This window comes from uncultured Rossellomorea sp., from assembly GCF_947488365.1.
Lineage (GTDB): Bacteria > Bacillota > Bacilli > Bacillales > Bacillaceae_B > Rossellomorea.
The window spans coordinates 576197-633206 of the sequence record NZ_CANKZT010000001.1 but is presented as its reverse complement, the minus strand read 5'-3'; the positions used below and the strand labels follow the sequence as shown (position 1 = coordinate 633206).

At 42.2% G+C, this 57010-nt stretch carries 67 protein-coding genes (2 of these 67 cut by a window edge); 51 read left to right on the top strand and 16 right to left on the bottom strand.

The features are described 5' to 3' along the window. Positions 1-918 carry the 3' portion of an aromatic acid exporter family protein gene (locus Q1B03_RS03465; protein ID WP_299738247.1) on the top strand. The gene continues 69 nt to the left of window position 1, outside the view, so 918 of the gene's 987 nt are visible here — the last part of the coding sequence; the start codon falls outside the window, past its left edge; its stop codon occupies positions 916-918. Positions 919-938: 20 nt separating this feature from the next. Next, positions 939-1442 (top strand): L,D-transpeptidase, encoded by a 504-nt coding sequence (locus Q1B03_RS03460; protein ID WP_299738245.1) that lies wholly within the window; start codon positions 939-941, stop codon positions 1440-1442. Between the two features lie 49 nt (positions 1443-1491). Here the strand turns inward: Q1B03_RS03460 and prli42 are convergent, their stop codons facing one another. Beyond that, complete coding sequence (prli42, locus tag Q1B03_RS03455; protein WP_148969555.1) at positions 1492-1587, bottom strand: stressosome-associated protein Prli42; 96 nt, start codon at positions 1585-1587, stop codon at positions 1492-1494. A 190-nt stretch (positions 1588-1777) separates the two neighbouring features. Here prli42 and mce point away from each other — a divergent pair, with 190 nt between their 5' ends. From mce to Q1B03_RS03410, 9 genes are all read left to right on the top strand, one after another. After that, the gene (gene mce / locus Q1B03_RS03450; protein WP_299738240.1) at positions 1778-2191 is read left to right on the top strand and encodes a methylmalonyl-CoA epimerase; all 414 of its coding nucleotides are present in this window, start codon (positions 1778-1780) and stop codon (positions 2189-2191) included. Between the two features lie 4 nt (positions 2192-2195). After that, on the top strand, positions 2196-3743 hold the full coding sequence (locus Q1B03_RS03445; RefSeq protein WP_299738239.1) for an acyl-CoA carboxylase subunit beta: 1548 nt from the start codon (positions 2196-2198) through the stop codon (positions 3741-3743). Between the two features lie 75 nt (positions 3744-3818). Beyond that, positions 3819-4943: a tripeptidase T gene (locus Q1B03_RS03440; protein WP_299738237.1), complete on the top strand. Its 1125-nt coding sequence runs from the start codon at positions 3819-3821 to the stop codon at positions 4941-4943. Between the two features lie 389 nt (positions 4944-5332). After that, entirely contained in the window at positions 5333-5803 is a 471-nt protein-coding gene (locus Q1B03_RS03435; protein WP_299738235.1) for a chemotaxis protein CheW, read from the top strand. Between the two features lie 21 nt (positions 5804-5824). Next, the gene (locus Q1B03_RS03430; RefSeq protein WP_299738233.1) at positions 5825-7078 is read left to right on the top strand and encodes a DNA polymerase IV; all 1254 of its coding nucleotides are present in this window, start codon (positions 5825-5827) and stop codon (positions 7076-7078) included. A gap of 199 nt (positions 7079-7277) precedes the next feature. Further along, positions 7278-8684 (top strand): NADP-dependent phosphogluconate dehydrogenase, encoded by a 1407-nt coding sequence (gndA, locus tag Q1B03_RS03425; RefSeq protein WP_299738212.1) that lies wholly within the window; start codon positions 7278-7280, stop codon positions 8682-8684. A gap of 162 nt (positions 8685-8846) precedes the next feature. After that, positions 8847-9410 (top strand): GNAT family N-acetyltransferase, encoded by a 564-nt coding sequence (locus Q1B03_RS03420; protein WP_299738210.1) that lies wholly within the window; start codon positions 8847-8849, stop codon positions 9408-9410. Between the two features lie 52 nt (positions 9411-9462). Further along, complete coding sequence (locus Q1B03_RS03415; RefSeq protein ID WP_299739594.1) at positions 9463-10491, top strand: serine hydrolase; 1029 nt, start codon at positions 9463-9465, stop codon at positions 10489-10491. Positions 10492-10588: 97 nt separating this feature from the next. Further along, positions 10589-11149, top strand: a complete 561-nt coding sequence (locus Q1B03_RS03410; protein ID WP_299738208.1) for an ATP-binding protein — start codon at positions 10589-10591, stop codon at positions 11147-11149. Positions 11150-11274: 125 nt separating this feature from the next. Here Q1B03_RS03410 and Q1B03_RS03405 read toward each other — a convergent pair whose 3' ends face one another. Further along, a complete protein-coding gene (locus Q1B03_RS03405; RefSeq protein ID WP_299738206.1) occupies positions 11275-11895 on the bottom strand; it encodes a cyclase family protein in 621 nt (206 codons plus the stop codon). 16 nt (positions 11896-11911) lie between these two features. Continuing rightward, positions 11912-13420: a glucose-6-phosphate dehydrogenase gene (gene zwf / locus Q1B03_RS03400; RefSeq protein ID WP_299738204.1), complete on the bottom strand. Its 1509-nt coding sequence runs from the start codon at positions 13418-13420 to the stop codon at positions 11912-11914. Between the two features lie 308 nt (positions 13421-13728). On the opposite strand from zwf, the gene rnz reads away from it, so the two are divergent. Genes rnz through Q1B03_RS03385 form a run of 3 tightly spaced genes read left to right on the top strand, consistent with a single transcriptional unit; the run spans position 13729 to position 15990 of the window. After that, the gene (rnz, locus tag Q1B03_RS03395) at positions 13729-14655 is read left to right on the top strand and encodes a ribonuclease Z (protein WP_299738203.1); all 927 of its coding nucleotides are present in this window, start codon (positions 13729-13731) and stop codon (positions 14653-14655) included. 13 nt (positions 14656-14668) lie between these two features. Beyond that, a complete protein-coding gene (locus Q1B03_RS03390) occupies positions 14669-15208 on the top strand; it encodes a histidine phosphatase family protein (protein ID WP_299738201.1) in 540 nt (179 codons plus the stop codon). Between the two features lie 26 nt (positions 15209-15234). Further along, on the top strand, positions 15235-15990 hold the full coding sequence (locus Q1B03_RS03385; protein WP_299738199.1) for a GNAT family N-acetyltransferase: 756 nt from the start codon (positions 15235-15237) through the stop codon (positions 15988-15990). A 60-nt stretch (positions 15991-16050) separates the two neighbouring features. Here Q1B03_RS03385 and namA read toward each other — a convergent pair whose 3' ends face one another. From namA to proC, 3 genes are all read right to left on the bottom strand, one after another. After that, positions 16051-17067: an NADPH dehydrogenase NamA gene (gene namA, locus Q1B03_RS03380; protein ID WP_299738197.1), complete on the bottom strand. Its 1017-nt coding sequence runs from the start codon at positions 17065-17067 to the stop codon at positions 16051-16053. Positions 17068-17165: 98 nt separating this feature from the next. After that, positions 17166-18320: a glycosyltransferase gene (locus tag Q1B03_RS03375; RefSeq protein WP_299738195.1), complete on the bottom strand. Its 1155-nt coding sequence runs from the start codon at positions 18318-18320 to the stop codon at positions 17166-17168. Between the two features lie 71 nt (positions 18321-18391). Then, positions 18392-19201 (bottom strand): pyrroline-5-carboxylate reductase, encoded by an 810-nt coding sequence (gene proC, locus Q1B03_RS03370; RefSeq protein ID WP_299738193.1) that lies wholly within the window; start codon positions 19199-19201, stop codon positions 18392-18394. Positions 19202-19733: 532 nt separating this feature from the next. Between proC and Q1B03_RS03365 the strand changes: the two genes are divergently transcribed. From Q1B03_RS03365 to Q1B03_RS03345, 5 genes are all read left to right on the top strand, one after another. Then, positions 19734-20693 (top strand): MBL fold metallo-hydrolase, encoded by a 960-nt coding sequence (locus Q1B03_RS03365; protein ID WP_299738191.1) that lies wholly within the window; start codon positions 19734-19736, stop codon positions 20691-20693. A gap of 16 nt (positions 20694-20709) precedes the next feature. Then, positions 20710-21504, top strand: coding sequence for an SDR family oxidoreductase (locus Q1B03_RS03360; protein ID WP_299738190.1), 795 nt, complete (start codon positions 20710-20712; stop codon positions 21502-21504). Between the two features lie 49 nt (positions 21505-21553). Beyond that, the gene (locus Q1B03_RS03355) at positions 21554-22078 is read left to right on the top strand and encodes a DUF3221 domain-containing protein (protein WP_299738188.1); all 525 of its coding nucleotides are present in this window, start codon (positions 21554-21556) and stop codon (positions 22076-22078) included. 335 nt (positions 22079-22413) lie between these two features. Continuing rightward, complete coding sequence (locus Q1B03_RS03350; protein WP_299739592.1) at positions 22414-23265, top strand: GRP family sugar transporter; 852 nt, start codon at positions 22414-22416, stop codon at positions 23263-23265. Positions 23266-23277: 12 nt separating this feature from the next. Continuing rightward, the gene (locus Q1B03_RS03345) at positions 23278-24063 is read left to right on the top strand and encodes a glucose-1-dehydrogenase (protein WP_299738186.1); all 786 of its coding nucleotides are present in this window, start codon (positions 23278-23280) and stop codon (positions 24061-24063) included. A 64-nt stretch (positions 24064-24127) separates the two neighbouring features. On the opposite strand, the gene Q1B03_RS03340 is transcribed toward Q1B03_RS03345, so the two are convergent. Next, entirely contained in the window at positions 24128-24430 is a 303-nt protein-coding gene (locus Q1B03_RS03340) for an EthD family reductase (RefSeq protein WP_299738184.1), read from the bottom strand. A gap of 521 nt (positions 24431-24951) precedes the next feature. Between Q1B03_RS03340 and Q1B03_RS03335 the strand changes: the two genes are divergently transcribed. Both Q1B03_RS03335 and Q1B03_RS03330 read left to right on the top strand, forming a co-directional pair. After that, complete coding sequence (locus Q1B03_RS03335; protein ID WP_299738182.1) at positions 24952-26214, top strand: DNA polymerase thumb domain-containing protein; 1263 nt, start codon at positions 24952-24954, stop codon at positions 26212-26214. A 21-nt stretch (positions 26215-26235) separates the two neighbouring features. Then, entirely contained in the window at positions 26236-26568 is a 333-nt protein-coding gene (locus Q1B03_RS03330) for a YolD-like family protein (protein ID WP_299738181.1), read from the top strand. Positions 26569-26622: 54 nt separating this feature from the next. Here Q1B03_RS03330 and Q1B03_RS03325 read toward each other — a convergent pair whose 3' ends face one another. Then, entirely contained in the window at positions 26623-26838 is a 216-nt protein-coding gene (locus tag Q1B03_RS03325) for a CDGSH iron-sulfur domain-containing protein (protein ID WP_113967576.1), read from the bottom strand. Between the two features lie 130 nt (positions 26839-26968). Between Q1B03_RS03325 and Q1B03_RS03320 the strand changes: the two genes are divergently transcribed. Further along, a complete protein-coding gene (locus Q1B03_RS03320; protein WP_299738174.1) occupies positions 26969-27301 on the top strand; it encodes an iron-sulfur cluster biosynthesis family protein in 333 nt (110 codons plus the stop codon). Positions 27302-27320: 19 nt separating this feature from the next. Here Q1B03_RS03320 and Q1B03_RS03315 read toward each other — a convergent pair whose 3' ends face one another. From Q1B03_RS03315 to Q1B03_RS03300, 4 genes are all read right to left on the bottom strand, one after another. Continuing rightward, on the bottom strand, positions 27321-28244 hold the full coding sequence (locus tag Q1B03_RS03315; protein ID WP_299738171.1) for an aminoglycoside phosphotransferase family protein: 924 nt from the start codon (positions 28242-28244) through the stop codon (positions 27321-27323). Then, positions 28241-29167, bottom strand: coding sequence for an alpha/beta hydrolase (locus Q1B03_RS03310; protein ID WP_299738169.1), 927 nt, complete (start codon positions 29165-29167; stop codon positions 28241-28243). The genes Q1B03_RS03315 and Q1B03_RS03310 overlap by 4 nt, the downstream gene beginning before the upstream one ends. Positions 29168-29295: 128 nt before the next feature. Continuing rightward, on the bottom strand, positions 29296-29427 hold the full coding sequence (locus Q1B03_RS03305; RefSeq protein WP_258549516.1) for a hypothetical protein: 132 nt from the start codon (positions 29425-29427) through the stop codon (positions 29296-29298). 58 nt (positions 29428-29485) lie between these two features. After that, positions 29486-30388 carry a hydroxymethylglutaryl-CoA lyase gene (locus Q1B03_RS03300; RefSeq protein WP_299738164.1) on the bottom strand — a complete coding sequence of 301 codons (903 nt, stop codon included), beginning with the start codon at positions 30386-30388 and terminating at the stop codon, positions 29486-29488. 173 nt (positions 30389-30561) lie between these two features. Here Q1B03_RS03300 and Q1B03_RS03295 point away from each other — a divergent pair, with 173 nt between their 5' ends. The 5 genes from Q1B03_RS03295 to Q1B03_RS03275 all read left to right on the top strand — a co-directional run bounded on the left by Q1B03_RS03295 (position 30562) and on the right by Q1B03_RS03275 (position 34036). Then, positions 30562-31749: an acetyl-CoA C-acetyltransferase gene (locus tag Q1B03_RS03295; protein ID WP_299738162.1), complete on the top strand. Its 1188-nt coding sequence runs from the start codon at positions 30562-30564 to the stop codon at positions 31747-31749. 38 nt (positions 31750-31787) lie between these two features. After that, entirely contained in the window at positions 31788-32480 is a 693-nt protein-coding gene (locus tag Q1B03_RS03290; RefSeq protein WP_299738160.1) for a CoA transferase subunit A, read from the top strand. An 18-nt stretch (positions 32481-32498) separates the two neighbouring features. Further along, positions 32499-33161 carry a CoA transferase subunit B gene (locus tag Q1B03_RS03285; RefSeq protein ID WP_299738158.1) on the top strand — a complete coding sequence of 221 codons (663 nt, stop codon included), beginning with the start codon at positions 32499-32501 and terminating at the stop codon, positions 33159-33161. A 117-nt stretch (positions 33162-33278) separates the two neighbouring features. Beyond that, positions 33279-33509 (top strand): YqkE family protein, encoded by a 231-nt coding sequence (locus Q1B03_RS03280; RefSeq protein WP_149157685.1) that lies wholly within the window; start codon positions 33279-33281, stop codon positions 33507-33509. After that, positions 33488-34036, top strand: a complete 549-nt coding sequence (locus tag Q1B03_RS03275; protein WP_299738152.1) for a GrpB family protein — start codon at positions 33488-33490, stop codon at positions 34034-34036. The genes Q1B03_RS03280 and Q1B03_RS03275 overlap by 22 nt, the downstream gene beginning before the upstream one ends. Before the next feature lie 30 nt (positions 34037-34066). On the opposite strand, the gene Q1B03_RS03270 is transcribed toward Q1B03_RS03275, so the two are convergent. Both Q1B03_RS03270 and mciZ read right to left on the bottom strand, forming a co-directional pair. After that, positions 34067-34990, bottom strand: coding sequence for an aldo/keto reductase (locus Q1B03_RS03270; protein ID WP_299738150.1), 924 nt, complete (start codon positions 34988-34990; stop codon positions 34067-34069). 79 nt (positions 34991-35069) lie between these two features. Then, positions 35070-35195 carry a Z-ring formation inhibitor MciZ gene (gene mciZ, locus Q1B03_RS03265; protein ID WP_113967592.1) on the bottom strand — a complete coding sequence of 42 codons (126 nt, stop codon included), beginning with the start codon at positions 35193-35195 and terminating at the stop codon, positions 35070-35072. Between the two features lie 82 nt (positions 35196-35277). Here mciZ and Q1B03_RS03260 point away from each other — a divergent pair, with 82 nt between their 5' ends. After that, positions 35278-35823 carry an NUDIX hydrolase gene (locus Q1B03_RS03260; protein ID WP_299738146.1) on the top strand — a complete coding sequence of 182 codons (546 nt, stop codon included), beginning with the start codon at positions 35278-35280 and terminating at the stop codon, positions 35821-35823. A gap of 328 nt (positions 35824-36151) precedes the next feature. Here Q1B03_RS03260 and Q1B03_RS03255 read toward each other — a convergent pair whose 3' ends face one another. Further along, entirely contained in the window at positions 36152-36727 is a 576-nt protein-coding gene (locus Q1B03_RS03255; RefSeq protein ID WP_299738144.1) for a GNAT family N-acetyltransferase, read from the bottom strand. Between the two features lie 142 nt (positions 36728-36869). Here Q1B03_RS03255 and spoIIM point away from each other — a divergent pair, with 142 nt between their 5' ends. From spoIIM to Q1B03_RS03170, 17 genes are all read left to right on the top strand, one after another. Continuing rightward, entirely contained in the window at positions 36870-37523 is a 654-nt protein-coding gene (gene spoIIM / locus Q1B03_RS03250) for a stage II sporulation protein M (RefSeq protein WP_113967595.1), read from the top strand. A 111-nt stretch (positions 37524-37634) separates the two neighbouring features. After that, positions 37635-38093 (top strand): Fur family transcriptional regulator, encoded by a 459-nt coding sequence (locus Q1B03_RS03245; RefSeq protein ID WP_044340109.1) that lies wholly within the window; start codon positions 37635-37637, stop codon positions 38091-38093. 195 nt (positions 38094-38288) lie between these two features. Continuing rightward, on the top strand, positions 38289-38516 hold the full coding sequence (locus Q1B03_RS03240) for a YqzK family protein (protein ID WP_113967599.1): 228 nt from the start codon (positions 38289-38291) through the stop codon (positions 38514-38516). Between the two features lie 6 nt (positions 38517-38522). Beyond that, entirely contained in the window at positions 38523-39416 is an 894-nt protein-coding gene (xerD, locus tag Q1B03_RS03235) for a site-specific tyrosine recombinase XerD (protein ID WP_299738133.1), read from the top strand. Positions 39417-39623: 207 nt separating this feature from the next. Further along, positions 39624-40808 carry a phosphopentomutase gene (gene deoB / locus Q1B03_RS03230; RefSeq protein ID WP_299738131.1) on the top strand — a complete coding sequence of 395 codons (1185 nt, stop codon included), beginning with the start codon at positions 39624-39626 and terminating at the stop codon, positions 40806-40808. A 104-nt stretch (positions 40809-40912) separates the two neighbouring features. Next, positions 40913-41728, top strand: a complete 816-nt coding sequence (locus tag Q1B03_RS03225) for a purine-nucleoside phosphorylase (protein WP_299738129.1) — start codon at positions 40913-40915, stop codon at positions 41726-41728. Between the two features lie 76 nt (positions 41729-41804). After that, entirely contained in the window at positions 41805-43109 is a 1305-nt protein-coding gene (locus tag Q1B03_RS03220) for a pyrimidine-nucleoside phosphorylase (protein WP_299738127.1), read from the top strand. 493 nt (positions 43110-43602) lie between these two features. After that, positions 43603-44769 carry a D-alanyl-D-alanine carboxypeptidase family protein gene (locus tag Q1B03_RS03215; protein WP_299738125.1) on the top strand — a complete coding sequence of 389 codons (1167 nt, stop codon included), beginning with the start codon at positions 43603-43605 and terminating at the stop codon, positions 44767-44769. Positions 44770-44897: 128 nt separating this feature from the next. Further along, entirely contained in the window at positions 44898-45248 is a 351-nt protein-coding gene (gene spoIIAA / locus Q1B03_RS03210; RefSeq protein ID WP_044340116.1) for an anti-sigma F factor antagonist, read from the top strand. A gap of 1 nt (position 45249) precedes the next feature. Continuing rightward, a complete protein-coding gene (gene spoIIAB / locus Q1B03_RS03205; protein ID WP_044340117.1) occupies positions 45250-45693 on the top strand; it encodes an anti-sigma F factor in 444 nt (147 codons plus the stop codon). A gap of 12 nt (positions 45694-45705) precedes the next feature. After that, positions 45706-46470 (top strand): RNA polymerase sporulation sigma factor SigF, encoded by a 765-nt coding sequence (gene sigF / locus Q1B03_RS03200; protein ID WP_299738117.1) that lies wholly within the window; start codon positions 45706-45708, stop codon positions 46468-46470. Between the two features lie 275 nt (positions 46471-46745). After that, the gene (locus tag Q1B03_RS03195) at positions 46746-47366 is read left to right on the top strand and encodes a stage V sporulation protein AA (RefSeq protein ID WP_299738115.1); all 621 of its coding nucleotides are present in this window, start codon (positions 46746-46748) and stop codon (positions 47364-47366) included. Next, positions 47356-47778, top strand: coding sequence for a stage V sporulation protein AB (locus tag Q1B03_RS03190; protein ID WP_299738113.1), 423 nt, complete (start codon positions 47356-47358; stop codon positions 47776-47778). The genes Q1B03_RS03195 and Q1B03_RS03190 overlap by 11 nt, the downstream gene beginning before the upstream one ends. A 22-nt stretch (positions 47779-47800) precedes the next feature. Then, a complete protein-coding gene (locus Q1B03_RS03185; protein ID WP_299738110.1) occupies positions 47801-48370 on the top strand; it encodes a stage V sporulation protein AE in 570 nt (189 codons plus the stop codon). Then, a complete protein-coding gene (locus Q1B03_RS03180) occupies positions 48363-49841 on the top strand; it encodes a spore germination protein (protein ID WP_299738108.1) in 1479 nt (492 codons plus the stop codon). The genes Q1B03_RS03185 and Q1B03_RS03180 overlap by 8 nt, the downstream gene beginning before the upstream one ends. A gap of 77 nt (positions 49842-49918) precedes the next feature. Next, on the top strand, positions 49919-51220 hold the full coding sequence (gene lysA / locus Q1B03_RS03175; RefSeq protein ID WP_299739590.1) for a diaminopimelate decarboxylase: 1302 nt from the start codon (positions 49919-49921) through the stop codon (positions 51218-51220). A 362-nt stretch (positions 51221-51582) separates the two neighbouring features. Continuing rightward, the gene (locus Q1B03_RS03170; protein ID WP_299738105.1) at positions 51583-51954 is read left to right on the top strand and encodes a GNAT family N-acetyltransferase; all 372 of its coding nucleotides are present in this window, start codon (positions 51583-51585) and stop codon (positions 51952-51954) included. A gap of 29 nt (positions 51955-51983) precedes the next feature. Here the strand turns inward: Q1B03_RS03170 and Q1B03_RS03165 are convergent, their stop codons facing one another. Beyond that, positions 51984-52505 (bottom strand): DUF309 domain-containing protein, encoded by a 522-nt coding sequence (locus Q1B03_RS03165; protein WP_299738102.1) that lies wholly within the window; start codon positions 52503-52505, stop codon positions 51984-51986. Between the two features lie 181 nt (positions 52506-52686). Here Q1B03_RS03165 and Q1B03_RS03160 point away from each other — a divergent pair, with 181 nt between their 5' ends. The 6 genes from Q1B03_RS03160 to Q1B03_RS03135 form a co-directional block, all read left to right on the top strand. Further along, complete coding sequence (locus Q1B03_RS03160; RefSeq protein WP_299738099.1) at positions 52687-53445, top strand: segregation/condensation protein A; 759 nt, start codon at positions 52687-52689, stop codon at positions 53443-53445. Beyond that, positions 53438-54031 carry an SMC-Scp complex subunit ScpB gene (scpB, locus tag Q1B03_RS03155; RefSeq protein ID WP_299738097.1) on the top strand — a complete coding sequence of 198 codons (594 nt, stop codon included), beginning with the start codon at positions 53438-53440 and terminating at the stop codon, positions 54029-54031. The genes Q1B03_RS03160 and scpB overlap by 8 nt, the downstream gene beginning before the upstream one ends. 164 nt (positions 54032-54195) lie before the next feature. Then, complete coding sequence (locus Q1B03_RS03150; RefSeq protein WP_299738095.1) at positions 54196-54687, top strand: DUF3907 family protein; 492 nt, start codon at positions 54196-54198, stop codon at positions 54685-54687. Between the two features lie 155 nt (positions 54688-54842). After that, the gene (locus tag Q1B03_RS03145; RefSeq protein WP_299738093.1) at positions 54843-56003 is read left to right on the top strand and encodes a D-alanyl-D-alanine carboxypeptidase family protein; all 1161 of its coding nucleotides are present in this window, start codon (positions 54843-54845) and stop codon (positions 56001-56003) included. Then, complete coding sequence (locus tag Q1B03_RS03140; RefSeq protein WP_299738090.1) at positions 55996-56589, top strand: nucleoside recognition domain-containing protein; 594 nt, start codon at positions 55996-55998, stop codon at positions 56587-56589. The genes Q1B03_RS03145 and Q1B03_RS03140 overlap by 8 nt, the downstream gene beginning before the upstream one ends. Then, positions 56590-57010, top strand: partial view of a spore maturation protein gene (locus Q1B03_RS03135; RefSeq protein ID WP_299738088.1) — the 5' portion only. The gene runs 107 nt beyond the window's last position; only the first 421 of its 528 coding nucleotides appear in the window; it begins with the start codon at positions 56590-56592; its stop codon lies beyond the right edge, outside the window.

Genomic DNA, 57010 nt, shown 5'->3' with positions numbered 1-57010 from the left:
TGGTTCCAGCTGGATAACTTTGTATCTGCTGGCATTTTGACGATTCTTTGCATTCAGAACACGAAGAAGAAATCGGTGAATGCGTCATGGAGCCGTTTCCTGGCCTGTGTGATCGCCATGGTGATTTCGGCTGCGTTCTTTGAATTCATTGCCTATCACCCTGCCGTAATCGGCTTGTTATTACTTGTGTTCATTCCAATCACGGTAGCCCTGAATATCAAAGAAGGGATTGTCACCAGTTCCGTTATCATTTTACATATTTATTCAGCAGGTAAGGTGACCCCCGGGCTTTTCGAGAATGAATTAGGCATCATTGTGATCGGGATCGGGATTGCTCTTATCATGAACCTTTATATGCCGAGTGTAGATAAAAAGATGATCGAATATCAAGAAAAGATTGAAGCCAATTTCTATAAAATCTTTTGTGAAATGATCAACTACCTGCGAACAAATGACAGCCAATGGGATGGTAAAGAAATCACTGAAACAGAACAATTACTTAAAGAAGCGAAGACAATAGCATTCAAAGATGTTGAAAATCACTTTTTACGTCATGAGAACTTATATTATTTGTATTTTAAAATGAGGGAAAAACAGTTCGAAATCCTACAACGTATCTTACCGATTGCGACATCGATCTCATTAACGGTGGAGCAGGGACATCGGATTGCAGAATTCCTGGATGAGCTTAGCGATCACATACACCCGGGAAACACGGCCCTGTTTTATCTGAAAAAATTGTACGATATGAAAGTGGAGTTCGAGCAAATGGATTTACCGAAGACGAGGGAAGAGTTCGAAACCCGTGCAGCCCTTTATCAGTTCGTCCAGGAGATGGAACAGTATCTTCTACTGAAAAGCTCGTTTAAAGGAATAAAGAAGGATGAAAGTGATCAAAGAGAAGTACACTACACCTAAAACACGAAAAAGGTGATAGGATGCGTATACTTCTTGCCATTATCTTGTTCGCTTCTCCGATATGGCCACTGGGCAGGAATCCACTGCCCGGAGATCCGTTTATTATCGTGAACAAGGAAAGCAATCAATTAGCCTATATCGACGATGGAAAGATCCAGCGCACATTTCCGGTAGCAACAGGGAAAACGACGACCCTCACCCCGGAAGGACTATTTAATGTAACAGTCAAAGCCAAGAACCCTTATTACCGTAAGAAGAATATTCCTGGGGGAGATCCAAGGAATCCATTGGGATCGAGATGGATCGGCTTTGACGCCAAGGGAACAGACGGAAGGATCTATGGAATCCATGGTACGAATCAACCTTCAAGCATTGGGAAATATATATCAAATGGGTGTATTCGGATGCATAATAAACATGTTGAGTATCTGTTTGATCAGGTGCCGGTCGGAACAAAAGTGCTGGTCGTCAAAACGAACAAAAGCTTCCATCAGCTGGGAAAAGAACATGGTGCGATAAAATAAAAAGGATCTGCTAATCGACCCGGTCGATTAGCAGATCCTTTGTTTTCTATTATAATAAGAAAGTCAGTCCCGCCATGATTGTCGATGCAATCATCGCAAACAACATGACAAATACAATTATTTTTTGTAATTTTTTATTACCCATTGTATCTCTCCATTCTTCATCTCACCTTATAGAGGCGATTTTCAACTCTATTTTATCGTGAATAGGGAGAGAAAACAACCATTGGTATAAAAGAAAACGCTTTAATTATTCGCCGTATTAGGAGGGAATTCGACACCGTTTATCGAATACTATACGGGTGGAACATGTAAACAACAGGGGGATGATAGGGATGAAAAAGGTAGACCATATCGGAATAGCAGTATCATCAATAGACAGTGTTCTTCCATTTTACGAAGATACTCTTGGGCTTTCACTCGTCAAGATCGAAGAAGTGGGAAATCAAGGTGTGAAAGTAGCATTTATTGATGGTGGGAATATTAAGCTTGAGTTACTTGAACCACTACATAAGGATAGTCCGATTGCCACATTCATTGAGAAAAAGGGAGAAGGCATTCATCATATTGCCTTTGGTGTTGAAGGAATTGAAGAACGGATCAAGGAACTGCAAGCCAAAGGAGTCAGGATGATCAACGAAACACCAAAACCTGGTGCTTTAGGGGCTGCTGTTGCCTTCATGCATCCAAAGTCGGCTCACGGTGTACTATATGAACTATGTGATAAATCAAACATCAAAGGGGAGTAACATAATGGATATCTATGAAAAGATTAATGAATTGTATGATCGCAGAAGAGAAGTAGAATTAGGCGGCGGAGATAAAAAAATAGATAAGCAGCACGAAAAAGGAAAATTGACTGCCAGAGAACGAATCGATATTTTAGTGGATCCGGGCAGCTTTGTCGAGCTTAATCCATTCATTGAGCATCGCTGTTCAGACTTCGGACTGGACGGGGTTCAAGGACCAGGAGATGGAGTCGTTACAGGTTATGGGAAAGTAAACGGAAATCCCATCTACTTATTTTCTCAGGATTTCACGGTTTTTGGCGGCGCATTGGGGGAAATGCATGCGAAGAAGATTTCACATGTCATGGATCTGGCAGTCAAAAATGGTGCGCCTTTCATTGGATTAAATGATTCAGGTGGTGCAAGAATTCAAGAAGGCGTCGTTTCTTTAGATGGATACGGACATATCTTCTATAGAAACTCCATTTATTCCGGAGTGATTCCACAAATATCCGTGATTATGGGTCCTTGCGCGGGAGGAGCGGTTTATTCACCTGCCATCACGGATTTTGTATTTATGGTGGACGATACAAGCCAAATGTTCATCACGGGACCTAAAGTAATCGAAACCGTCACCGGTGAAAAAATCAGTTCTGAAGATTTAGGAGGGGCAAAGGTCCATAACTCCATTAGCGGGAATGCCCATTTCAGAGGGAAAACCGAAGAAGATGTTCTCCTGGAGGTTCGGAAATTATTAGCTTATTTACCTCAAAATAATGAAGAGAAGCCCCCTCGTTTAGACGTGAATGAGGAAGATGATTACCGTGCTAATTTAACAGATATTATTCCTTTTGATGCGATTCGTCCCTACGATGTCCGCACCGTCATTAATGAAGTTGTGGATAAAGACAGCTTTATGGAGGTTCAAAAGGAATTTGCGAAAAATATCGTCGTAGGACTGGCCCGAATCAAAGGAGAGGTCGTAGGACTTGTCTGTAATCAGCCAAAATTCATGGCAGGAGGACTGGACATTGATTCCTCTGACAAAGCTGCACGTTTTATCCGTTTCTGTGATTCCTTCAATATCCCGTTAATCACGTTTGAAGATGTAACCGGCTTCTTCCCTGGCATCAAGCAGGAGCATGGAGGGATCATTCGTCATGGTGCGAAAATCCTATATGCCTATTCAGAAGCTACGGTCCCGAAAATGACGGTGATATTAAGAAAAGCATATGGTGGGGCGTATGTTGCCCTCAACAGTAAATCCATCGGAGCTGACCTGGTGTTTGCTTGGCCGAATGCAGAGATTGCCGTCATGGGTCCACAGGGAGCTGCGAATATAATTTTTGCAAGGGAAATCGCAGCCAGTGAGAATCCTGAACAGCTTCGGGAGCAGAAAATAGAAGAATACCGTGAGAAATTCGCTAATCCATATGTAGCGGCGTCCCGTGGAATGGTCGATGACGTCATTGATCCTCGGGAAACACGTATCAAATTGATTCAAGGATTGGAAATGATGAGAAATAAACGGGAAGATCGACCAAAGAAAAAGCATGGAAATATTCCATTGTAAAAGAGGTACTATTTGTTGAACAAGGCTATTCACGCTATACTATAGAAGTGAATACATATTGTGGAGGTCTACTAAATGATTAATCATGAACGTTTACTAAATGAATTTATGGAATTGGTTCAAATCGATTCAGAAACGAAAGAAGAAGCTGAAATTGCAAAAGTATTAAAACAAAAATTCTCTGATCTTGGAGTAGACGTATTCGAAGATGATACGATGGGTGAAACCGGTCATGGTGCAGGTAACCTTATCTGTACTCTTAAAGGAAATAAAGAAGGCGTAGATACCATCTACTTCACTTCTCATATGGATACAGTTGTTCCTGCAAAGGGGGTTAAGCCAACTCTTAAAGAAGATGGCTATATTTACTCTGACGGCACAACCATTCTTGGAGCCGATGATAAAGCGGGACTTGCAACGATGCTTGAATCTGTTCGAGTATTAAAAGAAAACAATATATCTCACGGTGATATTCAGTTCATCATCACAGTAGGGGAAGAATCAGGATTAGTCGGAGCGAAAGCCCTGGATTCATCTCTGGTAAAAGCGAAATACGGTTTCGCTCTTGATAGCGATGGCAAAGTAGGAAATATCATTGTGGCTGCCCCTACACAAGCAAAAGTAAAAGCAACGATTTACGGAAAAACTGCACATGCCGGTGTAGCTCCTGAAAAAGGCGTTTCTGCCATCACGATTGCGGCTAAAGCGATTTCCAAAATGCCACTTGGCCGCATCGACGAAGAAACGACTGCGAACATCGGACGATTCGAAGGTGGAAAAGCAACGAATATCGTATGCGAACAAGCGGATATTCTTGCAGAAGCACGTTCACTCGTTCCTGAAAAAATGGAAGCACAAGTAGAAAAGATGAAAGCTGCATTTGAATCCGTGGCAGAAGAAATGGGCGGAAAAGCGGAAGTTGAAGTACAGGTGATGTATCCAGGCTTCAAGTTCAAAGACGGTGACGAAGTAGTAGAAGTGGCGAAACGTGCCGCAAAGAAAATCGGTCGTCCAAGCGAACTTCTGACAAGCGGAGGCGGAAGTGATGCAAACGTAATCGCAGGATTCGGAGTACCAACAGTCAACCTGGCAGTAGGCTACGAAGAAATCCACACGAAGAGTGAAAGAATGCCTGTTGAAGAACTGAACAAGCTCTCTGAAATGGTTGTAGCGATCATTCAGGAAGTAGCGGGGGAATAGAAAAACGGAGGCGGCTTGATCAGGCCCGACAAGCATAAGATGAATCTGGCGAAAAGGCGTTCTTTGCCTTTTTGCCAGATTTAGCTTATGACCTCGAGGGCCTAGCCGCCGGAGCTGGACAAATAGAAAAACGGAGGCGGCTTGCTCAGAGGCGACAAGCATAAGCCGAACCTGCCGGAAAGGCGTCCTTTGCCTTTTTGGCAGGTTTGACTTATGACCTCGAGCCTCTAGCCGCTGTAGCTGGACAGCTCGTCGATACAATCAAATGTCCGCGTTCAAAGGTTCTCCCTTTGAACGCGGACATTTTCTTCTTTCACCTAACCTTTCTAAAATATGGTACATTAGAAGCATACATAACATATCAGAATTTTAAGAGGGGACGTTATACAATGCCGAAAGTAGTTGTATTTCATGCTGGAAAAGAGGAATATGCTCTACCGATTGAGAACGTAGTATCGATTGAAAGAGTGGAAGAAGTGAGGCCCATCCCTCATCTTCCTTCATTTGTCCTGGGATTTGTAAAAGTCAGGGGTGAGCTGATCCCTGTCCTTGATTTAGCAAATATCCTTTATAACACGAGTGCAGGTGCAGAAACAGGAATGTTTCTACTCGTCGTTCACACAGAAACAATTCAGATCGGTTTGGTCGTAAAGGAAGCGAAAGAAATTCTCGAAGTACCGGATGACTCCTTTACAAACGTAGGTTTACTTGCATATTCAAAAACAAATTATTTCTCAGGAATCATCAATCTTGAAGACTCGCTCATCACCCAGATTGATCCCAATGTTTTAGTAGAGAGCTTAGAAGGTATTAGAGAGATAAAGGATTACGTGAACGAGCAAAAAACACATCAAAATTAGACAAAGAAAGCCGCGATTTAAATGATCTCACATTATCCAAAAAACGGACGAGTGATCCTTCATGTTGATATGAATAGCTTTTATGCCTCTGTTGAAATGGCATTTGACCCAACATTGAGGGGCAAACCATTGGCTATAGCCGGGAATCCCCAAGAGAGACGAGGCATTATCGTGACATGCAGCTACGAAGCGAGAAGCTTGGGAGTGAAGACGACAATGCCTCTTTGGGAAGCCAAAAAACTGTGCCCAGAGCTCATTATCATGACGCCTAACTTTGACCGTTACCGCGCAGCCTCCAAAGGAATATTTGATATCCTCAGACAATATTCAGAATTAGTGGAGCCTGTCTCAATTGATGAGGGATATCTGGATATCACGGACTCCTTTGAAAAAGGCACCCCGTTACAAATTGCGTCAGACATTCAATCCCAAATTAAAAGTCAACTCGATCTTCCCTGCAGTATCGGGGTGGCCCCTAACAAATTCCTGGCCAAGACTGCATCCGACATGAAGAAACCTATGGGAATCACCGTATTAAGAAAGCGTGATATCCCTGAAAAGCTTTGGCCACTTCCTGTCATTGAGATGCACGGCATTGGACAGAAGACCGCAGAAAAGCTCAATTCGTTTGGTATTCATACCTGCGATGATCTCGCTCATGCCAATGATATACAGCTGAAATCACTGCTTGGAATCAATGGTCTCCGTCTCAAAGAACGTGCCAACGGGATCGATAGGCGAAGCGTGGACCCTGATTCGATCTATGATTATAAAAGCGTTGGAAACTCCACTACTTTACCAAAGGATACAACGAACCAACACGAGCTATTAATGGTTGTAGAGAAACTATGTGCAAAAGTGTCGTCACGCCTGCAGCAGAAAGACGTTCTGGGGATGACGATCCAGCTCATGATCAGGGATAAATTCAGAAAAACCATTACGAGAAGCAAGAAGCTGGAAAATCCGATATATAAAAAAGAAGATTTATTTCATTATGCTAAAGACTTATTGTTGAAGCACTGGGATGGAGATCCCGTAAGACTTTTGGGTGTCACCGCACAGGATATAGTGGAAAAGAGTGAAGCAACCGAACAATTGGACCTATTCTCTTACAAAAAGGTAGCAGAAAAGGAACCACTTTACACTGTTTTATCACAGCTTCAGGAAAAGTTCGGGAAAGATTCCATCTCCCAAGGAATAAAAGGGAAGAACAAGAAGAAAACCTTTGACTCAAAACAGGACACAAGCTTCAACAAAGATTTTCTGAGTGAATGACCCAGGAAGGAAGAGGACACCTTAAAGTAGATAGCGAACACTTGAAACGGATTATTTGCATCACCACACTATTCTTGTTAGATTGAAATAGAGTGCGAGAAATAGTTTTTGAAAAACGGATCAACTGGAGTTTCCTACATAATGTTGATAGTTTAAAAAGAAAAAACCAGTATTCTATAAATGAAAGGATGTTAATGGCATGTCTCAAGAAATTGGTGTTATCGGTTTAGCCGTAATGGGTAAAAACTTAGCTTGGAATATTGAGAGCAGAGGGTACTCTGTTTCTGTATATAATCGTTCCCGTAAAAAAACGGATGAAATGATAAGCGAATCTAAAGGAAAGAATGTCGTTCCTACATATACGATTGAAGAATTCGTTAATTCTCTAGAAAAACCTAGAAAAATCCTCTTGATGGTGAAAGCAGGAAATCCAACTGATGCAACCATTGAACAATTAAAGCCGTTCCTGGAAAAAGGGGACATTCTGATTGACGGAGGAAATACGTTCTTCGAAGATACGCGCCGCCGCAATCACGAATTAAGCGAATTAGGCATTCACTTTATCGGAACGGGTGTCTCCGGTGGAGAAGAAGGTGCACTTACTGGTCCTTCTATCATGCCTGGTGGACAGAAGGAAGCGTACGAACTTGTCGCTCCCATCTTGAAAGACATTGCAGCGAAAGTCGATGGAGACCCTTGTACGACGTATATAGGTCCTGATGGCGCGGGTCACTATGTGAAAATGGTGCACAACGGCATCGAATACGGAGATATGCAGTTGATCGCTGAGTCCTACTTCCTGATGAAAAATGTCCTTGGCTTAAGTGCCGAGGAACTGCATGAAGTGTTTGCCGACTGGAATAAAGGTGAACTTGATAGTTATCTCATCGAAATCACAGCAGATATCTTCACGAAGAAAGATGAGGAAACAGGAAAGCCGATGGTCGATGTCATCCTGGACAAAGCAGGACAAAAGGGTACAGGCAAATGGACAAGCCAGAGTGCGTTAGACCTTGGTGTGTCCTTACCGATTATCACCGAGTCTGTCTTTGCCCGTTTCATTTCAGCCATTAAAGATGAACGTGTGAAAGCAAGCAAAATGCTAAAAGGACCTGACACGAAACCATTCCAAGGCGATAAAAAAGCATTGGTTGAATCCATCCGTAAAGCTCTTTACATGAGCAAAATCTGTTCCTATGCTCAAGGATTTGCGCAAATGCGCTCTGCATCTGATGAGTACAAATGGGATCTTCAATACGGGGATATCGCAATGATTTTCCGCGGAGGTTGCATCATCCGTGCTCAATTCCTGCAAAAGATCAAAGAAGCTTATGACCGTGAATCAAATCTTTCAAACCTTCTATTAGATCCTTATTTTAAAGAGATCGTAGAAAGTTACCAATATGCACTTCGCGAAGTCATCAGCGCAGCCGTCCAAAATGGTGTACCGGTACCTGGCTTCTCTGCGGCACTGTCTTACTACGATAGCTACCGTACAGAAACACTGCCTGCAAACCTGATCCAGGCTCAGCGAGATTACTTCGGTGCCCATACGTACGAGCGCGTGGACAAAGAAGGTACTTTCCATACTGAGTGGATGAAATAATCGAATAAGTATAGCCCCTTTCCTATTAGGAGAGGGGTTTTTATTTTGAAAGGATATATATTAAAACAAATAATAATCATTTATCGGAATTTCATCGTATGAGATAGATATGGTATGTTACCATAATATTACATAAGTAAAGCAGTTAAGGAGTGGTTTTCAGTGCCTACCATTGAAATAAGAAGACCAGGAATAGAAGATCAGGAAGAACTGAATCAATTTTTTTCTACAGTCATAAAGCATACCTTTTACAGTGAAGGGATATCGGAAATGGTTGATGACATTGAAAATGAAATTGCAAGCAAAAAACGTTATTTAAAGAGTGACTTGGAAAGCAATGGGAAGGATCGGTACTTTCTAATCGCTTCGGAAAAGGGTGGAACCGACATTATGGGAACCATTGAATACGGTCCTGCCAGTGAACTGATTCGCACCTGTACAGATGGAGCACTGAATGAGATATATGAAGTCGGAACGGTGTTTGTGCATCCCGATTATCAAGGACGCGGGGTAGGGACATTACTATTAAACGTCATGTTCCTTACTTTTCTAAACAGGGGAATCCAGGAATTCTGTTTGGATAGCGGATACGCCCTTGCACAGAAAATATGGAAGGGGAAATTTGGTGAACCTGACTATTGGCTGAAGGATTATTGGGGTATCGGGTCTGATCATATGATATGGAAGAAATCGATGAATGATGTTTCCATCAACTTTAAATGGTGAGCTTACTAGAGCCAGAACAGACTTTAATAGAACGATGGGGGTTACGGTTACGATGAAACCACAAATGATCAACATGCAAAAGCGTATGAAAGAGTATGGTGTAACGGGATTAAGCATGGCAGTCATTGAGGGTGGCTCCATCAGTAGCACGGAATGCTGCGGTATACTGGAAGCAGGAACGGATATACGGGTGGAAAGTGATTCCATTTTCAGTGCTTGTTCAATCAGTAAATTTCTAACCTCGATGTTGGTGATGACATTGACGGAACAAGGCATTCTGGATTTAGATGAGGATGTGAATAATGTGCTAACATCCTGGAAGGTCCCTTTACATGAATATAATGGAAACGTTACCTTAAGACATTTACTTAGTCACCAATCGGGGATAGTCGATCCTGAAGGAAGCTTCAACGAACTTAATTCGAAGTTTGGTACGCCGACGATGGTTAACCTGTTAGAAGGGAAATCCCCTTATTGTAAGGTCCCTATTGAAGTGAAATATGCCCCTGAAAGGGACTTTCACTATTCTGATGCAGGCTTCTGTATCATACAACTGTTGATAGAAGATGTCACTGGGAACCCTTTTTACGAAGTTATGAGCGAACATCTTTTTCATCCATTACATATGAAAAATAGCACATTTGATCCTTCATCTCAAAATGCCTCTTGTGGTCATATGAGTGATGGAGAAGTAGTGGAAGGCAAATATCCAATCTATCCGTATCCTGCTGCTTCCGGACTGTGGACAACCCCAACAGATCTAGCACTTGTAGTGGTAGAACTCATGCATGCGTTAAAAGGGGAAAGCAAACTCAGGCTTTCGTCAAGTAAAGCAGCTGAAATGATCCATTCACAAGGCGGTAAGGAATGGACCGGACTAGGGGTCTTCCTGGATCAAAACGACAAGGGAATCGAAATATCATCACTTGGCTGGGGCGTTGGTTTTCAATGCATGGTGGTGGCCTATCCTCAATTGGAAAGTGCTTTGGTCATCATGACCAATACAGACTTAGGTGTTCATCAATTAAAAGGGATCATTGGGGACGTGTACAAGGCTTATTATTTTTATATGAGTGACTAGAGCACAAGGATTTACAAAGGAAACATTAAGAAACTATATATCTAAGATAAAAGAGAATCTATAGATTGAGTTTAAACTATGAATTGGAGGTCCATTCATGACAAGATTAGTCATCATGACCGTCGGTAAAACCCATAGCGGAAAAACAACCTTTGCCAAGAGTCTGGAAGAACAATTGTTGAATTCCGTTGTAATCGACCAGGATAATCATGCTGAATTCATCAACACCTTTTATAGGAGTCTGCTTCCAATGGAAGGACCAAATGCGCTCAAATATGCCATCAGTCAAACGATTGTGGATTATGCCATGAATGAGACATCACACCATCTCATTCTTTGTAATTCGAATCTGAGCCGCAGTGGACGGTTGAAGCTGTTGGAGCATTTCAATCAGAAGGGATTGATTACGATCCTCGTCCATTTGGATATCGCCGAACGGGTTCTTCAAGCCAGAGTAGCAAACAGTGAGCGGAGTACAACCATCTTCAGGAACGCTACTACTTTTGAAGAAGTGCTGAACCGTCAGCAGACTGACTGTTACTTCAAGGATGTAGCGGCACCTGTTGAAGGGGAAGCCGATCATTTATTTGTCATCACACATTCGGATGAAGTCCAGAATGTCATTGGGAAGATTATTAATGTTTCTTATAGTATATGAGTTTTGAATTAACAATTTAATAAGAATGCTATGTGTAAAGTGTGATTTCGCAGAGAAAATAGGCATACTTCTTAACAAATCAAAAAAAACGACTCCCTAGTATACTAGGGAGTCATTTTCGGATTTCAGCCAATCAATTCATCAAATAACAACACACGTGCAGGTGACGCATCGGTGTTTTCGATTTTAAGTGGAGCGGCAACCATGAAGTATTGGCCTGCTTCAATGTCTTTCAGTTGAAGTCCCTCCATGATGATAACGCCGCTTCCCATTAAGCTGCGGTGAGTGGGGTGGCCTTCCTGTGCTCTTTCAATACCCAGAGCGTCGATTCCAACACCTGAGATTTTCTTGTCTGCAAGGTGCGCTGCTGCATCTTCTGCCACATAAATGAATTCAAAGTTGAATTCGGTATCCCATGAATTCTTCGTTTTGAAGAGAATGAAGTCATTTTCTTCAATATCTAATTCTTCGATATCTTTAAGACTGATTTTCTCATCGACCTTTGTTAAATCAAAAACTTTTACAGGACGAACGAGCTGTTCGATATCGATGGTTTCGATTGTTTCACCGTCGTTGATCATGTGAAGTGGAGCATCAACATGTGTTCCTGTATGAACATCCATTGAGATGCGGGACTCTGTTACATGACCATTCGTATTTGTGTCGATGGTAGGTTGTTTTTCCGGTTTGTTCTTATAAACCGGCATTCCGTTAAAGATTGGAGCTGTTACATCATAAATTTTCATTGTTTCCACACCTTCCTTAGCATTGGTCTACGTCTAGATTCGCAATTGGCCACCAGTAGAAGCCATCTTTAGCCAGCAGGTTGTCGGCTGCTTTCGGACCCATTGATCCTGCTTCGTAGTTCGGGAATTCTCCATCACGCGTTTGTTCCCATACTTCAGAGATCTTATCGACGAATGCCCAGGACAGCTTTACTTCATCCCAATGAGTGAAGTTGGTTGCATCCCCGCGCAGGCAATCGAATAGAAGCTTTTCGTATGCTTCCGGCGTGTTCATCCCGTCTACACTGGTGTTGGCAAAGTTTAGTTTTACTGGAGTCGTTTCAATGTTTTGTCCGGATTTTTTCACGTTTAGGTGCAGAGTAATTCCTTCTTCAGGCTGAATGTGAATCACCAATAAATTCGGTGCCAGTGGCTTGTCCGGATTGTAATACAGGTTCATTGGAATATCTTTGAATTGAATGACGATTTTCGTTGACTTTGTTTCCATTCTCTTTCCTGTGCGGATATAGAACGGAACCCCAGCCCAACGGAAGTTATCGATCATCAGTTTTCCTGCAACATAAGTCTCGGTATTGGATTGATCATCAACGTTGTCTGCTTCGCGATAACCTGGCAGATCCTGATTACCGGTTGTTCCAGAACCATATTGACCTCGAACGAAATAATCTTTCACTTCTTCATGTTCAAACGGACGCAGGGATCGTAATACACGGACTTTCTCGCTGCGGATTTCGTCTGTCGTCAATTTGATCGGAGGCTCCATGGCAAGTAAAGCAACCATTTGAAGCAGATGGTTTTGAACCATATCGCGGAGAGCCCCACTTTTTTCGTAATAGCGTCCACGATCTTCAACACCCAGCTCTTCGGAGGAAGTGACCTGGATGTTAGAGATGTAACGATTATTCCATAGGGGTTCAAACATCGCATTGGCGAAACGGATGACTTCGATGTTCTGAACCATTTCTTTCCCAAGATAGTGGTCGATACGGTAAATTTGGTCCTCAGAGAATGATTCCCTGATTTGGCTGTTCAGTTTTTCGGCTGAAGGGAGGTCGTGACCGAATGGTTTTTCAATGACAAGTCGCTGGAAACCTTTTGTATCGGTTACACCTTGATTCTTCAGCTGTTCTGTAATCGTACCGAAGAATTCAGGAGCCATCGCTAAGTAGAAAATGCGATTCCCTTCTAGTTCATACGTTTCATCCAGCTCATCAGAAAGATTCTTCAACGCTTTGTAAGAATCGCTGTTTGAAACATCATTCGGCTGATAGTAGAAATGAGAGACGAACTCATCTATGTTTTCGTTGCTGCCTAACGCTTTATGTACCGATGTTTTTACATGTTCCTGAAACTCTTCATTCGACCATTCACGTCGAGCTACCCCTACAACGGCAAAACGCTTTGAGATTTTCCCTTTACGGAACAAGTGATAAAGAGATGGATAAAGCTTTCTTTTTGCTAAATCACCAGTCGCCCCAAAAATCGTAATGAGAGATGATGGTGTAGTTGAATTATTCAATGTCATGACCTCACTTTATCTTGTTGCTAGCATTTTTAATGTATGTCTTCTTATTTAATATCCTATACAATTACTTAATTTTAAAGACTTATGGTTCAATTAGCAAATTATATGCTGATGACTTTTCTGATGGGAGAAATGAAAGCGTTTTATGAACAAACATCTTCGTCATTATGTTGGCTTTAATTCTCATTCTTATAACCCAATTGTTTAACTGAGCATAATAATCCCCCATTCTCTTGGGAAGGAAAAGGTAAATAAGCGTAGGATGTGCTAAAATAAAGGCAGCATAGCTCATTTTAGGAGTGAATAAGTTGGAACTATTATTTTTAGGAACTGGGGCAGGAGTACCCGCTAAACTCCGAAATGTAACCAGTATTGCTTTGAAATTATTAGAAGAACGCGGTGCGGTCTGGCTTTTTGATTGTGGGGAAGCAACGCAGCATCAAATTTTACATACTAGCTTGAAACCAAGAAGAATAGAGAAGATTTTCATCACCCACTTACACGGGGATCATATTTATGGGTTGCCAGGATTATTAGGCAGCCGCTCCTTTCAAGGTGGAGAGTCCCGGCTTACGGTGTATGGACCCAAGGGAATCAAGGAGTATATCCACGTGTCTCTATCAGTCAGCCGGACGCATCTACTATATCCCCTTGAAGTGATCGAGATCGAAGAAGGGACCGTCTTTGAAGATGAAGGATTTTTCGTAGAGGCGAAGGAGCTGGATCATGCCTTGCCTACCTTCGGATACCGTGTGGTTGAAAAAGATAAACCGGGTGTTCTTCAAGTTGATCAATTAAAGGAAAGAGGTATTCAACCTGGACCCGTCTACAGGCAATTGAAATTGGGTGAATCCGTCAAGCTGGAAGACGGCACTGAACTTAATGGAGAGGACTTTCTTGGACCTTCGATTCCAGGACGGGTTGTCACGATTCTTGGAGACACCAGGGTTTGTTCGAGTGCTGTCGATTTAGGAAGGTCAGCAGATGTACTCATTCATGAAGCGACCTTCAATCGTGATCAGGAGGAAATGGCCCGTGAGTATTTCCATTCGACGACAAAGCAAGCAGCAGAGACAGCTTCAGATGCAGGGGCTAAATTGCTGTTTTTAACCCATATTTCCTCTCGATATGCAAAAGAGTCATGGGAAGAGTTGGAGAGGGAAGCAAGGGACGTGTTTCCCGATACGTATATAGCCAGGGATTTTATGGAATATGTCATACCTTTAAAGAAGTAGGGGGGGGGAAGGGATGAAGACGATTTATATCGTACGTCACGCGAAAGCGGAAGGGCAGCCGTTTCATGCGCCTTTAACGGAAACAGGGGAAAATCAAGCGAACCAACTGGCTGCTTTTTTAAAAAAACGAACCATTCAAGCGATTTATTCCAGTCCTTTTGTGAGAGCCATTGAAACAATCGCTCCCTTTGCAAGTCAGTCGGGACTAACCATAAAGGAAGATGAACGTTTAGGAGAAAGAATATTAAGTGATCACGATCTTCCTGATTGGATGGAAAAATTAAAAGACAGTTTTGAGGATTTTTCCCTTGCGTTACCAGGCGGAGAGTCGAATGATCAGGCAACGGAGAGAGCAAGGTCATTTATAGAAGACGTTTTAGAAAAAGAAGAAGATCATGTTGTTTGCGTGAGTCATGGAAACTTAACCACGCTGCTTTTGAGGTTGTTTGATGAGAAATACGGATATGATGAGCTGTTCGCCCTTTCCAATCCTGATGTGTATGTAGTAAAAGTCGAAGAAGACGGGGCAATTGTTCAACGGATCTGGGAGTAAGTTCATAGAGGAAAAGGGGAGTACGAATGAAGGAAATCACATTTGAGCATATCTATAATCCAGGACATGAAATAGGAGAGAATGATCTCTATAAACATATTCATTTTCCAGAAATGTTAACAAGGTATGATAGTAATTTTCTTGAATTCAAAAAACATCCAACGTTGGCTGAATTTAAAGAGGCTGCTCACTTTTTAAGAGAATTTCATCAATCAAAGGGGCAAAAGCATGTGAAATTTTATTTTCCCCAGGATACAAAACTAACAGAGGAATTAATGGATTATTTTACACGTGAAGGATATGAATCAGGATTTAATGAACTATACAGTATAGAAACTGGTCAATTTCCTTCTATAGACGATAATTCTGATATTGAAGTGAAAGCGGTGACCGACAGTGAATTGGATGCGTACCTGGCATTTCAATATAGTCAGGATTTAGAGTATGGTGAAGCCTTTGCAAATCAAAAGGTCGACATGCATAAGAGGAATTTCCAAAATCCCCGTTTGATGCAGCTCCTCGCTTTCTATAAGGGGACCCCGGCAGGATCCGTGGATGTGATCATTGAAGATCATACAGCAGAAATCGATGGACTGATGGTTCATGAATCGTTTCAAAAAAAGGGGATAGGTGCAAGGCTTCAACAATTTGTGATGAAGCAATTCCCTGATAAGACCGTGATATTGGTAGCGGATGGGGAAGATACACCGAGATTGATGTATCAAAAACAAAACTACCGTTATTTAGGGTTCAGGTATGAGGTCCAAAAAGTGTATGAATAGAAAAGAGAGTTGCATGCCCGGCGGCATGCAACTCTCTTATTAAGTCTGACAAAACATTTCTTACCAGCCGCGATCATACTGCTTAGGCGCCTCAATCTCAACACCCAACTCTTTGGCTGCCGTTCTTGCCCAGTATGGGTCACGAAGCAATTCACGAGCAAGTAAGACGAGGTCAGCACGCTCGTTTTGCAGAATTTCTTCGGCTTGTATACCTGTTGTAATCAGTCCGACTGCACCTGTATCGATCTTCGCTTCTTTTTTTATGGTCTCGGCAAGTTTCACCTGATAGCCCGGGAACACTGGAATTCGCGCAGGTACAAGAGCACCGGAGCTTACGTCGATTAAATCGACTCCTTGTTCTTTCATCCATTGGGCGAACACAACATAGTCTTCTACGTCCAATCCTTCTTCATGATAATCTTTGGCAGAAACACGAACAAGGAGAGGTCCGTCCCACACTTGTTGAATTCCATCAATGACTTCATGAAGGAAGCGGTAGCGGTTTTCTGCTGATCCGCCGTATTCGTCGGTACGTTTATTGGATAGCGGAGACAGGAATTCGTTGATGAGGTATCCATGTGCCCCATGAATTTCAATCACATCAAATCCCGCTTTCTTCGCTCTTTCTGCACCTTTGATGAATGCCGTTATGGTCTTTTTAATATCATTCGCCGTCATTTCAACGGGCGTTTTCATCTCTTCATTAAATGGAATCGCAGATGGGGCAAGGATGTCTCCTTCAAGGACGGCTTTTCTTCCTGCGTGAGCAAGCTGGATGCCGGTCTTTGCGCCCTGTTCCTTAATCAGGCCCACTAACTCTTTTAATCCTTCGATATGTTCGTCATCCCAAATCCCTAAATCTTGGGGGGAGATTCTTCCTTGGGGCGTGACAGCTGTAGCTTCCTGAATGATGAGCCCGACGCCACCCACTGCACGGCTTGTATAGTGAGTACGATGCCAGTTTTCGACTTTTCCATCTTCGTTATGGGAAGAATACATGCACATAGGTGCCATTACAATTCGATTCTTCAGTTCTACATCTTTAAGCGAATATGGTTGAAATAGCTTTGCGTTCATTTTAATCACCTTCCATGACGTGGTATTTATTTCGGGTTGCTAAATAGTGCTACACATGAATTATAACAACACCTTTTTTGTTCGGAAAGAAATGTGCTTTACTTCCTTTTTCGCTTCAGTTCCTTAAACGAATAAACTGTTCCACGCCATTCGATTCCGCCTCGTTTATAGGTTAATAACGTAGCTCGTCCGATAGAATAGATAAATAACATGGCGGTGAAAGGTAACGCAAGAAAAAGGAGGGGAGACTCCTTCGTCATTTGCTTTATTACCTTTAAATACGTGATGCCAATGAGAAGCAGTATCAACATACTCACGATTCGAATGGCCGGCTCCATTGAAAAAATCGTGAAGAAAGGGAGCACAGTAGAGGAGAAGACCCCAAACATGGCAAACAAAACGAGAAGCATGGAATAATGCAGACCCGCAAATGTGTTTTTTTCCAATCCGTTGAAGGCTTCCTTCAAGGAACGATACCATTCCACTTCTAGAGAATTAAGGGCGATGAGGAAGAACTGCTTTTTATGGTGTTTCTTTAGCTGGACCCCTAGTTGCAGATCATCATCGGGCATATGCTTAATCTCCTCGTGAGTACCGATCTCCTCATAAGCCGATCGTGTGATGAGATTGAAGGCGCCGATGCCCATCCCTACCTTAGAAGAGGGATCGTTTGCTTTCCAAGGTCTCTTATAAAAAGAAAAACCGAATAAGAAAAAAGCAACGAAGCTTTTTAACCAGAAGGATTGTGATTTAATATGTGGAGCCAGTGTCAGGTGATCCAGCTTCTGTGTTCGAAGCAGGGACACTGCTTTTGTCAGGATACTCGGATCGTTAAATATGACGTCGGCATCTGTGAAAAGGATGAGTTCTCCTTCTGATACCTGATACCCTTTATATAATGCCTGATTTTTCCCTAGCCATCCCTTTTCAAGTGAGTCGATATGAACTACGCTGATTCGCCTATCCATTTCGGCTAATTCTTCGAGTCTTTCCGTAGTCCCGTCCGTTGAACGATCATTGACGAGTATCCATTGGATCTGTTGATAATCCTGCTGCAGCTGAGATAGAATGCTGTCTGTAATCGTTTCTTCTTCATTTCTAGCTGGAACAATCACGGATAGGAGTGGTCCATTACTTGTTCTATGGGAAAGCTCATCAATGGAAGAGATGGTAGATACACCCCTCCACACAGCCATCCCGATAAAAATCCAGACAATAAGAACAGCGCATAGTAGAAGTAGTAGGAGGATCATTTGTCGACCTTCTTTTTTGCTTTGATTTTATCAATGAATAATGAAAATTGCGAATCATGGTGGGTTATAGCTTAGGACTGCTTCTTTAATTCTTTACCAAGTACCTCAGAACGGTTTTTCGCTGAAGAGACACATTGGAAAAACGCTTCTCTTACCTGATGGTCTTCCAATTTAGTGATCCCTGCCTCAGTCGTTCCACCTGGACTGGTCACGTTTTTCCTTAATTCCCGGGCTTCCAATCCGGATTCTTCCAGCATCGCACTTGCCCCTGCAATCGTTTGGTTAACGAGGCTTTTTGCGAGTTCCTCCTGCAAACCTAACTCTACTGCCGCATTCTTAAGTAATTCCGCGACATAGTAGATATAAGCAGGACCGCTGCCTGATAGGGCCGTTATAAGGTCTAATTGTTCTTCCGCTACTTCCACTGCTGTTCCGACGGATTGAAATAGTGTTGTCGTCCATTCTTTCTGGGAGTCAGAAAGGTTCCGGTTGAACGATACTGCCGTAGCTGATTTTCCCATGGCAGCACTCGTATTGGGCATGGCTCTTGCAATGGCTCCGTTAAAGGTGAGTTTGTCGCTAATATGTTCCATGGTGATCCCTGCTAAAACTGAAATGACCATCGTATTCCTTGAAAGGTGGGTCTTAATAGAATCTGCAGCCTCATGAAAGTCTTTTGGTTTCATGGCCAGAATGACGACGTCGTATGGTGAATCATGTTCTACATGACGCACACCGAATTCGTGCACGATTTCGTTTAATCGCTCTTGGTTGGCCCGATTGGTAACATGCACTTTTTCATTCTTCAGGACCCCTGATTTCAGTGCTCCACTCATTAAAGCGTAAGCCATCGATCCTGCTCCAATAAACAATGTCTTCATTCGTTCATTCCTCCTCCATTTTTGAAAAAAAAACAGACCCTCTCATCCATAAAGGACGAAAGGGTCTGCTTCCGTGGTACCACCTTGTTTTGTTCATTCCAATGGACGAAATGAACACACTTCACTTCCATGTAACGCTGGAAAAACGTTCTGCTTTAAGACGCTCAAAAGGCAGGTTCACAAATAGAGGGGATGACGGTGCCTTTCAGCCGGTGGGCACCGATCTCTGACATCATCTATTCATTACTAGTCTTTATCATCGCTTTTTCTTTTAGTGTTATGTAAAATGATTTACCGATAGTAAACGTATATTATAGGTGATTATCATAGAAAGATAGCTTATTTGTCAAGTGTTTATTTCAGTCTATTCAATCATTTTAAAAATGACATTTGTTAGGAAAAAATGTACACTATTAAATGAAGAGTCATTCATTTTCTATTAACGTAAGAGTAATGAATTTCTAGACGGGAAGGGCACGTCGGTCCGATCTTCGCTGCCTCCCCTTTTTATTATGAAGAATGTGGTGAAAATATGACAACCTTAGTGAATAATATCGCAAAAATTACGCTGTCCACTCCTTTTGCCGTAGGGGATGTGAATGTTTATTTAGTGAAAGGGGATGCCTTGACCTTAGTGGATGCAGGGCCTCTTACAGAATCGGCCTGGGTACAGCTGACCGAGCAATTGTCCCTTTTGGGGTATACACCTCAAGATATTGATCAAATCGTTTTGACCCATCATCATCCGGATCATGCCGGCTTACTTGATCGGTTCTCTCCCTCTGTTAAAATTTTTGGGCACAAGTATAACAAGTTTTGGCTGCATCGTGATGACTATTTTCATGAAGTGTATGATCGCTTTTTCCTTCAATTGGGGATCGAATCGGGATTACCTCAAGAGTATCTCCAGTCAATTCATAAATTTAAGAGTCCTTTGAAATTTATGGGGAATCGAAAATTAGATAATGAAATAAGAGAAGGGGACGCCATTCCTGGAATGGAAGATTGGACGATCATTGAAACGTTAGGACATGCTCAGAGTCACTTATCCTTTTACCGGGAGAGGGATGGTGTTTTGATAGCCGGAGATCATATACTCGCGACTATTTCCCCTAATCCATTAATTGAACCACCGTTTGAAGGGGAAACCGAGCGTTCAAAGCCATTGCTGCAATACAATGATTCCTTGAAAAAGTTATTGGATATTCCCATTTCCCTTGCCTACACAGGTCATGGGGACAATATTAAGGATGTTCACGGGTTAATTCCGAGGCGATTAGGGAAACAGGATGAAAGAGCACGGGGTGTTCTGGAAATGATCAATGGTAACCGGCTGACCGTATTCGACATATGTAAGACATTATTCCCTTCCGTATATCGAAAAGAACTTGGTCTGACACTATCTGAAACAATCGGACAATTAGACTACCTGGAATCCCTTCACTACATAAAGAAAGAAATGGATGATGGAATCTATCATTATTTTACCTAGAAAGATGTGACGATAAATGAACAGTAGAATAAAAGGAAAAACCATTGTGATTACCGGTGCCTCTGGAGGAATCGGAGAACAAATGGCCATCAAAGTTGCAGAAAACGGCGGAAATCTTGCCTTGATTGCACGCCGTGTCCATTTGCTTGAAGCATTAAAAGAGAGGCTTATAACCGAATACAATTGTAAGGTGGAAGTGTATCCGTTAAATGTAACGGATTACGACGAAATCCCCCGTACATTCCAGGCCATCCTGAAAGACTTTGGCCCGATCCATGCATTGATCAATAACGCAGGGTATGGAATATTCCAGGAAGCACATGAAACATCATTTCAGGATGTGAAGGGAATGATGGACGTGAATGTTCTTGGACTCATGGCATGTACGGGAGAAGTCCTTCCCTATATGCGTGAACAAGGTTCTGGTCATATCATTAACATTGCCTCTCAGGCAGGTAAGTTCGCTTCACCAAAGTCGAGTGCGTACTCTGCCTCTAAGCATGCTGTGTTAGGATATACAAATAGCCTGAGAATGGAAGCCAAAAGATACGGGGTAAAGGTGACAGCGGTTAATCCTGGGCCGATTGCCACAGATTTTTTCTCCATTGCCGATGAATCCGGGACGTATGTGAAGAATGTAGAAAAGTTTATGCTTGATCCTGCATACGTCGCTCAAAAAGTCGTGGAAGCCCTTTTTACCAATAGGAGGGAAATCAATTTGCCACGATGGATGAATATGGGGAGCGTCATTTATCAACTATTCCCATCTTTTGTCGAAAAAGTAGGAAATAACCTTTTCTTCAAAAAATAGTGAAACCAAACCATACTCTCATTCGTCTAATCTAATAAGGGGGGAGTCTATGAAGAAGTGTTTGCCTGTTCTGATCATTTGTTTCTGTTTTCTATTTACCGGTTGTGGTCCTTCAACATCTGTAAGTACATCTCAAGCCAGCGCAAATTTCATAGGCTTTGTCACCCAGCTTGAAAGCGATCAAGCGCTTATTAATGATGTTTGGTTTTCTTTCAATGACCAAACCCTCATGAAGACAGACAAAGATAAAAAACTACATAAAGATGACATAGAGATAGGCAAAAAAGTGAGTGTGACGTTTGATGGTGAGCTCCAGGAGTCCTACCCCCGAAGAGCTTCTGCAGATCAATTGGTTTTTCTGACGGATCAACAAAGTAAAACCGAGGGTAGTGCGGTCAGATTAGTCATGAAAGATCCCCGGTTTTCACAGGTGGTCATCCAATCCGTTGAAAAAAATCCCACCGGCTTATATTCATTACGATTCAAAGATCTTTCCATCGACAGAGATGTCCATGTCATTGTGAATGTGGACAATAACCGGGTGATTGTGCCCATACATACATCTACAAAATGACAAAGAAGAAAGCATTGGTTTATAGACCAATGCTTTCTTCTTTGTGATCAAATGTTTTTATTTTCCCCAGCTGATCCAGGATCGCTATCGTTACGAGAGACGGATTCTCCATGTAAATGCGCTGACCTTTCGTATGTTCAAATTGTTAAAACGTCTTGTCAATCATCTTCATGATCCATTCTTCATATTTCCACCTCACCTTGAGGTTATACCGGACAAAATAAGGGTATGCATCATGGAGCGGGAAATATTTATGATTTTCTAGCCTAAACGGCTAGAATTTTTGTTTCGGAGGAAAACTATGACTATTGTTGGAAAAAGGATGTGGATGTATGATAGGGATTCTTTTGGCCCTGATCCCCGCAGTAGCATGGGGAAGTCTTGTGTTTGTAAGTGTAAAACTTGGAGGGAATGCTTATAGCCAAACGGTTGGAATTACCATTGGTTCTTTGCTGTTTGCCATAGGCATTTTCTTCATCAAATCACCGGAATTGACGTTATTTGTGTGGGGGATCGGCTTCATTTCAGGCGTCTTCTGGGCAGTCGGTCAAGTCAATCAGTTAGCGAGTGTAAAGTTCATCGGAGTTGCGAAAACCGTTCCGATTTCAACGGGAATGCAGCTGATTGGAACGACTCTTTTCGGCGTTCTAGTGTTTAAAGAATGGAAAACAACAGAGACGATCCTCCTCGGAAGCGGGGCCGTTTTAGCTCTTATTATTGGTGTTGTATTAACCTCATTCACTCAAAAATCCGAGGGTGATGATCAATCTCAGCTTAAAAAGGGTTTACTAACTTTATTGCTATCCAGCTGTGGATACATAGCCTATGTCGTCATTTTAAGATGGTTTGATATTGACGGCTGGGAAGCCATTTTACCACAGGCGATTGGAATGTTTATTGGGGCGGTTGTCATTACTTTCAGGCATAGGCCCTTTACAAAATATACTATACGCAATATTTTAACCGGTCTTATGTGGGCAACGGGGAATCTGGGATTGCTTCTGGCTCTTCCACGGATCGGAGTGGCTACAAGCTTTTCCCTATCTCAAACGGGAATCGTGATTTCTACTCTTGGAGGTTTGTTTTTCTTAGGTGAAAAGAAATCCAAAAAGCAAATCCTTCTCGTCATTGCAGGGTGTGTTCTTATCATTATCGGCGGTGTTCTATTAGGCTTTACGAAAGATTAAGGAGGAATGGATATGTATTCAGATCTGACAGGTAAGGTTGTCATTATAACCGGAGCTGCTACAGGTATAGGAAAGGCGATTGCTAAACGATTTGCCAGTGAAGGCTGCAAAGTGGTCATTAATTATTTCAAAGAAGATGAAAATCCGGAAGAACTAGTGAGGGAAATCGAAGAAGCAGGGGGAACAGCCTCCATTATTCAAGGTGATGTGTCAAAAGAAGCAGACGTTCAGGGCTTTGTCCATTTTGCGCACGACACGTATGGCCGTCTTGATATCTACGTGAATAATGCGGGAATCGAAAATGAAGTTCCGTCTGAAAACCTGCCTATTGAAGATTGGCAAAGGGTCATCAACACGAACTTAACAGGTACATTTCTCGGATGCCGTGAAGCTGCGAAATACATGCTCGATCATAACATCAAAGGATCGATCATCAATGTTTCTTCTGTTCATGAAATCATTCCGTGGCCTCACTTTGCGCACTATGCAGCCAGTAAGGGTGGAGTGAAATTATTAATGGAAAGTCTTGCGTTAGAATTCGCACCCGATGGAATCCGGGTAAACAATATTGCTCCCGGGGCCATTGACACTCCCATCAATGCCGAGAAATTTTCTGATCCTGAAAAGAAAAAAGGAGTGGAGAAACTCATTCCAATGGGCTATATCGGGGAACCCGAACAGGTGGCTTCCTGCGCAGCTTTTCTAGCCTCGGATCAGGCAAGCTACGTCACCGGAACGACACTCATCGCCGATGGGGGCATGACGAAATATCCAGGATTCCAAGCCGGGAGAGGTTGATGGGAAAATGGCCAAAATCACACGTTGATTTTGGCTTTTCTTATTTTTGGCAGAGTAAGTATTCTTAATTGACTATGGTGATAATCGGTGGTTTCTCTAAGTATTTCATGAAGTTCGGAACATCGTCTCCAACCGCTTTCCATTCTTCAGAATTAAACGCTTCTTTCATATCTGCTTTGTTTTCAAATTCGATCTCCGTTATTAAGTAGAGTGACAAATCCGTATTTTGATTGGATAACACCCGCTGTACATTCGCATTTTTTACATGAGGAACCTTTCCAGCTATCGGCATATGGGTGTTGAAGTAATATTCCTCGAACCCTTCCTGATCCTTTGGCTTTTCATACATCACAATCACTTTCGCCATGTTACTCCTCCTCGCCCTGACAATTTGTGTTCATTTGAATTTTAGCAATTATAGGAAAATGCGACTATGAATTTCATAACAAAAATATCGACAGAATTTGACTTTGGTGTGACCCTGATTGCTTGTCGCCCCAGGGCGAGCCCCTTCCGCTTTTCTTGATCCAGCTGCAGGGCTTAGAGGCTCGAGGTCATAAGTCAAACATACCAAAAAGGCAAAAAGCGCCTTTCCGGTATGTTCGCCTTATGCTTGTCGCCTCTAGGCAAAGCCCTTCCGCTTTTCTTGATCCAGCTGCAGGGCTTAGAGGCTCGAGGTCATAAGTCAAACATACCAAAAAGGCAAAGAGCGCCTTTCCGGTATGTTCGCCTTATGCTTGTCGGTCCTGCTCAAGCCGCCTCCGCTTTTCTTGTTATTCTCTCCATTTCCATTTATTTAAGTTGAAAGGGAACGTATATTCGGTTAGAATCATAGATATACTATATGAGAACGTTTGTTCTATTTTAGGTAAAATGGAGGACGAGGATATGACTGTCGATTACAGTGTGCTGCCACACCACAAGATTCTGTGCATCGATATGAAGAGCTTTTATGCTAGCTGTTCGGCTGTCATGCTGGGTCTTGATCCCCTTGAATGCCATTTGGCTGTAGTAGGGGATAGGGACCGCCAAGGAAGTATTGTGTTAGCGGCATCACCCAGGTTGAAGAAGGACTTTGGGATCAAAACGGGCTCGCGGATGTTTGAAATCCCAAAGGATCCGCGCATCCGGCTTGTAGAGCCGAAAATGGCGACGTATGTCAGGATATCGACTGAATTGACCCGGTTATTCCACCGCTACGTACCGAAAGATGCCATTCATACGTATAGCGTGGACGAAAGCTTTATCAAGATTGATGGAGCGACGAATCTCTGGGGAGATGCCACGACTGTTGCACGTAAAATCAGAGATGATATGGAAAGGGAGTTTCAGCTGCCGTGCGCCATAGGAATCGGTCCCAATATGCTGTTGTCTAAGTTGTGCCTGGATCTTGAAGCAAAAAAAGAGGGTATTGCCGAATGGACCTATGAAGACGTTCCGGAAAAGCTGTGGCCGCTATCGCCTTTACGTGAAATGTGGGGGATTGGCGGGCGCCTCGAAAAGACGCTCAATCGCATGGGGATTTTCTCTATTGGCCAATTGGCGCAGTATGACCTGGAGAAGCTGGAGGCCAAGTTCGGCGTTATGGGAAATCAACTCTATTACCACGCATGGGGAGTTGATTTATCTGAAATAGGAGCTCCGATCATGGATGGTCAAATCAGCTTTGGCAAGGGGCAGATCCTGCTTCGCGATTATAAGGAGAAAGAGGAAATCAAACGTGTCATTTTAGAAATGTGTGAAGAAGTCGCCAGACGCGCCCGCACCCATCGCAAGTCGGGGAGAACAATAAGCTTTGGCGTCGGTTACAGTCACGAAGAATTTGGTGGAGGGTTTCACCGGTCGCGGACCATCGAGGAGCCGACCAATATCACCATGGATTTATATCGTGTATGCCTGGAGTTATTCGAAGAGAATTACAACGGGAAAACTGTACGGAAAATCAACATCGCTCTTTCAAATATTGTAGATGATGGAGCCTTGCAGATTTCTTTGTTCGAGCCGAATCGATGGGAGAAGCGGGAGCTAGGGTATGTAGTGGACCGCATCCGAAATAAATATGGATCGGCAGCCCTTCTCCGGGCCGTATCCTATACAGAAGCAGGAACAGCAAGGCATCGTGCCCGCCTGGTGGGTGGACATAAATCGTAATAAATATAGGAGGTGAGAGAGTTGATCCGCGATCGAGGAAGAATCAAATGGACATCTATGATGCTGCCGGAGCATGTGAAGCTCCTAAGGGATTGGGCAAAGGAAGATACGCACGAGAAGAGGATCGAACTTGACGAGCAGGAACTGGTCAGGATGAATGAAGTCGTGTCAGAGGCGATGGAGTTTGGCAAATTGGTGTCGATTACTCACTATGTAAAGCACCGTCATCAATTATCGATTGGAACCGTTCACCACGTCGACTCACTGGAAGGGAAGCTGCACGTCGTAGACAGGTTCGAAGACGTACACTATATTCCACTTGCAAGCGTTGTGGACATTCGCTTTTTCGATTGACAGCCCCATGAAAAGAGAGACTTCACAAGGGTGAAGTCTCTCTTTTCATTCCATTTACTCTTCGTCCAATACTTTTTCTGCCCGCACACATGATTCGAATTTTCCTTTATGAGATGCGTCACAAAACGGCATGTTTGTAGATAAGCCACAACGGCAAAGGGTAAACACTTGTTTCGTTGGAAATACATTTCCGTCAGCGTCAATTAGCTCCACGTCACCGCTTACACGAAAAGAACCATTATCATTCACTTTAATTTGAGCTTTTGCCATGAAAAACCACCCTTTCTAGAAAATACAAAAGAATCCCCCTTATCGATAGTAAATTGAAAACAGGAAAAATGCAATATTCTAAAGGAAACAAATGAAATGTGATAGGATAAGGGATAGAGGAGGTCGTCGAATGAAAATCGAACTAACGAACGAAGCAACCCAAAAGATTCAAGATAGAATAGGGACCCAAAATGGTCACCTGAAATTGAAATACGATACAGAAGGTTGCGGCTGTGTTGTAAGCGGTATTCCTACCTTATGGTTTGTCCATCACCCTGTTGAAGGTGAAGATATAAAGATAGAAACGAACAGCTATCCGATCCTCGTAGAAAGATCAAAGATGGTTTTCCTCGATGAAAAACTGAAAATTGATTTTTCTTCACAAAGTAACACATTTCAATTAAAAAGCCCTGGGCAGATCATTAATGGGAGAATGAACTTTCTATTGTTTCCAGGGGAATAAATAGAAACGAAGCTGACTCTTAGGAGAATTTAAGGGTCAGCTCATTCTCCTTCATCAACTCCTCAAACATTCGGGCCAATGAAAGCCCAGTCGTCCACCCACCCATCGCATCCTCTACAGACCAGCACGCAGATAGGACCGAGTGACAAAACCCGTATTGAATCAACCGTTCATAAGAGAGGGAAAGAAGGGAAGCGATTGTCCGGGTCCTGTATTGAAGCAGTTCTAATGGCACATCCCATTTCTTCCATTCATTCAACATGAACTGAATGCAGTCATATTCTCTCTCGCCGATAAGCCCTTTAGGATCGATGGCCGTCCAGCCGGAAGATTCCGAGTAGAGAATATTTCCATGATGCAGATCACCGTGTAGAAGAAAGAGATCTGTGGAAGTACTGAGCAACTCAGGAAAGAGGTTTTCAGCTTTTAAGACGAGCTCTTCAGGTAAGGGTCCACTTCCTCCGTTGAATTTTTCACGCAGCCGCCCAATTCCATTTGACCAGGATTGAACGGTAGGGTATGCGTGAAGGATCGCGGGCTTATGCCATAAACGATGAGCAACACGGGACAATACATGCAGGACCTCTTTTTCATCCTCAACGGAGTGAAGGGAAGTGCCCGGTGTGAGGCGATCTAACAGGATCCACCCCTCTTCCTTATGAAAATCTATGACCTCCACCATGCCCTTCCCTTGGAAATCCTGAAGCGCATGAAACTCATTGGAAAAATCGTTGTTCGGATACCCGACCTTTAGAACGGCATCCCGTTCACGCCCGATCTGGACCGGCACCACAAAGTTATAGCTTAATGAAAAAGGCTCACTGAAGGTTAAATGGAACCGATTTTTTAAAGACTTCAGTAGATCTTCCACGTTCGAAATCCACACTGCACCTGAATCGCCATACATGGTTTGCATTTTTGATCTGAAATCAGTTGGAATCAAGAGACATCATCCCTTTCATTTAATACAAATTGGTGAAGAAACCGTTGAATCACTTGTTCATATTCCTCAGGGTTGTCATTATACGATTGAGCATGAGTGCCCCGAAAATCGAGAAACAGTTCTTTAGGTCCCTGTTTTTTTTCAAATAAATCCTTTGTCATTTGAGGAAGGATAAAGTCATCATTTGTGCTGTGGAGAAACAACACGGGTTTTCTGATGTTTTGAACAACCGATATCGGTGATAGATCCTTTAATGTGTAACCTTGTCGCAGCTTTAGGGTGCCGCCAACGAGGGGTAGGAGAAATTTTGCAGGCATCTTCACTTCTACGCTCATACGATAGGCAAGCTGTTCACCAAAGTCGGAAAAAGGGCAATCGGCAATATAAAAATCTGCCCGATCTTCCACACTGCCTGCATATAAAAGCAGAGTAGCTGCACCCATGGACTCCCCGTGGATTCCGAAGAAAACGTCCTCGCCTTCCCGTCGGATCAACTCATCCACAACAGCCTTTAAATCATATTTTTCAAAATATCCGTAACTTGTCGTCTTCCCGCCGGACTCCCCATGCCGGCGATGGTCATAAATCACAGCATTGAATCCTTGTTTGATGAAAAGGTTCATATACTTGATCGAATTCCACTTGTTTTCTGTAACCCCATGGGAAAAGATCATGAATTTTTTATGGGGGTGAGGCTTCACAAAAATCGCTTTAATGTCATATCCGTATTGTGAAGGGATCAGCACCTCTTCTTTAGGAAGTGAGGCATAATCCTCTTCTATCAGCCTGGTCGATCCTGTTTCACGAGACCGGATAAAGTCATCTCCCTTTTTCGGTAAGTACATAAAACGATTCGTAATGTAAATCCCAAGCAGCCCTATGGACGAAAGGGTACCGCCAAGGATGGCAAGTTTCTTTCTCATCTTCATCACCTCAAGCAAAATCATTCATACTCATATTGTAGCAAAAGGAGGAAAAAAGAGGAATTTTTGAACAGGGGAATACAAAGAAAAAGTGTCCCTTAAGAAGAGACACTTTCATGAATGGCTACTTACGATTTAGCATTTTGACCTTTAGTAGGATGAATGGCTTTTTCAAGTTCTTCCTTAGCCATCGGGTTAGAAACCGTATCTGAGTTAGGTTTGCCCTTTTGGCTGAAGCCTTTATCGCGTTTTTGACTCATGAACTCATCTCCTTCAAGTATTATCTACTTTAGAATGCTCGAAGGAGAAAGGTGGTATTCATGATTGATTCAATTCATGCAGACGGTAGTAACCGCTTTCAATGGGGCGGCTCACATGGGGCTTCACCAGCTGGATGGCAAGAGCCAGCTTCCCTAAATCAATTCCTGTGGAGATTCCCATTTCTTCTAACATATACACAACATCCTCAGTCGCTACATTCCCAGTTGCACCAGGAGCAAAAGGACAGCCCCCAAGTCCGCCGGCGGAAGTGTCAAAGCGGTCAACTCCCGCTTGTAATGCGGCAAAGATATTAGCCAGGGCCATCTTCCGTGTATCATGAAAATGTGCAGTAAGTAACGTATGAGGCAATTCCTGCTTCAGCAAAGCAAACAGTTCATGGGCTTCTAAAGGGTTAGCCCGACCAATCGTATCAGCGACGCTTAATTCGTCCACCCCTAAAGAAACAAATTTCTTACATAGAGAGAGGGTGTCCTCCGGTAAGATTTTTCCTTCATATGGACAGTAGAAAGCGGTAGAGATACAGGCTCTTACGAAGTAGCCCCGCTCTTTTAGCTCTGATATAAGAGGAGCCAGTCCTACAAGGGCTTCATTCGTTGTCTTGTTAATGTTTTTCTGATTAAAGGTGTTACTCACGCCTACGAATACTGCCACGGATCGGCAGCCTGTTTCATAGACTCGTTCAATCCCTCTTTGATTAGGAGCAAGGACAAAATCCCTGGAATCGATTGTCATGCAGGAGTCGACGATTTCACTGGCATCCTGCATTTGCGGAACCCATTTTGGAGAAACGAACGAAGTCAGCTCCATTTCCTTGATTCCTGATTGCTTCAGTCGGAAAATAAAATCCTTCTTTACATCAGTCGGAACAAAGTTCTTCTCATTTTGCAACCCATCTCTAGGGCCAACTTCAATAATCGTTGCATTTTTAGGTAAATTCATAATTTCCCTCCCTCTTTCATTTTAAGAAAATTTCGACAGATAAATCAATATAAAAATTTTTTGACGAATTTAGAGGGATTTAACCGCTTACATAGAATGAGTTAAAGTGGAACTGTTTTTAAAGGTAAGTAACATGCAGACTAATCAGTCAGAAGAGAAAGGGAGGAAGAAAGATGTCGAATGAAGTCGTCATTGTGAGTGCTGTCCGAACAGCCATCGGAAGCTTTAACGGATCTTTAAAAGGTATTTCAGCTCCGGAACTTGGAGCTATTGTGATTAAAGATGCCTTAGAGAAGGCTGGACTGAATGCAAGTGATGTAGATGAAGTGATCATGGGGAATGTATTGCAGGCAGGGTTAGGTCAAAATCCGGCTCGCCAAGCATCCATTAAAGCGGGACTGCCTGAGCAAGTACCTGCTATGACCATTAACAAAGTGTGTGGATCAGGATTAAAAACGGTTCACCTGGCAACCCAGGCAATCCTTGCAGGAGATGCGGATATTATTGTTGCAGGTGGAATGGAAAATATGAGTCAAGCTCCATATTTACTAAAAGGAGCAAGAGAAGGATACAAAATGGGAGACCAGAAAGTAGTCGACAGCATGATTTCCGACGGCTTATGGTGTGCCTTTAATGATTATCATATGGGTGTAACGGCAGAGAATCTTTGTGACCGCTACTCCCTTACACGTGAAGAACAGGACGAATTTGCGGCCTGGAGCCAGCAAAAGGCAGCTTCTGCGATTGAATCCGGCCGTTTTGAAGATGAAATCGTCCCCGTTTCTATCCCGCAGCGAAAAGGAGACCCTATTGTATTCAAACAGGATGAATTCCCCCGTAAAGGGTCGACTGCCGAGAAGTTATCCGGTCTACGGTCAGCCTTCAAAAAAGATGGCAGCGTGACAGCAGGTAATGCATCAGGTATCAATGATGGAGCCGCTGCAGTGGTCGTCATGTCGAAGAAGAAAGCCGACGAAATGGGCATTACCCCTCTAGTGACGATTAAAGGGAATGCCAATGCAGGTGTAGATCCGAGCGTCATGGGAATCGGACCTGTTGCAGCAGTGAAAAAAGTGTTGGAAAAAACAAAGCTGACAATTGAAGATATGGACTTGATTGAAGCAAATGAAGCATTTGCTGCCCAATCATTAGCAGTAGATAAAGAACTTCAATTTAAGAAGGATGCCCTGAATGTGAATGGGGGAGCCATTGCATTGGGTCACCCGATTGGAGCAAGTGGAACGCGTATCCTAGTTACACTGATTCATGAGATGAAGAAGAGAGACGTTCAGAACGGTTTGGCTACACTTTGCATCGGTGGTGGACAGGGCGTTGCGACTGTCGTTGAGCTCCACAAATAAATAAAGACCGCGAAAACTAGATTCGAGGAGGGAATACAATGAAAGAGGTATACACTTCATATGACGAAGCGGTGGCAGACATCCATGATGGAGCCACTTTAATGGTTGGAGGATTCGGTTTATGCGGAATCCCTGAAAAACTCATTCTGGCCCTTGTAGAAAAAGGTGTTAAAAATCTTACCGTCATTTCAAATAACTGCGGTGTAGATGACTGGGGTCTCGGCTTACTGCTCAAAAATAAGCAGATTGATAAAATGATTGGTTCTTATGTAGGGGAAAACAAAGAATTTGAAAGGCAGGTTCTATCTGGTGAGCTGGAGGTTGAATTGGTTCCTCAAGGTACGCTTGCTGAGAAGATCCGTGCCGGGGGAGCAGGAATTCCTGCATTCTACACGCCGGCAGGAGTCGGAACACCGGTAGCCGAAGGGAAAGAAACACGCACGTTTAATGGAAAAGAATATTTGCTGGAAGAAGCTTATACTGCAGACTTTTCCCTGGTTCGTGCGTGGAAGGCCGACAAGATGGGAAATCTGATCTACAACAAAACGGCGCAAAACTTTAACCCGATGATTGCGGCTGCTGGGAAAGTGACGATTGCTGAAGTAGAAGAGCTTGTTGAAATTGGGGAAATCAACCCGAATGAAGTGCATACACCAAGCATATACGTGCAGCGACTGATTCAAGCAGAGCAGGAAAAACGCATTGAAAGAAGAACAGTGAAACAATCATAGAAGGGAGAGTGGAACGGGATGGATCGTGCCAAAATGCGTGAAAGAATAGCAAGAAGAGCGGAAAAGGAAATTGAAGATGGTTTCTATGTCAACTTAGGAATCGGGATGCCTACACTGGTAGCCAACTACATTACAGAAAACAAACAGGTTGTTCTTCAATCTGAAAATGGATTACTTGGAATCGGACCTTATCCAGTTGAAGATGAAGTCGACGCTGACCTCATCAATGCAGGAAAAGAGACCGTTACGGCGATTCCAGGCTCCTCATATTTTGATAGTTCGGAGTCATTCGGAATGATTCGCGGAGGGCATATCAATATCGCCATCCTCGGTGGAATGGAAGTTGCCGAAAACGGGGACCTTGCCAACTGGATGATCCCAGGGAAGATGATCAAAGGAATGGGCGGAGCGATGGATCTCGTTCACGGAGCCCAGCGCATCATCGTCATCATGGAGCATGTCAATAAAGCAGGAGAGAGCAAAATCCTGAAAGAATGCACCTTGCCTCTGACAGGAAAAGGCGTCGTGCACCGCATCATCACGGATCGCGCTGTGATGGATGTCACGGATGAAGGGTTACTGCTTCGTGAAGTAGCGAACGGCTTCTCCGTGGAAGATATCCAATCATCAACTGATGCGACATTGATCGTAGGGGAAGATGTGAAATTGGAAGCCTATTGAGTAGACAGAGCTGGTTAGAAGGGGCGAGTACCCCTTTTGACCGGCTTTTTTTGAGCCTGACTTTTGACTAAAATCATAAAAAGATTTATAACTATGACAGATAGGGGGAATCAGTACATGTCCAAGAAAAAGAAACAGGAAGCAGAAATGACCTTAAAGAATTCGATCAACCAGGATCTATTCGAACAATTAAAGCAGAAGAAGAAAGAGCTTGAAAAAGTAGAATCTGTGAAAAAGGAAGAAGAGCGTCTTAAAAAAATAGAAGAGAAAAAGCAGCGGGAAAAGAATAAGAGCTTTGAAGAGCTGCTGAATGAAAGCAGCATGGATTGGAAGAGTTACAAGGATTGATGAGGGATGTAAAAGTAGTACCTCATCAATCAGACTGGAAAGAAAAATTCGAAACAGAAAAGCGATCACTGGAAAAGATTCTCCCGGATTCAACCATCCATCATATCGGCTCGACGTCGGTGCCTGGCTTAGCGGCTAAACCGATTATCGATATCCTAATAGAAGTCCCTGACCTTGAGAGCATTGATGACAGGAAAGAAGAATTCAGCCAACTGGATTTTGTGGGAAAAGGGGAGAATGGTATCCCGAACCGTCGCTACTTTTATAAGGGAGAAGGGAATGAGAGAGCCGTACATCTTCATATTTTCCCTTATGGAATCGATCATGTGATCAGACACTTAGCGTTTCGTGATTATTTAAGAGAACACGAAACGGAAGCCCGACAATATGGTGAACTAAAATCAAGGCTTGCAAAAAAATTCCCACATGATATGGAAGGCTACATTCAAGGGAAAGATCAATTTGTGAAGGACTTGGAAAAAATGGCGGTAAATTGGTATAAAAAAAATAAGCGGGAAGGGAATTAAGAACCCTGACCCGCTTATTTTTTTGTTCACTCAATCCCTATGTTGCTCATACCGTGATAATTTAGTTAAGTGTTTAAGCATTTCCAGCGCCTCAGTAGATAGAGGGCTCGCATTGACAGCATCAATATTCTCCTGAAGCTGCTGAACAGAACTGGCTCCCGGAACCACGGCTGCAACCGATTGGTGGGAAAGAATATATTGGAGGGCAAGCTCATTCATTTTGCGCTGGTCTCCCATTTTGCTATGAATGGATTCGATCGTTTCTTGAAGCTCTTGATAAGAATAGTCCAGATACCCACTCTCTTTCATTTTCGAAGAAGCTTTGGAAAGCATTTTCTCAGAAAGAAGTCCTTTTGCCAAAGGCCCCCGAACCACGATATTCACCTTATTCTCATTCAATAGGTCCATCCATTCTTCCGGCCGGCGATCCAGTAAGCTGTACTGCATCATCACGCTCTCTATGGAAGAACTCTTCAGGAATCGCTTAATGACATTCGGGCGGATGGAGGAGATTCCATAATGGCGGATCAAACCATCACTCTTTAATTCTTCAAATGCTTCGATCGTTTCATCAAAATGATCTTCAATGGTCCCGCCATGAAGCTGATAAAGATCGATATAGTCCACTTTCAGGCGGGATAAGCTATCCTTGACGGCAGACTTGATATAGGATTTGGAAGGATCCCAGCGCCAGCCATCTTCCACGTCATCCCAGCGATTTCCTACCTTTGTGGCAAGAATAATGTCGTCTCGGACCCCGTGGATGGCTTTACCCACAATTTCTTCATTTTGACCAAAGTCATATAAATCAGCGGTATCAAGATAATTGATCCCATTCTCTAAAGCGTGTTGTACAATTTCCTTGGCAGCTGTCTCTTCGGTTCCAAGTGACATACAACCGAGTCCCATCTTTGATACAAATAAATCGGAGTTTCCTATTTGTCTTTTTTCCATTGTATCCGTCCTTTCGACATTAGCACTCTCTATTATATTAACGAAAGTGGGGACGAATAAACAAAAGATACGGCTGGTTTCAACGATTGGCTTCGATCCATTCCTTCACCGTGGAGTAGGTTTGATTATATTGCTTCAGCTTCTCCCTGATTTCCCATGCTTTACCTACCAGGATGATCCGGTCTTTTTCAGCAATCACCTTCAAGGGGTTTCACCTCGATCCTCGAATGGGATATGGTAAAATGTATGAGGACAAGGTCAACGACAGAACAAGGAGAGTTGAGCGGATGAAAAAATTTGAAGAAAAGACGATTAAAACGGAAACCATCTATCAAGGGAAAATCATTGATCTTCAGGTGGATGAAGTAGAGCTTCCCAATGGAAAGACTTCCAAGAGAGAACTGATTAAGCATCCTGGGGCTGTTGCTGTTATTGCGTTAACACCAGAGGGGAAGCTTGTCATGGTAGAGCAATATCGCAAAGCGTTGGAGAAATCCATCATCGAAATTCCTGCAGGGAAGCTAGAGCCCGGGGAAGAGCCCGGTAAAACAGCCCTTCGTGAATTGGAAGAGGAAACGGGCTACGGATGTGGGAACCTGGAGCATTTGATTTCGTTTTACACGTCTCCAGGATTTGCAGATGAGCTGGTTCACTTGTATATCGCTCACGACCTTTATCCCATTCAGGAATCGAAAGAAACGGATGAAGATGAATTTGTAGAGTTGATTGAAGTAACAGTCGAGGAAGCGGCGCAGCTTATAAAAGAACAGCGGATTTACGATGCAAAAACGGCTTATGCCGTTCAATATCTGCAACTGCAAAATAAGAGTTAAGGTGAAGGAAGCTGGACTCCTAAGGAGAAGGAGGCCAGCTTCCTTATTTTTTGATAAATTCTGGTAAAATACGCATATAATGAAAAATTGACGCAATTACGACTGATTGTGACGCAATTACCCCGGATTTCGACGCAATAAATAGCAAATTGGCGCAATCGGCCATCACTTCCAGTTTTCGAAGCGTCAATCCCCAGTTCTGAGATCATATTTCACTCTCTAAATGGACTAATAATGACTGAACTGCCATACGATTCGTTATTCAGTAGTGGAATGTTCATGAATTCATAAGCTTTGTAACCCAATCAATCTCCAAGAATATCAAATCTTAATTGAGGTCTGCTGGAATCAGAGAATAAACACATGTATCACGTGCGTCTGTCCCATTTTCATCAAGATGATCATGACGAATAATGCCTTCTAGCGTAAATCCCAGTTTTTCAGGTACTCTTTTGGAACCTGCATTTCTATCATCGCAGCGAATTTCCACCCGCTTGCAGGAGAGTTCGTTTAAGGCGAAATGTGTCAACGCGTTTACCGCTTCAACGATATACCCTTTTTTTGTGTGCTTCGTGTGAAGCCAATATCCGATCTCCACTTTTGGCACGTCCCAGTCGATGCGGTGAAACCCTGTAGACCCGATGAATCCATCAGTATCTTTGAGATAAATATGTAGTCGAATGTCGGTCTTCTTTATGAATTCTGCATAGGAATCCCGGACCCCGGCCTCCACCTCTTCAAGGGTTTGTGCTTTCCGGGCGAAGGGAAGCCACTGCTTCAATTCGTTTCTGGATTCCTGGATGGCATTAAAGACGTCAGGACCGTCCCCGGGCATGCATGGTCTAATGTAGAGGCGGGGTGTTTCAATCCTATCAGGAAACTCGATTAAACTTGTTTTGTCCAAAATATGTCCCTCCACTTCCATAATAAGGTTTCTATGATTATACGTTTATCTCCATGGAAGTTCAATAGAATAGAAGAGAGGAGAATAAACGTGTCCCTCCCCACATATAGATTAGTAATCGATATCTAGGAGGAGCACTGTGATGCGCAAAAAAATATCAAATTCAAATCCACTCGTCCAACATGTACAAGCACATTCCTCAATCTATTTATTTATCATTACGTTGTTTTTAATGGGGATTATTTTTGGAGCAATCGTGGTTAATTCATTGTCTTTTGCCCAAAAGGAAGACCTCTATTTCTATTTAAGTAAGTTCTTTAGTGAAATGGAAGATGGGAGTATGACATCAGCAGAAGAACTGTTCCGTCAGAGTTTCCTTCATAATGTAAAGTACCTTGGGTTGATGTGGTTACTGGGAATCTCTATTATTGGACTCCCCCTCATCTTCGTTCTATTATTTATGAAGGGTGTAGTGGTCGGATTTTCGGTAGGTTTTTTGGTGAATCAAATGGGGTGGAGCGGATTTTTATTATCCTTTGTAAGCGTCTTACCGCAAAATATCATCATTATTCCGGCGTTTATTTTCATCGGAGCGATCAGCGCAAGTTTCTCCCTAACGTTGATTCGAAAGATTTTCATGAGGCAGACTTCATCCATGCAGTTTCAAATGATTCCGTTTTTATCCAGATACGTGATTTTCTTAGTGGTAGCAATCGGAATTGTCACAATTGCAGCCAGTATTGAGGCTTATCTTTCCCCGAATTTAATGGAAGCGGTTATTTCGAAAATAAAATAAAACGATTCTTATATAAGAATCGTTTTATTTGTTTAATTATAATAATTTTATTTTGCTTATTCCTCCCTTTTTGATATAATAGTAAAGACATTGACGAGGGAGGAGAGGACCATGGAAAGCCGTATTGAACGAATAAAAAAACAACTTCATTCTGCCAGCTACAAGCTTACGCCACAGCGCGAAGCAACGGTACGCGTGTTATTAGAACATGAAGAAGATCACCTAAGCGCCGAAGATGTATACCTCCTCGTTAAGGAAAAATCTCCGGAAATTGGACTGGCAACCGTATATCGTACGTTGGAATTGCTATCTGAACTGAAAATTGTGGATAAAATCAATTTTGGCGATGGTGTATCCCGTTATGATCTCAGACAAGAAGGGGCAGCCCACTTTCATCATCATTTAGTATGCATTGAATGCGGAGCGGTCGATGAAATTCAAGAAGATCTCTTAGAAGACGTGGAAACGATTGTTGAACGAGATTGGAAGTTTAAAATAAAAGATCACCGCCTTACCTTTCATGGCATTTGTTCGAGATGCCAGGATAAAGAAGAGGACCCAGAAGAATAATATGATGCCTGAAAGCCTTAAAGACTCCTGTCGTTGTTTCTCTTTTGAAACATCCCATACATACTCTTTAAGGCTTTTTTACATACTCGAACAGAATTTTTTACAGTTTATAACTCCATAAGGTATAAAACAGTTTAAAAACGTCATAGCTTGTATTAATAGGAGTTAGTACCGATGTATATGGAGGACGACAGGATGATAAAAGGAATTCAAATGGTATGGCAGACCATTAAAGTGTTTATTTTGTTTACCGGATCAACGATTTTGTTTTACTATGGTATTATGTGGATCAGTGAAGAATACGAAGGCTATCACAGATATGATGAACCAGAGGGAGCAGCAGTCAAGGTGTATTCTTCTGTGACGGATGAAGAAAGCCATTGGTATGATCGGCTATTATTTTTTTATATGAACGGGGAGTAATGTAGTGTGGAAGACCATATTCAAGATTTCATGCACTTTTTAATAGTAGAAAAAGGACTGGCCAAAAATACGATAGAGTCGTACCAGCGTGACTTAAAGAATTATGCACTATACTTAGCGAAGGTGGAAGAAATATCGGAACTGAACGCCGTTTCGAGAATGAACATAGTCCAATTTCTAGGCCACTTAAAGAGTCAGGGGAAATCTTCAAAGACAGTTGCACGTCATGTTGCATCAATCCGATCCTTCCATCAATTTTTGTTAAGAGAGAAAGCGACGGAACAAGATCCGACTGTGCATATCGAGACACCGAAAACAGAGCGGACGCTTCCAAAGATATTAAGCATCGTCGAAGTGGAAGCTTTACTCGAAGCCCCTGAGGAATCTACACCACTTGGGATGAGAGATAAAGCAATGCTTGAAATCCTTTATGCGACTGGTATCAGGGTAAGTGAACTCATTCAACTAAAATTGGATGACGTCCATTTGACCATGGGATTTGTACGATGTATCGGGAAAGGGAACAAAGAGCGGATTATCCCCATCGGACAGACGGCAATGAATGTTCTTGAGAAGTACCTGGAAGATGCCCGGTTGAAATTAAGAAGCAAGAAGCACCGCGATGATCACCTGTTTTTGAATCATCATGGTAAAGGCCTGACAAGACAAGGTTTCTGGAAGAACTTAAAAGCTCTTGCGAAAAAAGCCAATATTGAAAAGGATCTGACTCCTCATACACTCAGGCACTCATTCGCGACCCATTTATTGGAGAATGGGGCAGACCTAAGGGCAGTTCAAGAAATGCTCGGTCATGCAGACATTTCCACCACACAAATCTATACACATGTAACGAAAACACGCTTAAAGGATGTATACTCACAATTCCATCCTCGAGCTTAAATGATGAAGAGAGAGATCTTAAAGAAAATAGAATTCTTTAAGGGATCTCTCTTGTTTTTTTGGAAAGGGAAAAGTAGAATATAGATGTCAGACTTCTGACGTTAAATCCTGTCGATTGCTATAATGCAGATAAGGGTAAGATACGATTATAGATCAAAAATGTAACCGCTTTTTTAAATAAGGAACACATATAGGAGGTTTACTTGAATGAGTAACTATACATACAAAAGAGTTCATTTAATCGTCATGGATTCAGTAGGAATTGGTGAAGCGCCTGATGCTGAATTATTCAATGATAAAGGAACGGATACGATTGGACATATTGCTGAACATATGAATGGACTGAACATGCCCAATATGGGAAAACTAGGGCTTTCCAATATAAAAGAAGTGAAGGGAATTGAAAAAGCTGACAAGCCGTTAGCATACTTCACGAAAATGCAGGAAGCTTCTGTCGGAAAAGACACGATGACTGGGCACTGGGAGATAATGGGTCTAAATATTGATAAACCGTTCAAAACGTATCCAGATGGGTTCCCGGAAAAATTGATTCAAAAGCTTGAAGCAGAGACAGGCAGAACGATCATTGGAAATAAGCCTGCAAGTGGAACTGAGATTATTGAAGAATTAGGAAAAGAGCACATGGAAACTGGAGCTCTTATTGTCTACACTTCCGCTGACCCTGTCCTTCAAATTGCAGCTCATGAAGAGATCATTCCGATTGAAGAGCAGTATAAAATTTGCGAAATCGCCCGTGAAATCACGAAAGAAGAGGAATACCTTGTAGGTCGTGTAATCGCTCGTCCATTCGTAGGTGAACCAGGCGAGTTCAAACGTACATCCAATCGTCACGACTACGCATTGAAACCTTTTAACCGTACCGTAATGAATGAACTGAAGGATTCCGGGTTTGACGTGGTCGCCATTGGTAAAATATCAGATATTTTCAATGGCGAAGGAGTGACCGAATCTATTCGTACGAAGCATAATATGCACGGAATGGACGGACTCATTAAATCTTTCGACCAAGACTTCACAGGCTTAAGCTTCCTGAATCTTGTCGATTTCGATGCTTTATACGGACATCGTCGTGATCCAGTAGGATATGGAAAAGCGTTAGAGGAATTTGATGCCCGCCTGCCTGAAGTATTCGAGAAAATGACAGAAGACGATCTTCTTATCATTACAGCCGATCACGGGAACGATCCAACGGCTCCAGGAACAGACCACACGAGAGAATACGTTCCACTTCTCGTTTATTCAAAACGCTTTGACGGAGGGAAAGAGCTACCTATCTCTGAAACATTCGCAGACATTGGCGCTACCGTGGCAGACAACTTTAATGTGACCCTGCCTAAGTTTGGTCGAAGCTTCTTATCACAATTGAAATAAATATTCCGAGTGAAAAAATAGTGAAAGGGAGAGGGATGGAGGTGCAGGAACATCAGCCCAATTCCTCCTCTTTACTTTGAATGATAATAAAAGGAGTAATGAACATGAATTACGAAAACATCCAAAATGCAGCAAATCACTTAAAAAATCAATACACTGGGCAACCGAAAATTGGACTCATCCTGGGATCGGGATTAGGCGTCTTAGCCGATGAAATCCAAAACTCAGTAAAAATACCGTACAAAGAAATCCCTGACTTTCCTGTTTCTACAGTGGCAGGTCATGCCGGCCAGCTTGTTTTTGGTCAACTGGCAGGAAAAGAAGTTGTCGCCATGCAAGGGCGCTTTCATTATTATGAAGGGTATGGATTCGATAAAGTCACATTCCCCGTCCGCGTTATGAAAGAACTGGGCGTCGAAGTTTTGATCGTGACAAATGCTGCCGGCGGAGTAAATGAAAGCTTTAAGGCAGGAGATTTGATGCTGATTTCTGATCATATTAATAATATGGGTGGCAATCCACTAATTGGGGCAAACGATTCACGCTTAGGACCAAGATTCCCGGATATGTCAGAAGCCTATTGTAAAGTACTGCGTCAAAAAGCGAAAGAAATCGCGGAGAAGCTTTCTATTGAAGTTCAGGAAGGTGTCTACGTGGGGAATACAGGCCCTACATACGAAACGCCTGCTGAAGTTCGCCTTGCTCGTACGCTTGGTGGAGACGCGGTTGGAATGTCGACTGTACCTGAGGTGATTGTCGCTCGTCATGGAGGAATCAAAGTTCTCGGTATATCTTGCATTTCAAATATGGCTGCAGGTATCCTTGATCAACCTCTTTCACATGATGAGGTGATGGAGACAACTGAAATGGTACGTGCAAACTTCTTAGCATATGTGAAAGAAATTGTGACGTCTATCTAAGCGATGGAAGGTTCAAAATGATAACTAACTAAAGGGGAGGCCCCTTTGGCTAATACTATAAGAGCGGGTGAATACAATGAGAATGGTTGACTTAATAGAGAAGAAGCGTGAAGGTAAAGAACTTTCTACAGAAGAAATTAAATTTATCGTTGAAGGATATACAGATGGAAGCATCCCTGATTATCAGGTAAGTGCCCTGACAATGGCCATCTTCTTTAAAGATATGAGCGATAGAGAAAGAGCCGACCTGACAATGGCAATGGTCGAATCAGGAGATCAAATCGATCTGTCGGCGATTGAAGGAATTAAAGTAGATAAACACTCCACAGGCGGTGTGGGTGATACAACCACCCTCGTTCTCGGACCACTGGTTGCTTCCGTTGGCGTACCAGTAGCGAAGATGAGTGGAAGAGGTCTTGGACACACTGGAGGAACAATCGATAAGCTTGAATCCGTCGAAGGCTTCCATGTGGAAATTGAAAACGATGAATTTATCCGATTAGTGAACAAGAATAAGTTAGCCGTTATCGGACAAAGTGGTAATTTGACACCGGCTGATAAAAAGCTTTATTCACTACGTGATGTGACGGCAACGGTCAATAGCATTCCTCTCATCGCAAGTTCCATCATGAGTAAAAAAATAGCTGCTGGTGCGGATGCTATCGTACTTGACGTAAAAACGGGTGCCGGAGCTTTCATGAAAACACTGGACGATTCAAAAGACCTTGCCAAAGCAATGGTGAATATCGGAAACAACGTCGGCAGAAAAACAATGGCGGTCATTTCGGATATGAGTCAGCCACTGGGCTTCGCGATCGGAAACGCACTTGAAGTAAAAGAAGCGATCGATACGTTAAAAGGTGAAGGTCCAGAAGACTTAACAGAGTTATGCTTAACGCTTGGAAGTCATATGGTATACCTGGCTGAAAAAGCATCAACATTGGAAGAAGCGAGAGAGCTATTGCAGAAAGCAATTGAAAATGGATCAGCTCTTGAGAATTTCAAAGTATTCCTTGAATCACAAGGTGGAGATCCATCCGTTGTGGATGATCCTTCAAAGCTTCCACAAGCTCAGTACAAGATTGAGCTTGAAGCGAAAGAAGATGGCTATGTATCTGAAATTGTTGCAGATGCAGTAGGAACGGCTGCTATGTGGTTAGGGGCTGGCCGTGCGACGAAAGATTCTGTTATCGATTTAGCGGTTGGTCTTGAACTTCGCAAGAAAATTGGCGATTCGGTCAAAGCGGGAGATTCCCTTGTGACCATCTACAGCAATGAAGAGAACATTGAAAATGTAAAAGACAAATTATATGAAAGCATAAAAGTTACATCTGAAAATGTGAAAGCACCTACGTTGATTCATACAGAAATCACGGGTTGATTTTTAATTTTGATCGAGGCCTTTGCCAAGAGGATTATTTCTCTTTGGCAGGGGCTTTTTTTTATGAATTTGTAAGGAAATGCGAATACCGTATTATGGACAAATCAGCAATTGCAAGTGTGGAAGACGCAATTAACGTTGGAATTGACGCAATTAACGTCCAGATTGACGCAATTCCACCCCAAACAGACGCAATAAATCGAATTTTGACGCAATTATTCGTGAAAATGACGCATCGAACTTTCAATAGCACTCTCTCGAACTCAAAAGAGCTGATTTCACCAGACAAAAATGCTGCATCTCAGTGATCTTGATGTTTCATCCTTTATTTGAAGAATCCCCCTTTGAATTTAGCCATCTTTCAACCACTTACAACCTATCATCCATGAACCAACCCCACTTTTTTACCAATGTTTGTATAAAAATGATGCAGTTGGAAAAAATGGGTCTATGAGTATTGATTAAAAACGAGATTTGATTGGAGGACAGTTGGATGAAACGTTTTGCGTATATAGTAGTGACATTTGTTTTAGCAGCTTTTTTATTTCCTTCAATGGGGTTTGCCCAGGAGAAGAAATCGGAATTAGCTGAAGTAGCGAAATCAGCTATTTTGATTGAGCGGGATACTGGAACGGTGCTATATGAGAAGAATAGTCATGAAAAGCTGGCACCAGCATCCATGACCAAGATTATGACAATGATGTTGATCATGGAAGCCCTTGAAAAAGGTCAAATAAAGTGGGAAGACCAGGTTCGTGCAAGTGAATATGCCGCTTCGATGGGTGGATCACAAATCTTCCTGGAGCCCGGTGAGAGCATGTCTGTTGAAGAAATGCTTAAGGGAATTGCGATTGGATCTGCCAATGATGCATCAGTAGCCATGGCCGAGCATATTTCAGGAAGTGAAGAAGCCTTTGTCGAGAAGATGAACAAAAAGTTACAAGAGCTTGGGTTAAAAGACACTCATTTCAAAAACCCGACAGGCTTACCGTCCAAAGATCATTATAGTTCGGCACATGACATGTCCATGATGGCCAAAGAACTTCTAAAATATGAAGGAATCACCAAGTTTACAGGCAGCTATGAATCGTACTTGCGTGAAGATACGGATAAAAAATTCTGGTTGGTGAATACGAATAAATTGGTTCGTTTTTATGACGGAGTAGACGGGCTGAAAACGGGATTCACAAATGAAGCGAAATACTGTTTAACGGCAACGGCAAAGAAAGATAATATGAGAGTCATTGCTGTTGTGTTCGGAGCACCGACTCCTAAAGAGCGAAACAACGAGGTAAGTAAAATGCTGGATTATGCCTTCAATCAGTATTCAACCAAACCTCTCTTCAAAAAGGGGGACTCCCTGGCACAAGTGAAAGTATCGAAAGGGAAACAAAACAGAGTGGATGCAGTGACGGAAGAGCCGATCTCCCTGTTAACCCAAAAAGGTGAAAAACTGGATAAAGTGGAACAGAAGATAACACTTTCTAAAGACCTTAAGGCCCCTATCAAAAAAGGAGATAAAGTCGGGACCCTTGTCATCATGAACAAAGGGGAAAAAGTATTGGAAAGCACTCTCGTTGCAAAGAAAAGTGTGAAAGATGCAAGCTGGTGGGAGTTATACAAAAAATCCTTTGGACTTTTCACTAAAGTCGGAAAGTAAATCCACGACTCCTGATAAAAATAACCTCTAATTATGACGAATTCCTTCTAGTTTTGTCATGGAGAAGGAATTTATTAAAAGAATAGCGAAATGACTCACTATACGACAGAGAAGGAGGCTTTCTGATAGTGAGTCTTGCTATTAACTTAGAAGTCAAAAAAGATGTTTTGTGTGTCCGTTTAAGTGGTGAGTTGGATCATCATACTGCTGATGAGCTTAGGGAAAAAGCTTCGAATCTGATTGAAAGTGAGAATGTGAAGCATATCATTTTGAATTTAGAGGAATTAAGCTTTATGGATAGTTCAGGTTTAGGTGTGATTTTAGGCCGATACAAGCAGATCAAACAAAAGCACGGAGAGATGGTTGTGTGTGCGATTTCCCCTTCTGTAAACCGATTATTTGAAATGTCAGGGTTGTTTAAGATTATCCGTCTTGAGCCGTCTGAAGAAAACGCATTACAAAGATTGGGGGTCGCATAACATGAGAAATGAAATGAACATACAATTCAGTTCTTTAAGCCAAAATGAGTCCTTTGCCAGAGTTACCGTTGCTTCGTTTATTGCACAGTTAGATCCGACTATGGATGAATTGACTGAAATTAAGACAGTCGTATCGGAGGCCGTGACAAATGCCATCATCCACGGATATGAAAACAGACCAAATGGTACCGTTTATATTTCTGTCATTATGGAAGAGGATGGCTTCATAGATATGACCATTCGCGATGAGGGAATCGGGATTGGTGACGTAGAGGAAGCCCGTCAACCATTGTTCACGTCCAAGCCAGAGCTTGAGCGTTCTGGCATGGGCTTTACCATTATGGAGAATTTCATGGATGAAATAGAAGTGTCATCACACCCAGGTACAGGCACCACGGTAAGACTAAAGAAGCACTTGACCAATAGTAAAGCGCTATGCAATTAAGGAGTCGTGCCCATGGATGTCGAAGTTAAAAATGAAAAGGAACAGACCTTCTTGAAGGATCATGAGGTGAAAGAGCTCATAAAGCAGAGTCAGGACGGTGACCAAAGTGCCAGGGACTTAATTGTCCAAAAGAATATGCGCTTGGTTTGGTCTGTCGTCCAGCGCTTCCTCAATCGGGGATATGAACCTGATGATCTCTTTCAAATAGGCAGTATCGGGTTGCTGAAATCAGTGGATAAGTTTGATTTAAGCTACGACGTCAAGTTTTCAACTTATGCTGTACCGATGATCATCGGGGAAATCCAGCGGTTCATCCGGGATGACGGAACTGTAAAGGTAAGTCGTTCTCTGAAGGAGATGGGAAACAAGATTCGTAAAGCCAAGGATGAACTTTCCAAGAAATTTGGGAGGGTTCCGACGGTGAGTGAGCTTGCCGAACATTTGGAGTATTCGGTTGAAGAGGTGATCATGGCTCAGGAAGCAAGCAGGGCCCCTTCTTCGATTCATGAAACCGTTTATGAAAATGATGGAGATCCCATTACCCTTTTGGATCAGATTGCGGATAATAGCGATAATAAATGGTTTGACAAAATCGCCTTAAAAGAAGCCATAAGGGAACTGGATGATCGGGAACGGCTGATTGTGTATTTAAGGTATTACAAAGACCAAACCCAATCGGAAGTAGCAGATCGACTGGGTATATCCCAGGTCCAGGTATCGAGACTGGAGAAGAAGATATTACAAACAATGAAAGATCATATGCATACAGAATCTTAGGCAAAATAACCTTGTTGTTTCAAAGAATCATGTTGAAACGACAAGGTTATTTTTAATTTGTGAAGTGAATACAACATTTGAGTATATATTGACCCCACAATCTCCCTTTGAAATTGTTGCCATTTTCAAAAGCTCCGAACCTACAAAATCTATACTGTTTCTCACTTCCTCCTCCATGCATCTCAACTGGCCACTTGCAGCCATTACATAAATTATTTCCGTTAATCCATACTATTGGTACGAAGAGAAAATCATGTTTTCAGGAAGTGAACTGCATGGAAGGTATTTTGTATATACGCTTACGTCATCGAGTGCAGGTAAGGGAAGAGAGTACAGTCAAGCTTGGACAGCTTGCTCAAATCATAGCACCTGAAAATATTCTAGAAGAATTAAAGCAAATCCCGATCCATCAAGTGACGGCATCTGATAAGAATATCATTGTGGTCGATGTGATGAGGGTGATAAGAGAAATATGCAAGGACTTCTCAGATCTTGATATTCAAACGATTGGACCCACACAAAGTATTATTGAAGTGATCTATGAGAAAAAGAAAATCTCTCTTCCGCTCTTCATTGGCGTTTGGTTACTATTATTCATCGGTGCAGCCCTGGCAATTATGAATTTTCATGAAGATGTAAGTATGAGGGAGGTTCATCAGAGGCTGTATCATTTTGTAACTGGGGATGAGGATCCGCATCCATTATTATTTCAAGTTCCCTATTCATTCGGTTTAGGCCTTGGGATGATCTTATTTTTCAACCATGTGTTTCGAAAAAGACTTAATGAAGAGCCGAGTCCACTAGAAGTTGAAATGTTTAATTACCAGCAGGATTTAGATCAATATGTCATCATGCATGAAAATAAAGAAAGTCAGAAAAAATTAGATGACCATTAGCGTATTGATTACAGTATTTATTGGTTTTGCTGGTGGACTGGCAGTCGGTTCCGGGTTCGTAGCTTTTCTAACCGTATTAGGAATCATCCCAAGGTTAACTCAGTTAACAAAAACAATGAAAATGATTCACCACTATGAACTGGCCGTCATTACAGGTGCACTGGCAGGAGGATTTGTCAGCTTAAATAATTATACGCTGCACTTTTCCCCATTCGTTCTTATGCCCATCGGTTTAGCGAGCGGAGTGTTCATCGGGCTGTTGGCGGCTGCATTAACAGAGGTATTGAATGTGTTCCCGATCCTCGCAAAGCGGATTGGGATTGAAGGTCAAATCGTCATTCTCATTATGGCGATTGTATTTGGGAAAATTGTCGGCTCACTTTTTCATTGGCTCTACTTGGTTCATCAATAAACAGCAAGAGGCAGGGGTTCATATGGACGACAAAAGAAAAGTGATCCTGATTACAGATGGAGATGAATATGCCAAGCGGGCAATCGAGTGCGTGGCAAAGGAGTATGGAGGACGATGTATCTCAAGCTCTAAAGGAAATCCTTCTGTATTATCAGGACCAGAGGTTGTGAAATTAATCAGAAGTGCAAAGAATGACCCCGTCTTTGTGATGTTTGATGATAGTGGATTTATTGGAGAAGGTGCAGGCGAAAGGGCACTAAAGTATGTTGCGAACCACCCTGGCATAGACGTGCTCGGCATTATTGCGGTAGCCAGTAAAACCAGGCAGGCAGAATGGACAAGAGTGGATGTATGCATTGATAAATTTGGTGAATTGACTCCATATGGGGTAGATAAATTTGGTGTACCTGAAATGGATTTGGGAAGATTAACGGGAGATACGGTTTATTGCCTTGATGAGCTGGATGTTCCCGTTATCGTCGGGATTGGTGACATAGGCAAAATGGCCAAAAGGGATCACTACTCACAAGGTTCGCCCATTACGAAAAAGGCTGTTGAAATCATCTTGGAAAGGAGCGGATATCATGCCTGAGAAAACGAAAGAAATACCAATATCAAAAGATTTAGCTGTTATAGAAGAGTACATGAAGAATCATGTAGGATTAAACAAAAGCTTTGATTTAGGTGTCCGTAAACTCATGATTTTGAAAAAAGGAGTGCACATCTATTATATTAACGGGTTGACTGATGCTTCCTACATTATTCAAATAGTGGAGGAACTCGTTGAGATCAATGATCATGAGCGTGCAACGAGCCGATTATATGAGATTGTACATAATCGCCTTGTTCATCAATCGGTTGAGCCGGTTAAAACGATTGAAGAAGCAGTTGACGAAGTGCTATCAGGATTAATAGCAGTCTTTGTCGAAGGGTACGACGAGGCAATCATTGTTGATGTTCGTAGTTATCCCGGGCGACAGCCTTCAGAGCCTGATACTGAAAAGGTAGTACGTGGTTCCCGGGATGGTTATGTAGAGAATATTATTGTGAATACCGCTTTAACAAGACGAAGAATCCGGGATCCAAGATTGAGGTTTGAAATATTTCGTATCGGGGAACGATCTAAAACTGACATTTCCATTGCTTATATAAATGATGTTGCAAATCCGAGCTTAATTGAAGTCATCAAGAAAGAATTGAAGAGTATTAAGATCGACGGATTAACGATGGCGGATAAAACGGTTGAAGAGTTCCTTGTGAAGCAAGGGTATAATCCATATCCTCTCGTTCGATACACTGAAAGAGCAGACGTCGCAGCCACTCACTTATTAGAAGGACATGTTCTTATTTTTGTTGATACTTCGCCGAGTGTCATCATTACACCAACGACATATTTCCATCACCTCCAGCATGCGGAGGAATATAGACAATCACCGGCTGTCGGGACCTTTGTCAGATGGACCAGATTCCTAGGGATATTAGCATCACTGTTTTTACTCCCGTTATGGTACCTATTTGTATTGGATCCTTCCCTCTTACCTGAAGTGATTAAATTCGTAGGGCCAAATGAGCAAACGAATATTCCTGTTATTGTACAGTTGTTCATAGCGGATTTCGGGGTTGAAATGTTCAGGGTTGCCGCCATTCATACTCCAACCCCATTATCCACTGCAATGGGTCTGATAGCGGCTGTCTTAATTGGACAAATAGCCATTGATGTAGGGTTATTTCAACCTGAAGTCATCCTGTATGTAGCCGTTGCATCCATTGGAACGTTTGCTACACCAAGTTATGAATTGAGTGCTGCGAACAAGATGGCCAGACTGTTCCTTCTAATTGCAGTTGCCTTCTTCCATATCCCTGGCTTGATGGTGGGTACAACACTTTTTATCTTATTCGTTACAAATATAAAATCTTTGAATACACCTTATCTGTGGCCGTTGATGCCATTCAGTCCTAAAGCATTCATGCAAATCCTGATTCGCCGCTCTATGCCGGGAGCAAAAATCAGACCTAGCATTGTGCAGCCGAGAAATAAGTATAAGCAACCTGCGAAATCTTAGAAATATTGCAACAACTCTCATTCTGTGGTAAATTACGTTTAATTAGAAGAGCATTAAAGAGGGGAATGAGACGTTTCATGTATCTTCATGGATCAGCAGAAATACAAAACGGTCATCTTACCATAGGCGGGGTGAGTACCACAAAGTTAGCAGAACAATATGGTACTCCCCTTTACGTTTATGACACAGCACTTATTAGAGAACGGGCAAGAGGATTTAAAGAGACGTTTGATTCCCTTGGAGTGAAGGCAGAAGTTGCCTACGCAAGTAAGGCATTTTCATGTATCGCGGTCTTTCAATTAATGAAAGAAGAGGGATTATCACTGGATGTGGTTTCAGGGGGGGAGTTATACACTGCGTTAAAGGCAGAATTTCCTCCTGAACGCATCCATTTTAATGGGAACAATAAGTCCAGGGAAGAACTGATGATGGCCATTGAAAACAAAATAGGCTGTATTGTCGTTGATAATTTTTACGAACTGGAACTTGTGAATGAAATTTCACTCTCCTCTGAACAAATGACAAAGGTTTTGTTAAGAGTGACGCCTGGGATTGAAGCCCATACTCATGATTATATACTAACCGGACAAGAGGATTCCAAATTCGGATTCGATTTGGGTAATGGCCAAGCTGAGGAAGCTATGAAAAAGGCGATGAGCCATGATGGGATTGAATTGTTGGGGTTGCATTGTCATATTGGATCCCAAATATTCGAAACAACAGGCTTCATTCTTGCTGCTAAGAAAATTATTGAGAAGGTAGCTCAATGGAAATCACAATATGATTTTGACCCTAAAGTAATCAATTTAGGCGGTGGCTTTGGTATTCGATATACGAAGGATGATGACCCGCTCCCGCCTGCTCTATATGTGAAGGAAATGATTTCTGCTGTAAAAGAGGAAGTTAAAAGATACAATCTCGAAATGCCGGAAATCTGGATTGAACCAGGTCGTTCCCTTGTGGGCGATGCAGGCACCAGCCTTTATAAATTGGGTTCAAGAAAAGAAGTACCAAACATCCGGAAGTACTTAGCGATTGATGGAGGAATGAGTGACAATATCAGACCCGCTCTCTATAAGGCGAAATATGAAGCCTTGATTGCGAATAAAGCAGACCAAACCCCGGAAGAAACTGTATCGATCGCTGGTAAATGCTGTGAATCAGGTGATATGTTGATCTGGGATTTACCCCTTCCTGATTCAGAAGCCGGTGACATTCTTGCCGTGTTCTGTACAGGTGCTTATGGATATTCCATGGCGAATAACTATAATCGTATTCCCCGTCCGGCTGTCGTGTTTGTAGAGAATGGAGAAACCAGGTTAGCCGTTCAAAGAGAGACGTATGAGGATATGATTTCACTTGATGTAACGTTTAAATAAGCTAGAAAAGTAGTCTTTAAGTATATCGTACTTAAAGACTACTTTTTTATATACTGAATAACATACTTTAACAAATATTGATTTTACTATACAATAACAATGATATATAAAGGTGAATATAGTATAGACAAAGGAGTCATTTATGAAGATCAGCAATAAGGGGTTGTTTTTGTTTTTATTAGTAGCCGGCATAGTGTGGGGCGTCATCTACTGGATGTTCCTGGCTGGGAATTGATTGGTTAAAGTTGATTAATAAAAGTAAATTTAGTAAGATATATAAACATTCATATCAATTAAATTTCTAGTTTTTGTCTAAAATAGGAAATAAATAGATTAGGCATAAAACATAACGAGGGGTAAATATGTTAATTCGGTATAAAAAGGCGTTTGAAAAGATCGCAATGGGATTATTATCTTTCATGCCAAATGAAAAGGATTTGAAGAAGCTTCAACAGACGATGAAGCAATACGAAACTGAAGACAATTGGCAGCTCTTTTTATGGAAAGAAGAGGACATAGTAGGCTTGATTGGAGTCTTCAAGACAGATAGTACATTAGAGATTCAGCATATATCAGTAAACCCATCCCATCGCCATGAAGGAATTGGGAAATCAATGGTGAAGCAGTTAAGAGACATGCATTCAGAGTATGAAGTGAAGCCGAATTCAGACACCGCTTCATTTTTTGAGAAGTGTGATGAGATTGAAGAAGAAGTAAAGGACGAGAAGCAATAAAGAGGACGGCCACCTTGCTTAATAGGTGGTCAGCCTCTTTTTTTTCGTTCTAATGCATTTTTACGCTCCAAAATCACTTCTGTACGGTCTCGTAAGGAATGACGATGAATGAGATCATTATTCGTTAAATCACTTGGAGAACACCATGAGTACCCATTGTCCTTACACAGTGATTGAACTTGCTTAAGGAGAGAAGTCTCCGTGAGGGGAATATTTATGCTCTTATAGGGCTGATTTGTACTTAGTTCATGGCCGGTATCAACAAGCATGTCTTGGAGTTCAGCTGCATGGATTCCTAAGTGAGAGAGTTGTTCCTGATTCACCTCAATATTTTGGATGGCTTTCTTAAATGTTCGGGCTGCTCCAGGAAGATTACCTCTTCTGTAATGGTAAAAACCTACAGCTATCTGGATTAACCCCACCCAGTGGGAAGAGCGGTTCTTAGGGTCCACTTCTTTCCAATATTCTTCTAACACTTCATGACATTCGAAGTAATCACGATTTCCGTGGAAATACATTAAGAATTCTATATAAGGTTTAGGATAAACCATGTGATACCTCCTTTCATATTTTGAGTGTCTGAGTATTTAAAGTGTAGCACATTCTACGTCTTTGCTAAAACGACAGGTACATACTATATAAACAAAAACTTTCTATTGGAGAATAGTGGTCAATCTACTATACTATTAAGTAGCTATCAGGAATGACTGTAATTAGAAATTTGGTGATAAAGTGGAATACAATGTGAAAATTGACGCTTTTGAAGGTCCACTAGACCTTCTTTTGCATCTGATTAACTCGTTGGAAATTGATATATATGATATTCCTATGGCTCAAATTACTGAGCAATATATGTTATATGTACATACGATGAAGAATTTGCAGCTTGATGTTGCCAGTGAATACTTAGTAATGGCTGCTACGTTATTAGCCATTAAAAGTAAAATGCTTCTACCGAAACATGATGAAGGACTTCTAAACGATGAGATTGAATTTGAAGAGGAAGATCCACGTGACGAATTAGTTGAACGATTGATTGAATATCGTAAATTTAAAGAAGCGGCAAATGAGCTGAAGCATCGTGAGGAAGAACGGGGACAAGTGTATACGAAGCCTCCAAGTGATCTTTCGGAATTCACTGAAGAAGTTGATTTGAAGAATAGTGAAGTTCAAGTGTCTTTATATGATATGTTAGGAGCTTTTCATAAATTATTGAGGCGTAAGAAGCTGCAAAGACCCGTTCAAACCAGAATTACCAGACAGGAAATATCCATTGAGAAAAGAATGAATGACATTCTTCATAGTTTACGGAATATCAAAGTACGTACATCATTTACAAGTCTTTTCCCAACCGATAATAAAGAACATCTCGTAGTTACTTTCCTTGCTGTGCTGGAATTAATGAAGCGGAAGCAAATCATTGTCAATCAAGAAAAAAACTTCACAGAAATATTTGTTGAAGCAGGAGAGGAGGTAGGACTTGTTGAATAGCAGTAATTGGAAGGGGATACTGGAAAGCTTATTGTTTGCAGCCGGAGATGAAGGTCTTTCACTCAAGCAAGTCTGTTCCGTATTGGAAATCGGGGAGCAGGAAGCGATGGATGTCATTGAAGAGTTAAAGATGGATTATGAAAAGGATGTCAATCGTGGAATTTATATGATTGAGATAGCTGATACCTTTCAATTAGTTACCAAAAAAAGCAACGCCGATTATTTAAAGAAATTGGTTGAGTCACCAAATGTAAGCTTTTTATCTCAAGCAGCTCTTGAAACACTGGCGATTGTTGCTTATAAGCAGCCTATCACCAGGATGGAGATCGAACAAATCAGAGGTGTTAAAACCGAACGTCCCATTCAGACCCTGACGTCAAAAGGGCTGGTCAAGGAAGTTGGTAGGGCAGAAGGTACGGGTCGTGCCTATTTGTTTGGTACGACGAAAGAATTTCTGGACTATTTCGGACTAAAGAGAATAGATGAACTTCCACCCTTGCCTGAGAATATAGAAGACGAATTCATGCAGGATGAAGCGGATTTATTCTTTGAGAAATTTCAGGAAACGATGGATTCGAAAGATTAGGATAAAATCATATGTAGATAGTGAATAGGCAGGAACTCGGCTATATGATTGGAGGTCCTGCCTGTTTTCATGAGTCCATCGTTCTGAAAATTTTGACGAAATAGAATTTTCAGAACGATGGATTGATAAAATGGAACTAGCAGGGGAAATATGGAGGGGAATAGATGAACGATTTTATTGTGAAAACTCAGGTGCAAGACATACAACCCTTTCTTGAAAATTCGATTATTAAATTTGAAGGCTATTTAAATACCGTTACCATACAAGATCTATTAGAGGGGAAACATGGAGATAAAGCTTATTACGAAGGGCTGCTTTCAAATCTAAGAAGACTTCTTGTCTATTGTGAAGAAGGACTGGATGCTTGTACAATCATTGTTCAAACTGAACCCTTCCAGAAGCTGGTTGCCGAAAGAATCCTTTATAAAATCTATCATAAATGCATAGAGGAATATTATTCCCCGCGATATAATCTATGGTTTGAAGATCGTCGTATTACCTATCCCGATCGCAGTGCAATCCGGTTTCGACAAGAACCTCCCGGCTGCTTCGCTGCCTTATTAAGAGGTGTGGAAGGAGAGTTTCATAGCATTCGGGAGGAATTAATCGAATTCGAGGTCGAGTATCGAAACCAAAAGCTGCAATCCAAAGAATAGAACATGGAAAACACAGCTGAAAGACTCAGCTGTGTTTTTGTGTGTTTCAGTTTTTTCAAGTTGTACTGTGTTGGCATTTCCAGATTTTCATTCATATTACCCCTTGTCCTGCATAAACTTGTACAAACACGTTAGAACCAAAGGAGTAGATGGGTGTGAATCTAAAGAAAGTGAAATTTTACATAAATTATTTCCTTATCTTTACTTTATTGTTTGTAGTCGTTTCCAATGAAGTTCAGGCCGCACCTTCTGTCAGTTCACAGCGGGCAATTTTAATGGATCAGGAGACGGGGAGGATTCTTTATGAAAAGGATGCTCACAGTCAAAGTCGAATTGCCAGTATTACAAAGATTATGACAGCAATTCTGGCAGTCGAATCCGGAAAGATGGGTAAGGAAGTAACGGTTTCTTCGAATGCAGCTGGTACGGAAGGGTCTTCGCTATACTTAAAAGCGGGGGAGAAGATAAAGCTGGAAGATCTGGTGTATGGGCTTATGCTAAGATCCGGGAATGATGCAGCGGTTGCCATAGCAGAATATGTGGGCGGAAGTCTGGACGGATTTGTTTATATGATGAATGAAAAGGCGAATGAAATCGGAATGGAAAATACTCATTTTTCCAATCCCCATGGTCTTGATGATCATGAGGACCACTATTCAACTGCGTATGATATGGCAGTACTAACGAGATATTCAATGGAGAACGAATTATACAAGAAGATTGCAGGAACTAAGGTTCATACTGCGCCAAATCCAGAAGAAAAATGGGATCGTAAGTGGAAGAACAAAAATAGATTATTAACAGAATTATATAAACATAGTACGGGTGGGAAAACCGGTTACACAAAACGAGCCAAAAGAACGCTTGTGTCCACAGCTTCTAAGGATGGAGAGAATCTCATTGCCGTTACACTCAATGGTCCCGATGATTGGAATGATCATATTGGAATGTTTGAATTCGGGTTTAAGCAATATGATTATAGGATCGTCCTGGAAAAAGGAACGATTGATAAAATGGATGACGAAATATACAAAGATCATGCCTATCTTAAACGTGAATCCGTCCTTACCCTTCAAGATGGTGAAGTGGATGATGTGAAGGTAGAGTATAAAATGTTAAAGCCTAAAGAGGAATGGTTAAAGAATAAAAATGTACCTGAAGTAGTAGGAAAGGCTGTCGTGTATTTAGAAGACGTAGAAGTAGACACTCTTCCCATTTTCTTTAAAACAAAGGGTAAAACAGAAGAAGAAAAAAGCTGGTGGAAGTTCTGGGCATACTCCTTCGAGTCCTTTATAGGAGTCCGGGATCATGGTTAATCTCATTTGGGTCGGGATGACCATCATCGGTTTAGTATTCGCCATTATAAATGGGAAAATGGAAGAAGTAAACGAAGCCATTTTCACATCTGCCAATGAAGCCGTTACCCTCTGTATAGGATTGGTCAGCGTATTGGTGTTTTGGTTGGGAATCATGAGGATTGCTCAAGAAGCGGGTTTATTGGATAAACTGGCCAGGCTGTTCAGACCCTTTGTCACCAGGTTGTTTCCTGAAGTGCCGGATAATCATCCTGCTATGGGATATATATTATCAAATATGATGGCCAATATGTTTGGCCTTGGAAACGCAGCAACACCTCTCGGGATCAAAGCGATGGAGCAATTAAAGGACCTTAATGGAGGAAAAGACTATGCCAGCAGGTCGATGATTACATTCTTAGCGATCAATACGTCAAGTCTTACCATCATTCCCACAACGGTCATTGCGATCCGGATGAAATATGATTCAGCTTCTCCAACTGAAATTGTAGGACCAACCTTAATTGCCACAATGCTATCGACCATCGGAGCCATACTGATAGACCGTTATTTTCATTACAGACGTACTCGTCGTGAGGTGAAATAGATGCAATGGATATCCACCATTTCATTATGGTTAATCCCTATTATGATTGGCTTCATATTGATCTATGGCACCCTTAAAAAGGTACCAACGTATGAAGTGTTTGTAGATGGGGGAAAAGAAGGCATTAAAATTGCCGTATCGATCATTCCTTTCCTCATTGGAATGCTTGTGGCGATTACCATTTTTAGAGAATCAGGAGCACTTGAGTTCTTTGTGAATCTCATCCGTCCGGGATTGCTTGCACTTGGTATACCCCCTGAAATTGTGCCACTTGCCATTATCAGGCCCATTTCAGGAACAGCTGCCCTTGGTATGATGAGTGATATTGTCGCTACCCACGGGCCAGATTCCTTTATCGGAAGACTTGCATCAACCTTACAGGGAAGTACCGATACGACCCTTTACGTATTGACCGTGTACT

Coding starts and splice junctions, on each gene's coding strand:
- Q1B03_RS03460 (WP_299738245.1), top strand. CDS start 939: ATGCGTATACTTCTTGCCATTATCTTGTTCGCTTCTCCGATATGGCCA.
- prli42 (WP_148969555.1), bottom strand. CDS start 1,587: ATGGGTAATAAAAAATTACAAAAAATAATTGTATTTGTCATGTTGTTT.
- mce (WP_299738240.1), top strand. CDS start 1,778: ATGAAAAAGGTAGACCATATCGGAATAGCAGTATCATCAATAGACAGT.
- Q1B03_RS03445 (WP_299738239.1), top strand. CDS start 2,196: ATGGATATCTATGAAAAGATTAATGAATTGTATGATCGCAGAAGAGAA.
- Q1B03_RS03440 (WP_299738237.1), top strand. CDS start 3,819: ATGATTAATCATGAACGTTTACTAAATGAATTTATGGAATTGGTTCAA.
- Q1B03_RS03435 (WP_299738235.1), top strand. CDS start 5,333: ATGCCGAAAGTAGTTGTATTTCATGCTGGAAAAGAGGAATATGCTCTA.
- Q1B03_RS03430 (WP_299738233.1), top strand. CDS start 5,825: ATGATCTCACATTATCCAAAAAACGGACGAGTGATCCTTCATGTTGAT.
- gndA (WP_299738212.1), top strand. CDS start 7,278: ATGTCTCAAGAAATTGGTGTTATCGGTTTAGCCGTAATGGGTAAAAAC.
- Q1B03_RS03415 (WP_299739594.1), top strand. CDS start 9,463: ATGAAACCACAAATGATCAACATGCAAAAGCGTATGAAAGAGTATGGT.
- Q1B03_RS03410 (WP_299738208.1), top strand. CDS start 10,589: ATGACAAGATTAGTCATCATGACCGTCGGTAAAACCCATAGCGGAAAA.
- Q1B03_RS03405 (WP_299738206.1), bottom strand. CDS start 11,895: ATGAAAATTTATGATGTAACAGCTCCAATCTTTAACGGAATGCCGGTT.
- zwf (WP_299738204.1), bottom strand. CDS start 13,420: ATGACATTGAATAATTCAACTACACCATCATCTCTCATTACGATTTTT.
- Q1B03_RS03390 (WP_299738201.1), top strand. CDS start 14,669: ATGAAGACGATTTATATCGTACGTCACGCGAAAGCGGAAGGGCAGCCG.
- Q1B03_RS03385 (WP_299738199.1), top strand. CDS start 15,235: ATGAAGGAAATCACATTTGAGCATATCTATAATCCAGGACATGAAATA.
- namA (WP_299738197.1), bottom strand. CDS start 17,067: ATGAACGCAAAGCTATTTCAACCATATTCGCTTAAAGATGTAGAACTG.
- Q1B03_RS03375 (WP_299738195.1), bottom strand. CDS start 18,320: ATGATCCTCCTACTACTTCTACTATGCGCTGTTCTTATTGTCTGGATT.
- proC (WP_299738193.1), bottom strand. CDS start 19,201: ATGAAGACATTGTTTATTGGAGCAGGATCGATGGCTTACGCTTTAATG.
- Q1B03_RS03365 (WP_299738191.1), top strand. CDS start 19,734: ATGACAACCTTAGTGAATAATATCGCAAAAATTACGCTGTCCACTCCT.
- Q1B03_RS03360 (WP_299738190.1), top strand. CDS start 20,710: ATGAACAGTAGAATAAAAGGAAAAACCATTGTGATTACCGGTGCCTCT.
- Q1B03_RS03355 (WP_299738188.1), top strand. CDS start 21,554: ATGAAGAAGTGTTTGCCTGTTCTGATCATTTGTTTCTGTTTTCTATTT.
- Q1B03_RS03345 (WP_299738186.1), top strand. CDS start 23,278: ATGTATTCAGATCTGACAGGTAAGGTTGTCATTATAACCGGAGCTGCT.
- Q1B03_RS03340 (WP_299738184.1), bottom strand. CDS start 24,430: ATGGCGAAAGTGATTGTGATGTATGAAAAGCCAAAGGATCAGGAAGGG.
- Q1B03_RS03335 (WP_299738182.1), top strand. CDS start 24,952: ATGACTGTCGATTACAGTGTGCTGCCACACCACAAGATTCTGTGCATC.
- Q1B03_RS03325 (WP_113967576.1), bottom strand. CDS start 26,838: ATGGCAAAAGCTCAAATTAAAGTGAATGATAATGGTTCTTTTCGTGTA.
- Q1B03_RS03320 (WP_299738174.1), top strand. CDS start 26,969: ATGAAAATCGAACTAACGAACGAAGCAACCCAAAAGATTCAAGATAGA.
- Q1B03_RS03310 (WP_299738169.1), bottom strand. CDS start 29,167: ATGAGAAAGAAACTTGCCATCCTTGGCGGTACCCTTTCGTCCATAGGG.
- Q1B03_RS03305 (WP_258549516.1), bottom strand. CDS start 29,427: ATGAGTCAAAAACGCGATAAAGGCTTCAGCCAAAAGGGCAAACCTAAC.
- Q1B03_RS03300 (WP_299738164.1), bottom strand. CDS start 30,388: ATGAATTTACCTAAAAATGCAACGATTATTGAAGTTGGCCCTAGAGAT.
- Q1B03_RS03295 (WP_299738162.1), top strand. CDS start 30,562: ATGTCGAATGAAGTCGTCATTGTGAGTGCTGTCCGAACAGCCATCGGA.
- Q1B03_RS03290 (WP_299738160.1), top strand. CDS start 31,788: ATGAAAGAGGTATACACTTCATATGACGAAGCGGTGGCAGACATCCAT.
- Q1B03_RS03285 (WP_299738158.1), top strand. CDS start 32,499: ATGGATCGTGCCAAAATGCGTGAAAGAATAGCAAGAAGAGCGGAAAAG.
- Q1B03_RS03280 (WP_149157685.1), top strand. CDS start 33,279: ATGTCCAAGAAAAAGAAACAGGAAGCAGAAATGACCTTAAAGAATTCG.
- Q1B03_RS03270 (WP_299738150.1), bottom strand. CDS start 34,990: ATGGAAAAAAGACAAATAGGAAACTCCGATTTATTTGTATCAAAGATG.
- Q1B03_RS03260 (WP_299738146.1), top strand. CDS start 35,278: ATGAAAAAATTTGAAGAAAAGACGATTAAAACGGAAACCATCTATCAA.
- spoIIM (WP_113967595.1), top strand. CDS start 36,870: ATGCGCAAAAAAATATCAAATTCAAATCCACTCGTCCAACATGTACAA.
- Q1B03_RS03245 (WP_044340109.1), top strand. CDS start 37,635: ATGGAAAGCCGTATTGAACGAATAAAAAAACAACTTCATTCTGCCAGC.
- Q1B03_RS03240 (WP_113967599.1), top strand. CDS start 38,289: ATGATAAAAGGAATTCAAATGGTATGGCAGACCATTAAAGTGTTTATT.
- deoB (WP_299738131.1), top strand. CDS start 39,624: ATGAGTAACTATACATACAAAAGAGTTCATTTAATCGTCATGGATTCA.
- Q1B03_RS03225 (WP_299738129.1), top strand. CDS start 40,913: ATGAATTACGAAAACATCCAAAATGCAGCAAATCACTTAAAAAATCAA.
- Q1B03_RS03220 (WP_299738127.1), top strand. CDS start 41,805: ATGAGAATGGTTGACTTAATAGAGAAGAAGCGTGAAGGTAAAGAACTT.
- Q1B03_RS03215 (WP_299738125.1), top strand. CDS start 43,603: ATGAAACGTTTTGCGTATATAGTAGTGACATTTGTTTTAGCAGCTTTT.
- spoIIAB (WP_044340117.1), top strand. CDS start 45,250: ATGAGAAATGAAATGAACATACAATTCAGTTCTTTAAGCCAAAATGAG.
- sigF (WP_299738117.1), top strand. CDS start 45,706: ATGGATGTCGAAGTTAAAAATGAAAAGGAACAGACCTTCTTGAAGGAT.
- Q1B03_RS03195 (WP_299738115.1), top strand. CDS start 46,746: ATGGAAGGTATTTTGTATATACGCTTACGTCATCGAGTGCAGGTAAGG.
- Q1B03_RS03190 (WP_299738113.1), top strand. CDS start 47,356: ATGACCATTAGCGTATTGATTACAGTATTTATTGGTTTTGCTGGTGGA.
- Q1B03_RS03185 (WP_299738110.1), top strand. CDS start 47,801: ATGGACGACAAAAGAAAAGTGATCCTGATTACAGATGGAGATGAATAT.
- Q1B03_RS03180 (WP_299738108.1), top strand. CDS start 48,363: ATGCCTGAGAAAACGAAAGAAATACCAATATCAAAAGATTTAGCTGTT.
- lysA (WP_299739590.1), top strand. CDS start 49,919: ATGTATCTTCATGGATCAGCAGAAATACAAAACGGTCATCTTACCATA.
- Q1B03_RS03170 (WP_299738105.1), top strand. CDS start 51,583: ATGTTAATTCGGTATAAAAAGGCGTTTGAAAAGATCGCAATGGGATTA.
- Q1B03_RS03165 (WP_299738102.1), bottom strand. CDS start 52,505: ATGGTTTATCCTAAACCTTATATAGAATTCTTAATGTATTTCCACGGA.
- Q1B03_RS03150 (WP_299738095.1), top strand. CDS start 54,196: ATGAACGATTTTATTGTGAAAACTCAGGTGCAAGACATACAACCCTTT.
- Q1B03_RS03140 (WP_299738090.1), top strand. CDS start 55,996: ATGGTTAATCTCATTTGGGTCGGGATGACCATCATCGGTTTAGTATTC.